A 57671-nucleotide genomic window follows, 5' to 3' on the forward strand; every position below is an offset into this window, starting at 1 on the left:
ATCAATGGAGCATTAAGGACACATGAGCTGAGGTATTTGTTGGTCTCAAATAATGATTTACTGATGACTATGACCATGGATTATGCGGAAAAGTTCCCGATGCGGATAGTACTTATCCACAATTTTACATCCATTTACATGATGTTGAGATGAAGTATTCACTTCTATACAGTAGCTAAACTAACTCTAAGATTTTATTCGGAATTAGAATGTTTTGGTAGGATGAATAACACCACCAGTAACGGATGCTACTGGTGGCAGAATCAACGAATTATTTTTCTTTTTCTTCGAGAGGGCGGAATAATCCTGAAGCACCCTCGGAGTAATCTCTCGGTGGCATTTTAACCGGAGCTTGGTCATTATCAGCTTCAGACTCAGTCAAACGATAATGGAATGGATTATCTTGCATATCAGGCATTAACTCAGAAGAGCTTTGTGCCATATGTTGGTACAGTTGGCGATAATCGCGTGCCATTTTATCTAATAACTCTGCGCTGCGAGCAAAATGGCTAACGAGTTCTTTACGATACTCTTCTAGCTCAGTGCTTTTTTTATCTAATTCAGCTTGTGCCGTTTTTTGTTGACGAAGTTTTGGATTGCCATAACGCACAACCAATGCGCCGATGATAAAGCCAACAACTAATCCTATTAGTGCATACTCCCAAGTCATGCTAACTCCTTCGTTTACTTCAATCAAAATTCACAGAAAATGGTTGCCAAAATTTAGCTCGATTACCCTAACTATACCTGTTAATAGCACGTCTGTTAATGCTAAAGAGTGGAATAATAAAGCGAAATTCCTTACTCTATGTTGAATAGTTAATCGAAAGTTAAATGCTAACAGAATCTGGTTATAATAAAGGCAGTGTATATCATATAACGGTAAAAAAAACCGAAAATTTTAAGGATTACTCAGTTGATGTCGCCGATGCCCCCTACTATGCGTTACCAACAAGCTCTAGAGCAAGGCAATTACCAGCCTGATGACGTACAAAAACAAGCCGTAGAGCGATTAGATAAGATTTATCAGCAACTTTGCAGCGCGACACCTTGCTTCCCAAATGAAAAACCGACCGGACTTAAACAACGCTTTGGACGCTTATTGGGCAATAAACCAGCAGTAAAAAATTGCCGCCCTGTTCAAGGTCTATATATGTGGGGGGGCGTTGGGCGAGGTAAAACGTGGTTGATGGATATGTTTTACGATAGCCTACCGGGTGAGCGAAAACTGCGTCTGCACTTTCACCGTTTTATGAAGAAAGTACAGGAAGATTTAATGTCACTGCAAGGACAAGAAAATCCACTGGATATCATCGCTGATGAATTCAAAAAACAGACGGATGTTTTGTGTTTCGATGAGTTTTTTGTTTCAGATATTACTGATGCGATGATTCTAGGAACCTTATTAGAAGGACTGTTTGCTCGCGGAATTACGTTAGTTGCCACCTCCAACATCATCCCTGACAATCTTTACCGCAACGGGTTACAACGTGCTCGATTCTTACCCGCAATAGAACAAATTAAAACCTATTGCGATGTGATGAATGTGGATGCGGGTATTGACTACCGCTTGAGAACACTGACACAAGCTCACCTATTTTTATCACCGATTAATGAGCAAAATCGCCATCATCTAGATGAAGTATTTGTGAAACTCGCTGGCAAAGAAGGGCAGCAAAGTCCAGTATTGGAAGTTAACCATCGGAAAATGCAGGCAATTCGCTCCGCGGAAGGTGTATTAGCGATTAGCTTCAAAGTATTGTGTGAAGAGCCTCGCAGCCAAAATGATTATATTTACCTCTCAAATTGTTATCACACAGTGCTTCTTTACGATGTGCCCGTGATGGGGCTGAAAGACGAAAACCCAGCCAGACGTTTTCTCGCGCTTATTGATGAGTTCTATGAACGTAAGGTAAAATTGATGATCAATGCACAGGTGTCGATGGATTCACTTTATCAAGGGCAACTTTTGGCGTTTGAATATCAGCGCTGCCTTTCTCGCTTGCAAGAAATGCAAAGTGAAGAATATTTGAAAATCCCGCATTTATCATAGAAGCCAAAGAGGAAATGAGTCTCAAGGACGTCGTTTTCTCTCCAGATTTATGCGTGCTTTTTGAACATGCGGTACTAATTGTTTATTTGAACGTAAAAAAAATGCATTTGGGGTCGATTTTTGTTGCTGACTTCTCTATAATCTTGCGACCCCACGTTACGGCGTTGTTTTTTATTTCCCAAAAAATAACGCATTAATGCCAGCTAGGCTGCTCGAAGGGGTGGGTTTGCTGGACAATGAGTCGCGTGAACCTCGCTATATTTTACGAACATGAGTGTTCACACAACGTGTAACTTCAATATTGGGTAAGTTTTAATGAAAACTTTTACAGCTAAACCAGAGACCGTAAAACGCGACTGGTATGTTGTTGATGCAGATGGCAAAACTTTAGGCCGTCTTGCAACTGAAATTGCTAGCCGTCTGCGCGGTAAGCATAAAGCGGAATATACTCCGCATGTGGATACTGGTGATTACATCATCGTTCTGAATGCAGAAAAAATTGCTGTTACCGGCAAAAAACGCGAAGACAAAATCTACTATCGCCACACAGGCCATATTGGTGGAATCAAGCAAGCAACTTTCGAAGAGATGATTGCTCGTAGTCCTGAGCGTGTGCTTGAAATCGCGGTTAAAGGCATGTTGCCAAAAGGACCTCTGGGTCGTGCAATGTACCGTAAACTGAAAGTTTACGCAGGTAATGAGCACAACCACGCGGCACAACAACCGCAAGTTCTTGACATTTAATCGGGATTATAGCAATGGCTGAAAATCAATACTACGGCACTGGTCGCCGCAAAAGCTCATCTGCTCGTGTCTTTATTAAGCCGGGTAGCGGTAACATCACAATCAATCAACGTACACTGGAACAATACTTTGGTCGCGAAACTGCGCGCATGGTAGTTCGTCAGCCGTTAGAACTGGTTGAAATGTTAGAAAAACTGGACCTGTACATCACTGTTAAAGGTGGTGGTATCTCTGGTCAGGCAGGCGCAATCCGTCACGGTATTACTCGTGCACTGATGGCTTATGATGAGACTCTTCGTTCTGATCTGCGTAAAGCTGGTTTCGTTACCCGTGATGCGCGTTCTGTTGAACGTAAAAAAGTGGGTCTGCGCAAAGCACGTCGTCGTCCACAGTTCTCAAAACGTTAATTTATTGCCCTCTGGGCATAAAATTGATGAAAAAACCCGCCTTTATGGCGGGTTTTTTATTACAGGCAATAAACAAAATATTGATTCATCGTGATTTAATTAAAATAAAGATAGGTGAAAGGAATTATTTTACTATTTCTCCCTCTTTTTGCGCTATATCGCAAATCTGGTAAAAATATAATCAAGTTAAGTGTGGAGTTAACTTTAAGCTTCTTATGCTTAATAAATAATAATTTATAGCTATTTATTCTGATTGTTGCTGTCCGATACCGCCTCTAATAAAATTAACCGATGATTTTCTCAGGGTTAGCCCCCTAAGCTGTACAAAATCTGTTAGACTATGCCCCAGTTTTTTATTTGATTATTTCTCGCTTCCATGAAGCGAGAGGGTTGTGCTGACTTTCAAAATGGATTTGGAAGGTTAAGTACATGGGATTTTAAAAATGAAAATAATGAATTAATCCTTTAATTAGGGATCATTATTTTTATCATTTGGAGGTTTTAATGGCTGTTGCTCCTAATAAACGTTCGGTAATGACATTGTTTTCAGGCCCAACTGATATTTTTAGCCATCAAGTACGTATCGTACTCGCTGAAAAAGGTGTTAGTGTTGAAATTGAACATGTCGAGCCAGGTCATATGCCTCAAGACCTTATTGATCTTAACCCGTATCAAAGCGTACCAACGCTGGTGGATCGTGACCTGACTCTGTATGACCCACACATCATTATGGAATATCTCGATGAGCGTTTCCCGCATCCACCATTAATGCCAGTTTATCCAGTGGCTCGTGGTACAAGCCGTCAGCTGATGCACCGCATTCAGAGAGACTGGTATTCACTAATGACTAAAATCGAGAAAGGGACTGCACAAGAAGCAGAAACCGCTCGCCGTCAATTAGCCGAAGAGTTGATCGCAGTTTCTCCAGTATTTGCTGAGATGCCATTCTTCATGAGTGATGAATTTAGCTTAGTAGACTGCTACTTAGCACCACTCTTATGGCGTTTACCTGTATTAGGTATCGAATTAAAACCATCTAGCAGCAAGCACTTACAGATGTATATGCAGCGTGTATTTGAACGTGATGCATTCTTAGCGTCATTAACTGAATTAGAGCGTGAAATGCGCCTATCAGCACGAGGCTAAGTCGGATGATGGAAATGGCACCAATGACACCACGTCGCCCTTATCTGCTGCGCGCCCACTATGAGTGGTTGCTGGATAATGATATGACTCCGCATTTGGTGGTTGATGTCACTCTTCCAGCGGTGAATGTTCCGATGGAATTTGCTCGTGATGGGCAAATTGTTTTAAATGTTGCCCCTCGTGCAGTGGGTAACTTTGAAATTACCAATGAAGAAGTGCGATTCAATGCACGATTTGGCGGCGTACCTCGCCAGGTATATGTGCCAATGGCTGCCATCATGGCGGTGTATGCTCGCGAAAATGGCGCGGGCATGATGTTTGAACCTGAAGCGGCTTATGATGAGCACTTTGATGGTGAAGATGATGCAGCTGATGAAACACTGTCGGACAACATCGTGTTGGTTCACGATGAGGTACCTCAAACTGAAGAGCCTTCATCTCCAGATGATGAACCACCAAGACCCCCGAAAGGTCGTCCTGCGTTACGCGTCGTAAAATAAGCGTGAGACCTAGTAGGTAATTGAATAAAAAGAGGAAGAAATTCCTCTTTTTTTATATCTGAAGAAACGTCAGTATTCCCTCTGCAGCACCTCGTCCTTCGGCAATCGCCGTGACGACTAAATCAGAACCATGCACAACATCTCCTCCGGCAAAAATTTTCGGGTTTGAGGTTTGATAAGCATAGCGATGATGGCGTGGCGCAATAATTCTTCCATCCTTATCATATTGAACGGCATGCTCTTTAAGCCAAGGTAGTACCTCTGATTCAAAACCGAACGCCATAATAACCACATCGGCAGGGTATAGGATTTTTTTCGTGGCTATCGCGTTATTCTCAGTATTAACAAAACTGATGCTAATCACGTGATTTTCAGTATTAGTATTGATGCTAACGGGCTGTAAATGAAAGTGAAATTGTGCGCCTTCTTCTTGCGCATGGATAACTTCCCTTGTTGTCGCTGGCATTTCATTCATGCTACCACGGTAGATACAATGAACTTGGTTCGCACCTTGACGAATAGCGCTACGTACACAATCCATCGCGGTATCCCCAGCACCCAACACTACAACATTTTTATGAGCAAGCGAAATATAAGGAAACTGCGGATCATCAGGGTAGCCTAGTAAATGGTGCGTATTACCCATTAAATAAGGGAGCGCCTGATAAGCGCCTATAGCGCTCTCGTTGGGTAGGCAACCAGAGACGGGCTTATGGGTACCTGTACCCACAAAAATCGCATCAAACTCATTGACCAGAGTTTCTAATGGGATATCTTTCCCAACCTCGGTATTCAATTTAAACGTAATGCCCATCTCTTCGAAAATATGTCGACGACGCTGCATTATCTGTTTTTCCAACTTAAACGCAGGGATGCCAAAAGTGAGTAACCCACCAATTTCAGGGAATTTATCAAAAACCGTGGCTTGAACACCATGACGAGCCAAAATATCGGCACAAGAAAGCCCCGCTGGACCTGCTCCAATGATGGCTACACGCTTGCCTGTACTGCGAACATGGGAAAGGTCAGGGCGCCAGCCTTGTTCAAAGGCACTGTCTGTAATATAACGCTCCAAATGACCAATAGTGACGGAGCCAAACGTTTCATCTAGGACACATGCAGCTTCACATAATCTTTCCTGAGGGCAAATTCGCCCACAAATTTCAGGCAGGCTATTGGTATGATGACAAAGCTCTGCAGCTTCGAGAATTCGCCCTTCACCTGCAAGTTTTAACCAGTTGGGAATAGGATTGTGTAATGGGCATTTCCACTCACAATATGGGCTTCCGCAAGACAAGCAGCGTTGAGCTTGATTCTGCGCTTCGAGGCCACTCATTGGCTGATAAATTTCCACAAATTCAATTTTGCGAATAGTTAGCGCTTTTTTATTGGGCTCACGACGGGGCGAACCTCTATTTGAAGAGGACATAGTCACCTTTTCAGCCAAATTCTTTTATGGGAATGACACAAATTGAAGTTTACTTTGATAGCATTGATATAAATAGTGATTATCGTAATAAAGTTGCTAATACAGGGATGAATATCTCATTGTGACCGGCGATTTAATGAGCAGGATCGATATTTCGTATGAAACCCCATCCGAAACAGCCCTGTTTGATATATGATTCAGTGAGAATTTAACTAAGGGGTGGTTATGAAAGTACTTCGCGGTCTAGCACAATACTATGTTGACCTGATGATGAAACTGGGCTTAGTGCGTTTCTCTTTGCTTCTCGCATCAGCGTTAGTTGTGCTCGCCATGATAATGCAAATGGCGGTAGCGATTTTTCTTCGTGGGCAAGTTGATAGCCTCGATATGGTCGGTTCGATTTTCTTTGGGTTAATTATAACGCCATTAGCGGTTTATTTTCTTTCGGTGGTGGTTGAGCAATTGGAGGAGTCTCGCCAGCGTTTAACTCGGATGGTGGACAAACTCGAGGTTATGAGAAAGCGCGATTCAGAACTCAATACTCAATTACAGGGCAATATTGAGCAACTGAATCTCGAAATTTTAGAGCGTGAAAAAGCCGAAAGTGCCCATCTTGAGTTGTTAGAGCAACTCAAACAAGAAATGAAATACCGCGAACAAACACAAATTGAATTTGAGCAGCAGTCCGTTTTACTACGCTCATTTCTCGATGCTTCCCCTGATCTTGTTTATTATCGTAATGAAAATAATGAATTTTCCGGTTGTAACCGTGCAATGGAGCTGCTCACGGGTAAAAGTGAAAAACAGCTGGTCGGCTTAACGCCATTAGATATTTATGATGAAGAAATTGCGGCTAAAGTGATGGAAACGGATGAGAAAGTTTTCAGACACAATGTCGCGCTAACTTATGAACAGTGGTTGGTTTACCCTGATGGGCGTAAAGCGTGTTTTGAACTACGCAAGGTTCCATTTTATGACCGAGTGGGTAAACGTCACGGGCTGATGGGCTTTGGACGGGATATTACCGAGCGTAAGCGCTATCAGGAGGCGTTAGAGAACGCCAGTAGAGAGAAGACTACCTTTATCTCAACGATCAGCCACGAGCTTCGTACGCCGCTTAATGGCATTGTAGGGCTTAGCCGTATTTTATTAGATACCAAACTAACCAAAGAACAATCAAGCTACTTAAAAACAATTCATGTCAGTGCGGTGACGTTAGGGAATATTTTTAATGACGTGATTGAGATGGATAAAATCGAGCGTCGCAAAGTTCAATTGGATAACCAACCTGTGATGCTGCCTGAATTTGTCAATGATTTAGAAAATCTCAGTGGATTACTGGTTCAGCCGAAAGGTCTGAAGTTTGTCATGGATGTCGCGCACGGTCTGCCTAAAACAATTCTGACTGATGGCACTCGTTTACGCCAAATCTTGTGGAATTTGATCGGCAATGCGGTGAAATTCACTCAAAAAGGTGAAGTGAAACTGAGCATTTGGCGAGAAGCTGACAATAAACTGATTTTCCAAGTGAAAGACAGTGGAATTGGTATTCCAAAAGATGAATTAGATAAAATCTTTGCGATGTACTATCAAGTGCGTGATTCTGCTGGCGGACGTCCAGCAACGGGAACGGGGATTGGACTTTCTGTATCCCGTAGGTTAGCACAAAGTATGGGTGGCGATATTCGCGTAGAAAGTGACATAGGGCAAGGTTCCACATTCACACTGTCGATTATCGCCCCAGAAGTTGAGGCTGAAATCGAAGAGCAGCAACAGGATGACGATGATTATCCGTTACCAGCCCTTCATATCTTACTAGTAGAAGATATTGAACTAAATGTGGTTGTGGCGTGTTCTGTGCTAGAGAATCTTGGCAATACGGTTGATGTTGCAATGACAGGTAAAGATGCCTTAGAGATGTTCGCACCTGGAGAATATGATTTAGTCCTATTAGATATTCAACTCCCAGATATGACTGGATTCGATATCTCTAAACAGCTTAAACAACAATATGATAAGGAAGATTTACCGCCATTAATTGCGTTGACAGCTAACGTACTCAAAGACAAAAAAGAGTACTTTGACGCAGGAATGGATGGCGTTCTGAGCAAACCATTATCAGTACCTGCACTGACTCACGTGATTGAGCAGTTCTGGGGTGAAAATGCATCTTCAAATGATCCGCATGAGGAGCAAGTGGATATGGCAGAGGTTGATGAATCTATTTTAGATTGCGAAATGTTAGAGCAATACATTGAATTAGTGGGACCAAAACTGATTTATGACGGCTTAGAAGTGTTTGAAAAAATGCTGCCGGGATATTTAGCCATTCTCGATTCTAATATGGTGGCTAAGGATCAGAAGGGAATTGTTGAGGAAGCTCACAAAATTAAAGGCGCGGCAGGTTCGGTTGGACTCAAAAATTTACAGAAACTCGCTCAGCAGATTCAATCCCCTGAATTACCAGCGTGGTGGGACAACGTGCAAGAGTGGGTGGATGAGTTAAAACAGGATTGGAAGTCAGATATAGAAACATTAAGAAACTGGGTGGATGGTCGTACAAAAAAATAACCCCAACCTAAGTTGGGGTGCGCGAATACTGCGCCAACACCAGGGAAATCATTGATTCGCTTATAATTTTTATCTTAGGCGAATCATTAAAATCTATTTGTCACGACTCAGACGTTATCAAGATACCAAAATTTAGCGAACCTGTTACAAGATTCATTAAAATCTGTGATGAAGATTGATGTTTGTCTGCTTTCGCTCTGGGGAGTAATTTACTACAAAAGGACGAAGATATGAAATCAATTGCGGTAATTTTAAGTGGCTGTGGTGTTTTTGATGGAAGTGAGATTCATGAATCAGTGCTAACTATGCTTGCTTTAAGTAAAAATAATGCAGAAGTTCACTTTTTTGCACCAGATGAAGATCAAGCTACTGTAATCAATCATATTAATGGTGAGTTAAAAACAGAAACTCGTAACCAAATGGAAGAGTCTGCGCGTATTTCTCGTGGAAAAATAGCGCCTTTATCATCAGTAGACCCCTCTAAGCTAGATGCCCTTATAATTCCTGGTGGTTTTGGTGTGGCGAAAAATTTATGTAATTTTGCGACCAAAGGCAGTGAATGTGAAATTAATAAACAACTATTAAGTTTAGTGCAGGTCATGCACCAACAGAAAAAGCCGCTAGGGCTGATGTGTATTGCTCCTGTCATGCTACCGAAGATGTTAAATACATCAGTGAAACTGACAATTGGCAATGATACTGAAACGATTGCCCAAATTGAAAAGATGGGGGGGCTGCATGTGGAGTGTACCGTTGATAACATTGTGGTAGATGAAAATAACAAAGTTGTTACAACACCTGCTTATATGCTGGCTCAATCTATTGCTGAGGCAAATGTCGGTATCAATAAGCTGGTTGAGAAAGTATTAGAAATGGCGTAGTTAATCCAATGCAAAAGTTTGTTTCTCGCTTGTGGTATTGGTTAAAGAAGATCACACTTTCATTACTTGCCCTCTGGTTAGTCTCTGTTGTGATCTTCAAATTTATACCCGTCCCCTTTTCTGCAGTGATGGTCGAAAGACAACTTTCTGCATGGCTAAACTTTAATTTTTCTTATGTTTCTCATTCGACTTGGGTTGGTGAGAAACAGATATCTCCCTATATTTATCTCGCTGTCATTGCCTCAGAAGATCAAAATTTTCCACATCATTGGGGATTTGATTTGAATGCAATTGAACGTGCATATAAGCATAATTCGAGTAATAAACAGACAGTTAGAGGGGCTTCTACAATCTCTCAGCAAACAGTGAAAAACCTATGGTTATGGGATGGAAGAAGCTGGTTAAGAAAAGGGATTGAGACAGCTATGACACCTATTATGGAGTTGATGTGGTCAAAAACCAGAATACTGACTGTTTATCTTAATATTGCAGAGTTTGGTGAGGGTGTTTTTGGTGTGGAAGAGGCTGCAAATAAATTCTTCAATAAGCCTGCTAGTAAGCTTTCTCGGCAGGAGGCTGCACTTTTAGCTGCCGTTTTACCTAATCCTCATAGATTCCATGTAAAAAATCCATCTTCGTATGTTTTGAGAAGGCAGGCGTGGATACTGAATCAGATGAGCTTATTAGGAGATAGGAATTATCTGAAAAATAACGATATCGGTGAGGAATAAGAAAAAAGCCATGAATTTGACTTCATGGCTTGGCTTTTTGTCACAATAGGTTACTAATTATAATCAATTGAGATAAGTAAATGCTGTCGTTACTCGACGAACGCCATCTGTTTCACTTGCAATTTTTGCCGCTGCAGCACCTTCTTGTTGAGTGAGTACGCCTAATAAGAAGACTTCCCCATTCTCAGTAATCACTTTAACGCTACCAGATTTCACCTCATCACTGGCTAAAATCTTGGATTTCACCTTTGTGGTTAACCATGTGTCTTTAGACGCTGTACCTAAGTCAACAGGCTGACCTTGACGTACCTCGTTATAGACTTTTTCAGTACCATCAACGTTGCTGGCGATTTGTTTGGCTTTGTCTGCCAATGACATATCGGGAGATTGACCCGTCAACAACACATTGCCTTTATAGGCTGTTGCGATGATGCGGGAATTATTGGTGATATCTTTATTTTTATTGAGCTGACCGCTGACACGCGCTTCTAACGTACCATCATCAACTTGTTGACCAACAGAGCGCGGGTCTGTCGCGCTTTTGGTCGCAACTGCTGCCGTACCTACGACGGCTGCACCAATACAACCTTGTAAAAGAACTGCACTAAACATTATGGCAAAAATCGGGAGTAATCGCATTTTGTCTCCTTAGTCGTTCTGATGAGGAAAGAGCGTGTTATCGATAAGGTCACACAGACAATTGACAGTGAGTAAGTGCACCTCTTGAATTCTGACACTATGCTGGGATGGAATACGAATTTCAACATCTTGTGGTCCTAAAAGACCAGCAAGCTCACCACCATCATAGCCTGTTAGCGCCACGATAGTCATATCGCGAGTCACTGCGGCTTCTACGGCTTTAATAATATCGGCGCTGTTACCGTGGGTTGAGATAGCCATTAGCACATCACCATGCTGCCCCAGAGCTCTTACTTGCTTCGCATAGATTTCGGTGGGCTGTTTACTGCCTGAAATTGCAGTCAGTACCGTATTGTCTGTATTTAGCGCGAGTGCGGGTAAGCTTGGGCGCTCAGTTTCAAAACGGTGGATCATACTGGCAGCAAAACGCTGTGCTGTTGCTGCGGATGCGCCATTACCACAACACAAAATTTTATTACCATTAAGCAGTGACTGCACCATCATCATCGCAGCTCGAGAAATAGCATCAGGCAGGGCTTCTGCAGCAGCAATCTGAGTTTGAATGCTTTCAGTAAAGCAAACTTTTATTCTATCTAGCACTTACTTATATTCCTGTTCACTGAGATTAAATGCGTTTTGAATCCACTGAAACTGTTTGCCGGTGATCGCACAGATATCAAAGCGGCAAGGTGTTGTTTCAAAACTTTGTTGTTGTTGAGCAAGCCAATATTGCGCGGTTGCCAATATTTTTCTGCGTTTGTGCCAGTTTACTGATAAAAGTGCATCTCCGTAATGACTATTCTTGCGAAAACGGACTTCTACGAATACCCAGCTCGATTTATCTCGCATGATTAAATCGATTTCGCCTGCACGATTTCGGACATTACGTGCTACAAAGGTAAGTCCTTGCTGTTTTAAATAGGAGAGCGCTTGGTTTTCGTAGTATTTACCAGTTAACCATTTTAATGATTTTTCTACTGTTTTCATGACATCCTTGTCTGAAAATTAGGCAGCGATAAGGCTGCCTAATTCATGTTATTGTGCCGGCTTAACTTGTCCTTGCTTGAATTGCAACCAAGGTAATTCGCGGTAAATCACACAGTTTTCGTGCACACTTAACATACCTGATGCCCCATTAACACGGAACTGACCATTGTTTTGTAGGTTATCGTAGTTATTTGCCAGTGACCATGCATCAATCCCCATTGCATACAGGCGGAATAGAGAATAGTCATTATTCACTTTTCCTTGTGCTTGTTTGCGTAGATTGTTGTTTGCACCTGCGAGTAATGGCACTTCACTGAACTTCACACCTTCCATCTCAAAGCGGTAATCCGCGTTCGAATTTCCTTGGTTACTGCGTGAACTTGCATATAAAGCAGGGCGTTGGCGAGAGCTAATTGCCATTTCTATCATCGGTTTGACAAGGGTTAACTCATCGCGTGTTGCCACGATATAGACCGCATCAATGCTACCGTTTGCTTGTTCCACGCCTTGCGTAGCAACATTAATTGGGGTTCCCGTCATGCGGATCCCTTGACCTCGGTTGATCGATTCTTTTAAAGATGCAGTAGAACCAAATGTTTGCATTAATGCAGTCCCGCCACCTTTTGCTTGCCACTCTTCGGCAAAGGCTTTTGCGATACGGTCACCAAATGGTGACGCGGGCACTAAGACTAAAGGCATTTGTTTACCCTCTAATCTCATTTGGTTAGCGGCATTTTTCGCTTCATCTTCAGGGGATAAAGAGAAATAACAGAGATTGGTACGAGGCTGTAATTGGTTTGCGTCTAATTCATTCAGTGCCAAAACATTTACTGGCGCGTTCATTTGAGCAATAGCTTGAACGTCTGATTTCAGTAATGGACCAACAATTAAGTTATAACCTTCAGAGGTCGCTTGAGCGACTAACTGCGGCATAGCCTTACCTTGAGTATCAAAGACTTTAACGCTTTGAGTATTGGTCGGAACTGCGTCAATACTGACGGTTGATGAAGCAACTTCAGTATTCGCATTTTCATTCACCGTAGCGGCAACTTCTTGGTAAATCTGATCGAGCACATCATTCCCTGAGCCTTGTGATGCGGCAGGTGCAGTAGACGCTTGAGAGACTGGGGATGACGGCAGGCCTTTTTGTGCATCAAGGAAGCCTTGCATGATAGCTTGACCAAAAACTTGCCCTTGTCCGCTCATTGGCAAAAATAGTGCAATGCGTGGATTGGCGCCGACTTTAGTAATAGTACCTTGCACTAATGCTGTCGGGAGATTTTTTGCCCCAGGGTTATGTGGGTAACGGGTTTTCCAATCGTCGATGCCAGTGCGTAGTGCTTCTGGGTCATCTTTATTATTTTGGTAGATATCCAGCAGGTCGACCCAACCCAGTAGAATATTTTCGTCAGCTTCGATTCCTTGAATCTGTTCTGGCTTCATTTGTGTTAACATCAGCCACAGAGAATCAATATTCGCTTGATGTTGTGCCGGATCGGTTAATAAAGGCTCTTGGCTAATATAAACGCGCAGGACATCCATTGATGGTTTGCCTTGAGCAGCATCGATAATGGACTGGTAATGGCTGGCGTCAGAAACACTAGGCTGCTGAGTTGCGGTCGTGGTTGTCGAGGATTCGATTTGGCATCCAGTTAATGCCAAAGTGGACAACATCGCAGTGCAGAGTAATCTTTTTTCAAATGCAAAAAAATTGAAGGACGCATACTGTATCCAATGGTGTATTTTTCAATTGCTTAATTTTAAACCGGCTATTCGGATGAAACAATGAATCAACCTAATCAAGCAGTGGTTATGGCATCCACGCTTTACATTGTGCCTACCCCAATTGGTAACATGGGAGATATCACGCAACGTGCGTTGGATGTGCTTAAACATGTTGACCTAATTGCTGCGGAAGACACAAGGCATTCAGGCATTCTATTACAGAATTTTGCCATCAATGCGCGCATGTTTGCGCTACACGATCATAACGAGCAGCAAAAAGCAGATCAATTAATTAGTAAGCTTCAACAAGGAGATAGTATCGCATTAGTCTCGGATGCAGGTACACCTTTAATTAATGATCCTGGCTATCATTTAGTCAACCGCTGCCGTGAAGCTGGTATTCGAGTTGTCCCTCTACCGGGGGCGTGTGCGGCAATTACGGCGTTGTCAGCCGCAGGTTTACCTTCAGATCGTTTTTGCTATGAAGGTTTCTTGCCCGCCAAAACCAAGGGACGTAAAGACGTTCTGCAATCTTTAGAGCAAGAAACTCGCACGCTGATTTTTTATGAATCCACTCACCGTTTATTAGACAGTTTAGCAGACATGGTGGAAGTATGGGGACCAGAGCGTCGCGTGGTTTTAGCGCGAGAATTGACCAAAACATGGGAGTCTATTGAAGGGCGACCTGTTGGGGAGTTACTTGCATGGGTCAAAGAAGATGAAAATCGCCATCGCGGTGAGATGGTGCTGATAGTAGAAGGGTATAAGCCCCAAAATGATGAATCAGCGATTACGCCAGATGTTCTTCGTACTTTAGGTTTGCTACAAAAAGAGTTACCACCGAAAAAAGCAGCGGCAATTACCGCAGAAATTTACGGTCTGAAGAAAAACCAGTTATACAAATTGATGCTTGACCAGCAAGACGATGAGTAAATTTTATTCAAGTGTAGGTTTTGACGTAAATTGCCTGCTATAGAGTCTGTACAAGCTATCACAAAGTGCCTATAATTCGCCGCGGAGTTGGTCAGACAACCGCTGCTTTATCGTAGTCCCTTCGGGAGACGGGTAGAGGGGAGGAAAGTCCGGGCTCCATAGGGCAGGGTGCCAGATAACGTCTGGGAGGCGCGAGCCTACGACAAGTGCAACAGAGAGCAAACCGCCGATGGCCTGTTTACAGGATCAGGTAAGGGTGAAAGGGTGCGGTAAGAGCGCACCGCGCGACTGGCAACAGTTCGTGGCATGGTAAACTCCACCCGGAGCAAGACCAAATAGGGGTTCATATGGTGCGGCCCGCATTGAACTCGGGTAGGTTGCTGGAGCCAGTGCGCAAGTGCTGGCCTAGATGAATGGTTGTCCACGACAGAACCCGGCTTACCGACCAACTCCCATTTTTTCGTCATACTTCAAGTTGTGACTGCGTTGGCTTCACTCGTCAACCCAAGTCACATACTTGTGTATGCTCCTAGGGATTTCCTCATTTTGCCGCCTTGGCACACCTCGAATTATTTAGAAAAAATTTTCATTTGCACATTTTCCTATCAATACGCCATATCCACCGTCAACATCGCAAGGCAGTGATACAAATCAATATGTGTGCTGGGGACTTAAATACAATAATGGTATTTAAAATGCATGTTAAAGAGCTGGGCGGAAATGATAAAAAAACCATCAATACGATATCCACGTCGTTCTGGTACCGTTGGCGGAAAACTCCCTTGGAATGATTGGCGTAATGCGTCGACGTGGCGGAAAGCTGTGCAAATCACGCTATTGGCGATCAATATTTATATTGGCATCACGTTCTATTATTGGGTGCGTTATTACGAAACCGGAGGAATGACATTTTACCTTCCTCGCCCAGGCGGTATTGAAGGTTGGCTGCCTATCGCGGGATTAATGAACTTAAAATACACTATCGAAATGGGGGGATTACCGCCAATTCATGCCGCATCGATGTTTCTTTTGGCTTCTTTTATTATCATTAGCTTATTACTGAAAAAAGCATTCTGTTCATGGATGTGTCCAATAGGCACGATATCGGAATACACGGGGAAAATAGGGCAGAAACTTTTTCGTTTTCAAATCAAAGTCCCTAAATGGCTCGATATTCCCCTAAGAGGATTAAAATACCTATTATTAGTCTTCTTCCTCTATATCTCGCTATCAATGCCTGCACAGATGATCCAATACTTTATGATGTCACCTTACGGGATCATTATTGATGTCAAAATGCTCGATTTCTTTCGTTATATTAGTAGTGCTTCCCTTATCACTGTTTGCGTTCTTGTGGTGATTAGCTTATTTATTCGTAATGCTTGGTGCCGTTATCTATGCCCTTACGGCGCATTATTGGGGCTATTCTCTTTATTCTCACCGTTTAAAATTCACCGCAATGCGGAAAGTTGTATTGATTGTGGGAAATGTGCCAAAAATTGCCCATCACGGATCCCTGTTGATCAATTAATTAAGGTCAGAACGGTCGAGTGTACGGGATGCATGACATGCGTTGAATCATGCCCTGTTGCATCAACATTGACTTTTTCACTACACACTCCGACTCAAAAACATCAACGTTCATTATCAGGAGTGTTAATGGCCGTTTTGACGCTCAGCATATTATTTTTGATGATTGGTGTTGCAGTTTACATGGGCGTTTGGGATAGCCCAGTACCCGATAGCTATTGGTTTCACATTATACCGAACGCTAAAATGATAAGTCATTAATTCAAAATAAAAAATGCCCCACAGCATGAGAAATGAGTGGGGCATTGTTGCTTTTTTATTGTGGTAATGGACTAGACTTTAATCTCTCGCTTAGATTTATTTTCTTATTTGCAGCTTGCTGCCGTATTAGTTAACGGCTTGTTTAACCATTTGCAATAACTGGCGTACATCTTCAGGGCGAGTATTGCCGGTAGCTTTATCGATGATGGAGCTATAAATATGGGGAATAATCTTCTTCACGCCAGCATCAAGAGCAATCTGTAAAATTTCAGCAAAATTATCCAAATCAATACCGCCCGTTGGTTCTAAAGAAAAATCAAACTCGGCACATGCTTTGGCGATCGCTTTATATTCCTCGATATGTTTTAAGCCCTGCATATTAAAGAACTTCACAGAATCTGCGCCCATATCTTTGAGCATCATGATGGCTGTTTCAATCGGGACGATGCCATCCGGCGCTTGGGAACTTAATGGTCCCGTTGAAATTTTCACCATACCAACAGTGCCAGTTGGGGAAATCAACGCATTCACAAAAGTTTCATTTTGTCCCAATAACGCACGGCTAATGGGGGCTCCCGTAAACACTTGATTCACATGTTGTGGTTGAATTTCTTTTGAAATCAGAGACACCATGGTGGATTGATTCGGATCGCCCGCGCCTAATCCCACAGACAAGGCATTATCCACTTCTTTGGCGTAAATTTTCATATCCGCAATAGCGCTTTCAAGATCAGGGTAATTTTTGGATAACACGCCAACAACCACAAAGCTTTCCGCAGCGGTATAGATATCTTTGGCGTTTTGATGACTCCCTGCTAAGACGTTTAAGCACACTCGGTCATGGTAAAAATTAGGTGATAACTTCATTTTAAATTCCTTCTACTAATCGACGAATTTTTTGCGAAATAACATCGAGTTGTTCGGTGCTAACGCTACGAATATCAGCTTCAACTTTGCCTTCATTCGCTTTATATTCACGGAAATAAATTGCCGTATCGCCTTGCTTTAAATCAGCCATAATTTGATAGGTCGTTTTGCCAATCGCTTTTTCATCAAAACTGATCTCGGCTCTGGCGATATCGCGTCCAGCGGAATCCCAAACGATGCGTGCTGAAATCCCTGAAATTCCATTTAAATCGTCAAGGAATTTATTCATACGGCTAACCATCTCTGCGCCGGTTTCTTTGGTCGCAGTGAGATATTGTTCGATAGCTAGCGTTAATCCGAGAATACCTTCTTTACCCACTTTCATGGCTCGACCAATCCCTTGAGATTGGCGTTTAACCCATTCAACATACTGTTTTTTACCGATTACCAAGCCACTAGTCGGACCTTCAATTGCCTTGGCGCCGCTATAAATAACGAGGTCGGCACCGGCTTGATAATATGTCGTTAAGTCTTCCTCTGCTGCTGCATCGACAATCAACGGAAGCTGGTGGGCATGGGCCACTTTGGCGGTTTCAGCAACCGTTAACATGCTCTTTTGCACAGTATGGTGGGATTTGATATACAAAATCGCGGCGGTTTGGGGGGTGATTTTTGCCGCGAGTTGTACCGCGCTGCACTCATTAGCAAAGCCAGCTTCAATGACTTTACCGCCGCCTAAGGTGACCATGGTGTCTACGGGGGCACCAAAATTCACGTTATGTCCTTTAGGCAGAATAATTTCGCGAGGAACTGATTTGCTTGAGGAGTGTAAGTTCAAAAGGAGGTCATCATCATCTTGAACAATAACAGCGGCGACGGCTTGGGCAATACCTGCGGATGCACAGGAAACGACGACAGCCGCCTCAACATTTAATAGCTGAGCGATGTATTCCCCAGTTTTGTTCACTAAATCTTTAATTTCAAAATAGTGATTCAGTCCATAAGTGACGCGTTCTACCACTTCTGGTGTCGGAGTCGAAACGCCCAGAATAGTCATTCGACCCGATGCATTGATGACGTGTTTTAATTGATATTTTTCATAGATTGATTGCATGTTCGGTTTCACCTTGCGCAGGAATAATATGTTTTCCACCGACGATGGCAGCAACCGGTACAAAACGATGTGTTCCGATACGGTGTTCCCCTTCTGCATCTGTCAGCTCAGTGGGTTCTTCTTTCAGGTCAAATAAGGTAATGTCTGCATCAAAGCCCGGTCTTAAATAACCTTTGGCTGGAAGAGACAGTAAATCAGCGGCTTTTTCGGTTACGCAGCGTAAAACTTGTTCCGCGCTGAATCCCATACACAGGAATTTAGTCATCACAAAAGCGAGGCTATACACGGGACCATTCACTCGGTTGCGGTGATAAATATCGGAACTAATAATGTCGGGGTAAGTCCCAATGCGCATGGCTTGTTCTGCCACTTTAAAGCTAAAACTTTCGCCACCGTGACCGACATCGAGGATCACGCCGCGGGCTAATGCTCGGGCAATGGACGGTTTCAGATAGCCGTCATCCCCTAAAATTTTATTAGGTTTGCCATTAAAACAGTGGGTGATAATATCGCCACGAGTGAGTAGGTCAGCCACGTCATCAATATTAGGTGGGTTGTTTCCAATATGTACCATTAGCGGAAGCGCGTGTTTCTTCTGCATTTCTTTGGCTTTAATCAGCGGCGCTATACCATTTTCGCCTACCACACTTTTACTCATTCTTGCTTTCATACCAACCACAAAGCCTGGGTGGCGCTCAAGTGCGGCTTGGAAACTCGCATCATCGATATTGTCCATATTGGACAGTTCATTCTGAGCAATAATGCCAATGCGCGAAATATTCAGCAGTGAGAAGACGTTGGTTTTGGATTGAGTGGTTAACCGATAAAACCGATCAATATCATCAGCTCCCACACTGCCCGCATCAACCAGTGAAGTGACACCGCCAGCAGCACCGGCGAGATCAGGTTCATCGAAGTAAATCGGTGACTCTGCAAAACAGTGGGCGTGAGAATCTATCCATCCAGCGCTAACATACCGCTTTCCTTCAAGATCAATAATTTTCTCAGCTTGCTGATTGTGGGAAAGCTCAGGGCCCGCAGCTTCGATTTTTCCGTCTTTGATTAGAATATCGATAATTGAACCATCGATACGCTTGCCCTGTTTGATGATTAGAGAATACATGATTACCTTCTTTATAGTCATACTCGTCAAACTTCAAACCGCAGCGTTGTTGTCTGCTCTTCCGCTACCCTAGTCACATACTTATGTATGCTCCTAGGGATATCGTCGCTTGCCGCCTAGCTGCAGCTTGAATTATTTAGAGTATGCTCAAGTGTTTGTTCTAAGTGATGCAAACCGTCGCATTTGTTCTAAATGCTATTAAGCTGCGAGTGGGAAGAAATACCCAAATAACATCGCACCTAAGATAGCGCCTCCGGCGACAGGTTTTTGCCATACATAGAAAATCAGTGAGCCAATCAGTGCACCAATACCAATTGGAATCGATGCCGCCATCGCTGCCAATATAATCAATGGACCTAAGAAACGACCGGAGGTGTTACCCGCGCCCATCATGACATCTGCGCCAAATGTGGAGTTAGCTTGGGCAATGGTAAACTTACGAGCAAAAACAATAATTAAGCCGATAAGTACACCGAGGAATAAGCCCGTGAGCAGGGAGATCCAAAAGTTAGTGACTAAGATATCCCAGCCAGCCGCTAAAAAGAGGGCTGGAACACCTAAGCCAATACCGGTTTGTAGTGCACCACCGATATCTAAAATCCCCACTAATGACCCTTCTATGATCCGAGCAAACAGGAAACTGGCACCAAAGGCGGCAACCGCCCCGTAAACTCCAGTATCTAGCCCGGCGCGTAACATGGCGACGAAAGCCACTTCGTTAAAAGCACCGAAGCCGTACACCACATACATGTGCGTACCTGCGAAGATCCCAGCAGATAACAAGCCAACAAAGATAGGAAAGGACCATTCTGCGTACCAAAAGTCTTGTTTGTTGATTTCAGTTGTCATGATTATTTCCCGCTCAGCAGTCCGTGGACATATTCAAGCCACAGTGGTTTGTCTAAGTTGAAAGAGGTGATCATCTTCAGGTCAAATTCACGGAAGAAACCACTGAGAACGAACAGCAGAACAACGGTGATCATCATGGTACGCGTGATACGGTTCCAGCCATTGTCATCCACGCCTTTACCAATCAAGATCCCTAACACTAAACCAGGGATTGCGTTACCCATGATTAATTGAGCACAACCGCCGAATAAGGTTGCCCAGAAACCAGAGCGACGACCGGCATCCATTGCGGCTAACCAGAAAATGACAGGCATCACGGTGTTAACCAGTAAGTTAGCTGCCGGTACAAGTACGTTAATCGCGGTAGTTTGCAGTGCTGCGGGTACCGCAGATGCTGTGGTATTTAAGAAGGCGACCACCAATGCCCCAATAATGGCACAGGCAATCGCCATTTTTTTCGGGTTATGCAGAGTGTCTGCCACACTGCGATTTTTGGTCAGTAGCGCTGCGGCGCCCCAGTTAGGAATAATACGATGGTCAACATCTTGGGTGAATGCACCCGCAGCGACAGAAGATGCCCATGCGTTGAAGAAGAAGCCTAAGCCGAACGAGAAGTGTGATGCAGGGTCGCCTTCACATGCGTTTAATTCACCAAGTGTACGGAATGCACCCATACCTTGTATGGTTGGCGCGTGGAACATACGTGCTGCCCCTGCGCCTAAACCGAAGCCGCAAAGACCGCCGATGATAAGGGACATGCCCAATATTTCTAAGAAAGATGCAGTTTCACTCATGGAATTTACTCCAGACCTGATTGCTTTTATTGTTCTGTAAATGGAATTTCGTTGACAGAAAGTAAGGTGACATCCAGCGAAACGTCGAGTACAACACGAAAATGTTCACGTTTGCGTGGCAAAAAGAGAAAAAGAAATTTTTCTGTCCGCGAATGAGAGTGAGCACTAACAACCTCAACATCCTTTGGTTCTATCCGCAGGATAATGTCGGTGCTGTTCTTAAGTACGGTTTTTTGAATCGAATTTAAGGCGTCCGCAATGGCTTTTTGCTTGGTATCGCCTTGCCCTGTCACCCGTACTGTCGTTTCGATAGATTTTTTCATTAAGCGTTGCCGTATTTTTTATTAAAAGCTTTGACTAAGCGCTCGCCTAACTCTTCCTTGTCCATAAAACCGAAACCTAATACATTGCAGCCCTCTGCAATTGCGGTTTCTCCTTCTTCAATCGAACGCATACCATAACGTGCTTTATAGCCATATTTAGTTTGAGCGGTGATAGCGCCTGCGCCACCGCTTCCACAGAATGAAATGCCCAGGTCTGCTTGCTCTTGGTTCATCACATCCCCGAGTTTCATATCGGCAGCGACGCCGGGTACGACAATGGCTTTTCCACCCGCGGTTTCAACGCCAGCAGCCACTTTTTGCCCTTTACCTAAACGATCGCCAATAACAATAACTATCTGTTTCATAAAATATTCTCCAAAAAATTTAATGCTAAAAATTAATCATTAGAACGGGCAACTTCAAAGTGGACTGAAAGCAAGTAAGTCTCTTCTGGTGCAAGTCCCGGAAGTGTATCGACGACTCGTTGTGCTAATGCAATCGAATGTGCTGAGATTTCATCAAACAAGCTAATATCCACTTCCGGTAAGGCTTCGCCAGTTTTGGCTCTATCAACCATGGCACGTAGATGAGACTCCAACATCTGCTGCTGTACATCTGTGGTGTAGCAACCCTCCTGTTTGAGCCAGTCAGTAATCACTGCTAGCAGTTTGTGTGTGACCTGTTGAACATCAAGGTCGTCCTCTAACATTTTGAAAACTACAACTGATTCATTCATAACTATTTAAAATCCAAGATAATATTTCAAATCATGTAACTTCATTTATTCATGCTAATACCTTAGTCGCTTCTTTATTGTTTTTGCAGACAGGGAATTTCCAGTTCTAAGTGGAAATAATTCGGAAGCATAAACGGACGATTTGAGGCTATTTTTTGGTCTAAAAGGAAGTTAACTGGAAAATGTTATGCATTATGAGGGACAAAAAGTAGGGGCTAATTATGATTAAAAGATTAAAGATATTTAAATTCAATAAATTAGATTGATTTTTTGAAATCTGGAAATGATGTTTGGAGGGTGTAATAAAAGTGGAAATGAATAAATGGAAACATACGTAGAGTGGAAATTTTCACTTCCACTTACCTATTTTATGCATGAAATGGATGAATTAGACTAAAAATCATTTGATGGAGTTGTGGTTAGGATCACGTAAACAGTGTCCACTTCCCTTTTTCCGCAAGGAAGTGGAAACTCATTGAAATCACACAATTCGAGCCAGGCTGTCTTTGGCTATCGCTTGGAACTCATTGAAGTTTTTAACATTAATGAGGCGTCGTGTTGTTTTTTCTTTGACGAAAGTAACAAATAGGTCATAAATTGCCATGGCTTCTTCATAGTCCGTTTTACTGATTGCCAGTAAGAAAATAACATAGGCGTTTTCTTTGGTTTCTTTGTTCCACTCGATGCCTTTTGGGGCAAGGATGGTTGTCACAACCGTTTTATTGGCGAGTAACCCTAAGGAGTGAGGTAGCGCAATGCCTTCACCGAGTAGCGTAGAGACAATGGATTCTCGCTCCTGCAATGACGGATAAAAATCGGCAGTGACATAGCCGTCTTGTTGTAATTTATGGCAGACCGTTTGGAATAACTCTTCTTGGCTAATTTTTTCATTGATAACCATAAAGAAACGTTCATCGAAGAAGCGCTCAATAATATAGGGACGGGTCTGATCCACCATCGCTAAGCGACCCACTTGTTCGAGCTGGTAGGGGGTTGGAAAGGGGGCAATTTTAATAACGGGTTTATTTTTCTCGGAAATCCGTACGGTGGTGATCACAAAGTCTTCCGTTATCTCATCCAGAGATTCGTACTCTTGCAAGGTGAGTCCACGGCTAAATTTCAGCTGCGGAAATTCCCGCATGATTTTAGATTCCACGACACGAAATGTGGAGTTACCCGCATCGGTCACTACGAGCACTTCCGTTTGGCGTGCAGATCCTGCCCCATAATTGCGTTCAAGACTAACGCCGATATGCACCGCCAAGTAGCCCAGCTCATCTTCATTGATTGGGTGTGGAAGCAACTGTTTGCTTGCACTGGTTAACGCACTCAACGTGACATCATAGGCAAACGGATAATACTGCTTGATATCTGACAGGAGCGGATTTGGGGTAGATATATGGTATTGGAGCCGAGTAATTAAGGCGGCAAGGTGGGTATTTAAATCTTTTTTCAGCTTTTCATCATTACGCAGATCGTAGTTATACAAGTCATTGATATAATTTAAAATATACTCAGATAGTTCGTTGTGCTGGCTGTGTTTCTGCGAAGATGTATGTTGGTTACTGATGCGCTGCGCGATAATTTGATCATGTAAAAAACTCAGCTCAGCGGAAGATAAATCATTACCCAGAAAATAAATCAGCCCTTTGGAAATTTCATCGCAGGCTTGGTTGATGACCTCTTCGGATTCTTCATTTTTCACGCTGCTATTGAGCTCATGACCTCGGGTAATGCGCAAAATAGTCACTGCACAGTTAAAGACAAGGTAAAGATGACCCTCATTGCTGATGCGGATATCAAAGCGATTCAAACTGTTATGAACCACTTTATTAATGTAGGTTAAATCCAGATTATCAAGACTTTCAGGATAGAAGGTCGCGAGGTCGGGGGTGATTTGTTCGCTGAATTGCCGCCATAATGCTTCAGTCATGCAGGCCCTAATTGCCCACTCACTTCCATTGAGACGAATTCCTTGGTGTGGAATACTTTCCAGTTGAACCTGATAGCGGTGAAGATGCTCTCTTACTGCGCCCATATCTTGTTGGATAGTGCTGCGGCTGACAAACCACTCTTCCGCGATATCATCGAGCTTGACGGGGAGTGATAGCATTAAGAGCTTGAGTAAGAGCGCATCAATGCGCTCTTTGCTCGTACGGGGGATCTGACCATGTTTATCATTTTGCTTGGTAAAGGCGGCAAAAGCCTCTGCATTTTCGATTTTTAATTGATAGCCACGACCGCGCTCATACACAATATGGGCACTATAGTCTTTAATTAATTCGTTGATTTCATTGATATCAGAACGAATGGTCCGTGTAGAAACCGAAAAGTTTTTCGCTAATTCATCTTGAGGGACAACCTCATTGAGGATCCGAGAGAAAATTTGATTGTGTCGCTGCAAAATGAACAAAGCCACAAGAACCCCTTTAAAATCAAAAATAAAGTTCGGAGTTAGAAAACGGATGGTCTTTTAACTCTCTTATGGCTGGACTCTATCACAGTGATATTAGGATAGCGGAAATATAAATGATGAATTTTGCGAATCTATTCGCAAATTTTGGACCATTTTAGTCATAAACTCTCTTTTTCCTGCCTAAAAATTCCTTAAAGGGACTCTCCCAAGTCGATCAATAAACCTCTAAATGGTTTCTCAGCGGTGAAGGTCAGAATATTTTCATCCTGAATAAACAGCCCATCATTGCAATTCATCGAAAGAGATTGCCCCTCTTTTCCTTTTACCAGTAAACCGCCATGAATAGATTGCAAATAGGCGTTTTTACCCCGTAATAGGATAGTTTTTGATTCATGAGGTTCAAGATAAATCTGGCTTATCCAAATTTTTTGGCGAAGCTGTAAGCTATCTTCATCTCCCTCTGGTGAAGCAATCAGTTTGGAATCTTTCTCCGCTAACATCAATTTTTGTGGTGGCATAGATTCCTGCTGAGGACAGGCATTTAACCACAGTTGAAGCCGTGTTAATGGCGTCGTCTCACTGATATTATGCTCACTGTAACTGAGGTCAGGGCGAGGAGAGAAACTCACACATTCTCCCGCTTTTGCGCTGACGGTGTTGCCTAAATTATCACGGTATTCAGCTTGTCCTTGCAGGATAATATTCACAATATCAACGTGAGGATAAACTCTTGGTTGAAACGCGCTATTGGGCGCAAGCACTTCTTGATTTAGCACTTTCAACGTTTTGAATCCCATTAAGTCTGGATCAAAATAGTGTCCAAACGAAAAGGTATAGCGAGCTTGTAACCAACCGTAGTCTGCTTTCCCACAATGGTTAACTGATCTCAAATTCATCATAATGGTTAACCCTCACTCAAAATATATAGCCAGTAATATATTGTTATAATAAATATCTGGACGTTGAATTGTTAGCCAGTTAATCTGTTTCCATTATTCAAATTTCCTGAAAGAGATACATCATGAGCAAAGAGAGAGCATTAACACTTGAGTCGTTAAGGGTGATGGATGCAATCGATCGGCGTGGCAGTTTCGCAGCAGCGGCAGAGGAATTAGGTCGTGTGCCTTCAGCATTAAGCTATACCATGCAGAAGTTAGAAGAGGAACTGGATGTCATTTTGTTTGACCGTTCAGGACATCGAACAAAGTTTACCAATGTCGGGCGCATGCTATTAGAGCGTGGTCGAGTGTTACTTGAAGCCGCAGATAAACTGACATCCGATGCAGAGGCATTAGCGAAAGGTTGGGAAACGCATCTGACCATTGTGTGTGAAGCGCTGGTTCCGGCTGAATCGCTATTTCCATTGGTCGATAAACTGGCTGAAAAATCCGACACTCAGCTCTCTTTAATCACGGAGGTATTAGCCGGGGCATGGGAGCGGCTCGAATCTGGGCGTGCGGATATTGTGATTGCCCCCGATATGCATTTCCGCTCATCCTCGGAAATTAACTCCAAAGTGTTATATACCCTGAATCATATTTATGTCGCGAGCCCTTCGCATCCGATTCATAAAGAGCCAGAGCCATTGTCTGAAACCACTCGAGTGAAATACCGTGGAATAGCGGTGGCAGATACGGCGCGCGAACGTCCGGTGATCACAGTGCAATTGCTAGATAAACAACAACGGTTGACGGTATCGAGCATTGAAGACAAACGTAAAGCGCTGATTGCAGGACTAGGGGTGGCAACAATGCCATATCCGCTGGTGGAGCAAGATATTAAGGAAGGGCGCCTGAAAGTTGTAGCGGCAGAATTTAGTCATGAGTCGAATATGATTATGGCGTGGCGACGCGATAGCATGGGGGAGGCTAAGTCGTGGTGCCTCCGAGAAATTCCCAAATTATTTAGATCTTGATCTCGTCATACTTCAAGCTGTAGCTGTGTTGGCTTCATAAAGTTACCCTAGTCACATACTTATGTATGCTCCTAGGGATAACTTCACTTGCCGCCTTGCTACAACTCGAATTATTTAGAGATCACTCGTGACCTATTTTTGAATTCTTTTTTTTAGCGAAAAGCGAAAAAGAGAATAAATAAGAAAGTAGAGATAAAAGCAAAAAAAAGCACCTCGGACAAGAGGTGCAAAGGCATTTAACTTATGGATAAGGATGTTGGACTTGAGGGTACTTCTGACATAAAGATACTGCTGACTCCCTGCCTATAGGTAGGTATAGGCGAGGAAGTTGGGTCTAATTACCATTTTTTATTTAATAAATGGTCGATACTGAATTTACCTGGACCAGTAACAGCCAACAGAATGTAGCCACCTGCAATGGTCATATTTTTCATGAACATTAAGCTGTTTGGCTCAACGCTGAAATTCGTATGGAACAGCATCGCAGTTAAGAATGTGAATACTGCTGTAAAAATAGCGGTTGTACGTGTTAACAGACCAAATAACACCGCTAAGCCACCACCTAACTCAAGTAAAATAGTCAATGGCAGTAAAAAGCCTGGGACGCCCATGGCTTGCATATATTGTTGAGTGCCTTCATAAGCACCACCTAATTTACCGTAACCTGCGACGATAAACAGAACTGGCATCATAATACGTGCTAATAAAATAGCTCCACTTTCTAAATTTTTCATTGAGTCTCTCCAGATAAAACGGTCATTAAATATAAATAAAGTGCGATGTCTATCGCGTTGTAAGCTAAGTTTCAGCACGAAAAGGCTAGAAATCTTGGATGTGCGTATCTTATTACTTAGCTCATTCAATAAAAAGCTAAGCTTATTAACAAAGATAGACAAAAAAATTGAATGTGTGTAATTGGGTGTGAAAAAAAATGAAAAAGGGAGGGCTTATCTATCTAATTGACGGGTAAAGACTATTTTTATCTTAGTGAGATAGGTTACTTTTGATTGGCGCTATTTAGGCTATTTCTCAGCGTGCGGATTAAGCCCCATGCTGCAATCGCTTTCTTACTGAGGGAAATAAATCGGTTGGGGTGTTTTAACGTCAATATAGAGATAAGACCCGTCGCGGCAATAACGATTGGGCGAAAGGTCATGATGGTTTGCCATGCTCGGTCATAAGGGGCAGTCGCTTGTAGCCACTCTTCTTTGCTTGCGGATAGCATAATGCGTTGTTGCTCGATATCAGCAACTAAACGTTGTTTTCTCTCTGCAAGTAATTGGCGTTTACTTTTGCTCATCATTATCTGTTCCTGCAAGTGCTTTGGCATCATTACGAAGCTGTTCACGTGTTGCAGTTAATAGTGTGGATTGTTTCGCTTTTTTTAATGTCCAAATAGCAAAAATAATAGCAAGTAAAATCAAAGTACCGGTGGTGATCGCGAAAGCTTGATAACGATAAATGGGATCAACAGACCAGAAGATAAGCCCAATAAGGCACATTAGACCAAATGCAGAAAATAAGAGAGTCAGCCCTGCTAATAATAATAATTGAACAAGGTTGAGTTTCTCTTCTTCTAATTCCACCGCAATAAGTTGAATACGGGTTTCTACCATATTCACGGCGATACCCGTAATTCTTTGCAGTGAATCTAGAACCCGCTTAGCGGGTCCTTGACGTGGTGATTGTTCCATAAGCGGTGATTAGCGTTTCGTGAGCAGCATGCCTAAAACCACACCGACTGCTGCGCCAATGCCTACACTTTTCCATGGATTTTCACGTACATAGCAATCAGCTTGACCTGCAATTTCTTTGGTTTGCTCAGTGATTTTATCACTTGCTTGACCAAGTTTTGCTTTCGAAGAGGAGAGAGCTTCACGGGCTTTAGCCTTTAAACTTTCAATCTCTTCTTTTGATTTATCTTGAGTACTATTCAGAATGGATTCGAGAGAGTCTGCGAGTGATTTAAGTTCAGCACGTAGATCTTCAGAAGAATGATTGGATGACATAGTAGAACCTCCTATCAATAGAAAAAGATCGTTTGAATACTACTACAATAGCTTTTTTTAGCTTAAGTGCAATCACTAATTAGAATAGATTGAGAATTGATAAAGGCGAGAAGCGGGAATAGTGAGTTACTCCCGCTATTGATTTGATTGAGAAAAAGTTATCTATTTACGCGTAAATTTTTTCTTAATGACAACACCGATGCTACCGATAAGACCCAAAATGAGTAGACCAACAGGAATTAGCATCAGAACGTTCATAATTTGATGCTCGTATTGCTGGAAAATAGGGCTTTTACCGAATCCATAGCCGATAGCGGTTAAAATAAATACCCAGAGGAATCCACTCAACCAGTTGAACACTTGAAAACGCCCGTTTTGCAAGCCTGCAAGACCTGCAATGGTGGGTAATAGGGTTCGAACAAATGCAAGAAATCGACCAATCAGTAAGGCGGCTAAGCCATGGCGATGGAATAACCCATGAGCCCGTTGGTGATAGTGTTCGGGAAGGTGTGATAACCAACCTTTGACAATTGCAGTGTTACCCAGCCAACGCCCTTGAATATAACCCACCCAGCAACCAATACTGGCTCCAGCGGTTAAAATGACTAACGTTAACGGATAGCTAAGCGCATCTTTTGCGATGAGGACACCAACAAGGATCAGTAAGCTATCACCAGGTAAGAATGCAGCAGGAAGCACGCCGTTCTCCAATAAAAGGATCATGAACAGCATGAAATAAATGGACCATATCAACGATGGGTTGGATAAGGTTTCGTAATCTTGATGCCAAAGGGCGAAAAAAAGTTCTCTAACTAATTCCATTAATGTTTCCTAAACGGCAATAACAGCAACAAACATGTTGTTGGGCAGAAATGGATTAAGTAAATGCCGGAAGGAAAACGCTGTTTCTTCGGGCTGTTAGTGTAAAACCCGTCCACTTTAACAAAACAGAAAATAACTAAACAGTAAATTTTGAGCTTATTTTTAGGATTTATTTAAATTACGGCTGATTTTTACATTTACGCATCTCTGTGATGCGCTGTTTCGCTTCATTAAAAGCGTGAATGGCACTGGATGTGGCGCTCAAACCTCATTATTTGGCAGTAAATTTACGTTTAGTGAATAAAAAATCTCACGAACATATTGATAGCTAATCATTGCTTTTTAAGACTAATTACCTTATTGTAGGCGCATAGCAAAGGGGAGTAACTTCTTCTGTCGGATTATCGTCATTACGGTGCACACATTGCACCCGGTAACCGAGCACCACAATTTCCTTATCTTAGGTTATCTGTGTTGTAAGTGAGACCTTGCCAGAAGGCGAGGTTTGCTCATTGTTTACAACCGTGTAGTGATAACATAAGGTGAAAACAGTTTAAGCGGCTGATGTCTTCTGGATATCAGCCGTTTTTTGTTTTTAAGGAATCTAAATGAACTCTGTCGGTAATCCAGTTTTATGGGGCAGCTTTGCTGTCATGATACTCGTGATGTTACTCATCGATATGTTTTGGCAAGGAAAACATAAAGGTCAGGCGATGTCGATGAAACAAGCTGCGGGCTGGAGCATCTTGTGGGTTACGCTATCACTGATTTTTGCGGGCGGTCTCTGGTGGTACTTTAATGATACCGTTGGACCTGAAGTCGCTAACACGCAAACTATGGCATTCCTCACGGGTTATCTCTTAGAAAAAGCGCTTGCTGTTGATAACGTGTTTGTCTGGTTAATGCTATTTGGTTACTTTGCTATTCCAGCAAACTTACAGCGTCGTGTGCTAGTTTATGGTGTGCTTGGGGCTATCGTTTTACGTACCATTATGATTTTTGCGGGTAGCTGGTTAGTCACTCAATTTAGTTGGATCCTGTATGTTTTCGGCGCATTCTTGCTGTTTACGGGAATCAAAATGGCGTTCGCTAAAGAAGATGATTCACCCATAAATGAAAAACCGTTAGTAAAATGGGTACGTTCACATTTACGTATGACTGATGAGCTGCATGGTGAAAAGTTCTTTATTAAAAAGAATGGATTACTATTTGCTACACCATTAATTTTGGTTCTGATCTTAGTGGAAATCAGCGATGTTATCTTTGCGGTAGACAGTATTCCCGCTATCTTTGCTGTGACCACTGACCCGTTTATCGTATTAACCTCTAACCTGTTTGCGATTCTAGGGTTACGCGCCATGTACTTCTTATTAGCTGGCGTTGCTGAGAAGTTCTCAATGCTGAAGTATGGTTTGGCTGTGATTTTAAGCTTTATCGGTGTGAAAATGCTGTTGATGGATGTTTTCCATATCCCAACTGCGGTTTCGTTAGGTACCGTTGCTGCGATTTTAGTTCTGACTTTAGTGATTAATACTATTGTGAATAAGCGCAATGAAGCGAAAAAACTAATTAACGAATAATCTTTTTCTTAAATTGAAAAGCTCCCATAAGTTAGCCATGACTTTGGGAGCTTTTTTATATCTAATGATTTATTGATTGTTCAACGAATAAAAGGATGCTCTGTGCAGCAAATCATGCGGGTTTTGCGGAAACTCTATAAATATGAAAATAGCCAATATGACGGAGAACGAGCCGTTTCTATTTATTCGGTAGATTGTTTATCTGATAAAGAGCGTAATGTATTAGAGGATTTTCAGTGGCAAGCTAATACAATTGAAGAGTTTGCAGACCATCAAGATATGGTTAATAAGCTGCACAGCCTAAAGCAAGTAAGTGTACTGACTCGCCAACGTTGCTTGGATGCTTTTGTCGCGGGTGTGGGCGGAAGTTATTTGCGAGGACGTTCAGTTTTAGGTGCTTACCATAAACTGAACGCTTTACCGGATCACGTATATGTAGAAAAACCGCAATATGCGTGTTGCTGGATCTGTAGTGGCTATAACAAACGTATTTATATTAATGATAGCTACTTCCAATACTGTTTATATTACGGAAATTCCTATACAGGAAATCCGAGCTATGCGTATTTAAATCTCCGACATTTAATGAAGATAGAGGCGATTAAACCCACCGATGACGATAAGAAAGTCTTTAACCAGCTGTTAGATTTATTACGTAATGCACCTGAAGATGAGACTCCTGGGAAATTTGAAAAGCGTTTATCTCAGGCAAAAATAGTTAAAGGCGATAAATATACATTGCGAGGCATATTACATTCACTCGCATTGATTGGCGTTATTCCTAATACTTTTATTTCACTGTCTCTCGATAGTTGGCATGACTTCGGTGATATTACTGGCGCAGAAAATCAGCTTAATAATACAAAAGGGCGTTCTGATATGGAGATGCCTTGGGCGGGATGGAAAGGCAGTTTGAAAATAGATGAAGAAAAAGCAGTACATTATTTTGGTGACTATTTGACCAAAGGTTAAATCTTATTAGCAAGATTTTATGAAATTTAGAAAAACACCTTAGAGAGCCTCTAAGGTGTTTTTTTATTTTAACTGACTGAAAAGACTAAATCATTTTTAATGCTCTGTGTTTACTATAAGAAACAAAATTCTATTGTGATCACAGATATGTAAAATTAATGTTAATCATGCTCAATCATTGTGTATATTTTGAATAATAGCCTTTTCAGGAGATTAATATTCCTTATACTGGCTCGGCAAACACATTTAATTCCTAAAAAAGATAAATCATAAAGGTCTATTATGGATACAAATAAAACAGGGTTATGGCGAGTAATTAGTCAAGGTAGTTTGGTCAAACAAATCCTAGTGGGCTTGATTGCGGGTATCTTATTGGCATGGTTATGGCCATCCGCAGCAAAAAATGTTGGCTTATTGGGTGACTTGTTCGTGAGCGCATTAAAAGCGGTTGCACCGGTGTTGGTTTGGGTGTTAGTCATGGCATCGATAGCTAACCATCGCCAAGGGCAAAAAACCAGTATTCGTCCCATTCTCGTGCTGTATATTTTAGGAACTTTTTTCGCGGCGGTTGTTGCGGTAATCGGTTCGTTTATGTTCCCATCAAACTTGATTTTAGCTATGGGGGACACTCAACTGACTCCTCCGGGGAACATTGCTGAAGTTTTAAAGGGGTTATTAATTAATATCTTTGCTAACCCTGTTGATGCGTTAATCAAAGGTAACTATATCGGCATCTTAGCATGGGCGATTGGTTTAGGTATTGCACTGCGTCATGCGAATGAATCGACCAAAACGATGATCCACGACTTCTCTTTAAGCGTGACTCAACTGGTTCGTGTGGTTATTCGTTTAGCGCCATTAGGTATTTTCGGCTTAGTGTCTTCAACTATCGCCACCACAGGTTTTGAAACGTTAAAAGGCTATTTCCACGTACTCGCAGTATTACTGGGCTGTATGATTATCGTGGCATTAGTGGTTAACCCATTGATTGTTTATTGGAAAATCAGACGTAACCCATATCCATTGGTCTTTGCTTGTTTACGTGAAAGTGGCGTGACGGCGTTCTTTACCCGTAGTTCCGCAGCGAACATCCCTGTGAATATGGGCATGTGCCGCCGAATGAATTTGCATGAAGATACGTATTCTGTCTCTATCCCATTAGGGGCAACAATTAACATGGGTGGCGCAGCGGTTACTATTACGGTGTTGACGCTGGCCGCTGTACATACACTGGGCATTCCTGTTGATATTCCTACTGCGCTGTTATTAAGTGTGGTGGCTGCGGTGTGTGCGTGTGGAGCATCAGGTGTTGCGGGTGGGTCATTACTGCTGATCCCGCTGGCGTGTAATATGTTTGGTATTTCTAATGAAGTGGCGATGCTAGTGGTTGCCGTGGGTGTGATGATTGGTGTTCTGCAAGATTCCGCAGAAACAGCATTGAATTCCTCAACTGACGTGTTATTCACTGCGGCAGTGTGTTTATCGGAAGATGATAGACTGGCGCAGGACGACGCTGAGTTATCCCAAACTCAAGATTAAGTTTGTTGTCGATTAAAAAGAAAACCCGCTGATTTAGCGGGTTTTTTATGTGAGAGATAATTTACAGCTGATAAGCAACTTTCATGCCTTGCTCTATGGCTCGGCGTGCATCTAATTCTGCTGCCACATCCGCACCCCCAATCACATAGGGGTGTATCCCAATTTCTTCCAGCTGTTGCTTCAATGGGCGATACGGCTCTTGTCCCGCGCATAAGATGATATTATCAACGGCAAGACATAAGTTTTCATCTTGATAACGAATGTGTAGCCCATCATCATCGACATTCATATATTCCACGCCATTGAACATTTCAACGCCACGTTTCATTAATGATAAACGATGTACCCAACCCGTCGTTTTTCCAAGACCAGCGCCGACTTTGCTGTTTTTTCGCTGTAATAAATAGAGGTGTCGAGGTGTGGGTTCAAGCTGTTTTTTGGGTGAGAAAACGCCACCTCGGGTTGTGATAGATGTATCAATATTCCATTCATGATTGAATTTATCGTCGTCTAAACTGCTGCTGATCCCTTGTTGGGTAAGCAGCTCTGCCACATCAAATCCAATGCCACCAGCACCAATAATCGCGACGTTTTTACCAACACTATCGGGCTGTTTTAAGGCATCGATATACGACATGACTTTGCGGTGGTCGGCTCCCGCGAGATGAATCGCACGAGGGACAACGCCTGTTGCAATGATAACTTCATCAAATTTGATTAAATCATTTGCTTGAGCAAGCTGTTCTAATCGAACATCAACATTGAGCCGTTGTAATTGGCGTGAAAAATACCGCAAGGTTTCGTAAAACTCTTCTTTGCCCGGAATCTGTTTAGCAAGATTAAATTGTCCGCCAATTTGGTTGCTACGCTCAAATAGCGTGACTTGATGACCGCGTTTCGCGGCATAAATGGCGCAAGACAGCCCCGCAGGACCTGCTCCCACAATCGCCACTTTTTTGGGTTTGTCAGCTAATTCATTGGGATAATCCATCTCTCGCACGGCTTGTGGATTGACTAAGCATCCGGCTAATTTCCCATTAAAAATTTGGTCGAGACAGGCTTGGTTGCAACCAATACAGGTGTTTATCTCATCAGCTCGACCTTCTTGAGTTTTTGAAACAAAGGCTTCATCAGCAAGAAAAGGACGAGCCATCGACACCATATCAGCTTGGCCGCTAGCAATAATTTGCTCTGCGACAAAGGGGTCATTGATACGATTGGTTGTGATGAGGGGGATATTCACTTTGCCCATTAATTTTTCAGTCACCCAACTGAATGCTTTGCGGGGCACCAACGTGGCAATGGTTGGCACGCGTGCTTCATGCCAGCCTATCCCGGTATTGATCATCGTGGCACCTGCATTTTCTATCTCTTTTGCAAGTTGCTCTATTTCATCCCACGTAGAACCTCCCTCCACAAGATCTAGCATCGATAGCCGGTAGATAATGATGAATTTTTCTCCAACGGTCTGGCGAATGCGGTTAACTATTTCAATGGGGAAACGAATCCGATTTTGATAGCTACCGCCCCATTTATCGGTTCTGTGATTGGTACGCGATGTAATAAATTGGTTGATAAGATACCCTTCGGAACCCATCACTTCGACACCATCATAGCCTGCCTGCTGAGCCAGTTTTGCGGTATTCACGAAGTCATCTATGGTTTTCTGTATTTCATCGCGACTTAATTCGCGAGGCGGAAAGGGGGTAATTTCTGATTTAATTGGACTAGGAGCCACTAATGCAGGATGCATAGCATAGCGACCCGCATGCAAAATTTGTAAGGCGATTTTTCCATCAGCTTGATGTACTGCTTCGGTGATTTGCTGATGAAAAGGCAGTTGGTCTTGGTGGTTTAAAATGGCACCGTGAGGCGCCAAAACACCTTCAGGATTCGGGGCAATCCCTCCGGTGATAATGAGACTCACGCCATTTTCTGCACGCAGGCGATAAAAATGGGCAAGACGTTGGCTTCCTTGAGGATGTTCTTCTAAGCCGGTGTGCATTGAACCCATCAAAATGCGGTTTTTAAGTACGGTATGCCCCAAATCAAGTGGGGTAAAAAGATGTGGAAAATTGCTCATAATGGCTCCCATTTGGGGCTGTCAATAACAGGTCAGATGAGTTAACTGTAGCCTAATGGGCAATTGAATTAAAAATAATGTTAAAAAATTGTGATTTTTATCATATGTTTTACGTGGGAATTAATAAATTCACAGGACTATTTCTTTTGATTTATTTTTCTGTCATAAAAAAGGATTACAACAACAGACTGTTATCATCATAATTTGATGGGCTTTGACTTCACACAACCGAGTTATTCAGGAAATACGCCGATGAAAGAGATTTGCCAAGCTGTGACCTTAGAAGGCAACCATGTGCGATTAGAGTTGCTGACTCATCAGCATGATGCGATTTATGCAGACATTATTGAACGAGATAAGCTGCATCACCTGTGGTATACCTCGGTACCTGAGCCGGAAAATGTGGCGAAAGATGTCGATGGTCGTTTAGCGCGTTTCGACCAGAAAGAGATGGTGCCATTTGCCATTATCGATAAGCGCACAGGCAGGGCGGTTGGAATGACCTCTTATATGCGGATCGACCAAAGCGTACGACGTGTTGAAATTGGGGCAACGTGGTATGGGGCCGAAGCGCAGCGTACTCCGATTAACACAGAAGCTAAGTATCTGTTATTAAAACATGCATTTGAAGAATTAGACTGTGTTGCGGTGGAGCTAAGAACGCACTTTTTAAATCATCAAAGCCGTAAAGCGATTGAGCGTTTAGGCGCAAAACTCGATGGGATTTTACGTAGCCATATGCTGACACGTACTGGCGAATTGCGAGATACCTGCATTTACAGCATTTTAAATCATGAATGGCCAGCAGTACGTCGCCATTTAGAGTGGCAGATGACAAAGCCTCGATAAGTCACAAAATAGCCCACATAATGTGGGCTATATAGTTAATGTTTAGCTAAATCAGTTGATTACAAATATTCGTGCATAGGTTTAGTCATATACACGTTATTTGGCATTTTTTCCGTAGTGGTATAACCCGCAGGGCTGTTGATTAGCGCAGGAATACGGTTAACCAAGTTTGCACAGGTTAATTCTACGGTTGCTGGATTATTCACTTCAATTGCTGTATCCGGCTCACCAATCAGCTGCCAACTGTTTTTGTCACACTCATCAGCGGTTAGAATTTTACCAATACATTCCGTTTCTAAGGTGACGCCTTCTGCTGTTTCAGTGATCACCAGCGCAGATAACCCTAAAACATCGCCTTTTTTCACCGTCATTTTTAAGGTATCAGAATAGATATCTTCTTTGGCAATTTGCGGTACGCAGCGCTGAGTTTGATTGGTAATAGTCAGCCCCAAGCGGCTACATAGCCACCCATTTTGCGTCCACATGTACGGTGGCGCATACTCGCCGCTCTCAATTTTTTCAGCGATAACTGCGTATGGCAGGTCGTTATAGTTACCAATTTGCTGATTGAACTCGTCGACGGTTAAGCCTGCACCGTGACCTTTCGCTAGTGCGATACCGTAATCTTCCACGTTATAGCAGCTAGACCCTTTGATTTTCACCAATTTATGCATAGAGCCAGCTAACGTGTCGATGAGCACACCCCAGAACATATCTGGGTAGCCACTACCGGCTAAGGTGCAGTTATTCGCTTTGGCTAAAGCATCCAATTTTTGTGTGATTTCAGGGGAGGAATTCCACGGATATAGCGCTTCCTCACCGGTTGAGATTGCATTGACACCATGGCGAGCAAATAGGGAGAAGGCATCTTCTAAGTCTGCCATTGTGCTGAGAGTCGCAATGATCCCAACATCAGGTTTTAAGGTTTCGAGTGCTTTATCGGCTTCATTAAGCGGCTGAATTTTTACGCCTGTGAGGGCTGTTCCTGCAATTTCGCCAATATCTTTACCGATCACGGCTGGATTGATATCAAAAGCCGCCACAACTTCAGCATCATGTTCTTGTAGGTAACGGATGAGAAATTTGCCCATCTTTCCACAACCATATTGAACTGCACGTACTTTTTTCATCATTGTTGTCCTGTTTCTATTTATCTTTAATTATCATGTTCTATCTAGAGTATAAAATTATTGTTTTATATCAATCAATTGAATAAATAATGCTTAATAAATGAGAATACGAAAACTCACTCTTTACCGCCAATTATTTACTATAGGATAGCTGTTCACGCAGGTTTGTTCGTCAATGATGTCCTAATAAAGAATGGAACCCTAGAATAAAATCCGATAATTAAGAGAGGAATAATGGTTTTGGATGATGCCATGGCATTGAATTATAGGGCGATACTATGCCTTGGATACAAATTCACCATATAGAATTGAAATACTAGACCTTCACCAAAACAGCACGTATAATCGCACCACTTTGGCCCCTTAGCTCAGTTGGTTAGAGCAGGCGACTCATAATCGCTTGGTCACTGGTTCAAGTCCAGTAGGGGCCACCAAATTTTAGCTGTTAAATCAGCGCATTAAGCCACTTTGAAAGAAGTGGCTTTTTTGTATCTAAAATCTTGAAATCAAATTATCGCTTAATTAATTGTTTTTCCAGTGAATTCTTGAATTAATCGCTCCCCTTCATGTTTTTCACCATATCCGCATCGATATTTAAATATCCTCCATCTTTAATCTGCATGAATTGGTTTCCCCATATGTTAGCCCGTTCATGGGCTTTATCGATGCCAAGTCGTGGGACGTTATCGGTAAAAGAATATTCGCGATCTACGAGCGATTAAGCGAGTAGAGCACCCAAAGAAATTTGAATGTCTGAAGAAATTGAGACAAATATAAAAAACTGATGATGATTCACGTGAAGGTTTAATGTATCAATTTGGGACTTTATATTTTCAGTTAAACGTGACTTGCTGTTTTAACCTCATTTTCTATCCAAATAGTATTTTTACTTAAACGCATCACTTATATTAGTAAATACTTATCTCTCATGTTCATTGCTATAAGCTTAATTTTTTGTATTCAGGAGGAAATAAAACACTGATTAGACAAAGAATGTGTTTTATACATATTGAATAATTATCATTAGATATAAAAAATGAGACTGTTCTCTTATTTTTAATCGAAAATCTATGTGTTAGCGAGTGGGGTTAAATTAAAAATAGGATTTTTCTTTATTGAAAATATAAATTTAAGATAAAAAATGGAAAAACTATTACGCTAAATAGCGGTGATTTGTTTATTTGTAACTATAATACACATTAAAAATGTAACTAATTGCAATAAAGTAATGTCCGATATATGTGAAAGAAATGTTGTTAAGTATGAATTCATGACACATTATTTGTAACTTGTTGATTTTATTGGGTGCGAAATAATCGTAATATGAGTAAATGTATCAAAAAATAACTGCCTATTAAATCCATTGATTTTAATAGGTGATGGCGACTTTACAGCTTTTAGGTGTAATTATAGTATTTATGTGAACCAAAGCTCAAAAGGCAAAAAGATTTAATTACCATATGCATAAATATATTAGTGGTTTTTACTTAAGTATATTTATCTACTCCTTGTCTCTGAAATTCAAGTTTATATTGTGATTAATGTTTAATTACAGAGGCTAATTTTATTTTTTAAATTATTATTTGATTGAGGACGTACCTAATGAAATTCAATAAGACATTTATGGCTATCGCAGCAACAACATTAATTGGTTTTGGTGCAAATGCAGCGCCAGTTAATCACGGTAATGGTAAAGTAACATTTACTGGTAGCATTATTACTGCACCTTGTTCTATTGACCCATCTTCTGTTGATCAAACAGTAGATTTAGGTCAAGTAGGTGATGTTGTCTTAAAAAACGGCGGTACTTCAGATGGTCAGTCATCCCCAGTTATGTTTGATATTAAATTAATTGACTGCACTTTGGAAACGGAAGAAACCGTGAACATCACATTTTCAGGAGCGGCCGCTACAAATGACCCTAAATCACTATTAGCTATTACAGGTACAGCTGCGGGTGCAGGTATTCAAATCGTGGATAGCAACAATGCGCCAATCGTTTTAAATGAGCAAACTAAATCAATTCACAAATTACAAGGCACAACAAACACTTTGCAATTTGCGGCTTACATTAAAGGTTTAGGAAGCCAAGGTAAACCAGAAGCTCCAGTTGAAATTGTAGCAGGTGAGTTCCAAGCAGTAACAGATTTCGTATTGTCGTACAACTAATTTCAAAATTATTGTAACGGTAAGCTGAAGTAATGAGACTAATCATTACTTCAGCTTAGAATATTTATTAAAATTTAAGGGCATTGTAATGAAAAAATTCAATAATAAAATTATGTGTTCCGTGTTTTTAAATTTTAATAAAAAATAAAGTCATGAAAAAGCGTATCACGGCTTCTTTATTACTGTTGAATTCATTAGTTTCTTTTGCTGAAGAGGCGGTGGATTTCAATATTAATATATTGAATGCAGAAGATAGAGAAAATATTAACTTGGCCGTTTTTTCTCAGGATCTTTATATTGTTCCGGGTGTTTACCCCTTTAAGCTAAGCATAAATAATGCCTATATTCCTGAACAAAAAATTACCGTTGTGAGTTATGAGGATAAATCTCAAGCTTGTTTAACGGATGAAATTGTCGAGAAATTTGATTTAAACCAGAATGCAGAAAGTAAATTGCACTGGAATGCTATTGATGGCTTAGAATGTTTAGATATAGCTAGTTTAGATGGCATGTCAGTGACACCCAATTTATCTACTGGAACATTAATTATTAATATTCCTAAAACGTACCAAGAATATTCTGCGAATGATTGGGAATCGGCTTCGCGCTGGGAAGATGGCATTAAAGGCATTATTTTTGATTATAATCTGACTTCACAATATAACCGCAGCTTAGGCAGCAACACTGCGAGTGATACCTTTTTCTTGTCAGGTTTAGGTGCCGTGGGAGCTAATTTTGATAGCTGGCGTTTACGGGGTTTTTGGCAAGGTTCATATAACCATACTCAAAATAGCCGAGCTGATGATACCCATGATATTAAGTGGACCAATATCTATGCTTATCGGGCCATTCGCAGCTTAAAATCTAAATTAACGCTCGGTGAGGATTTTCTGCAAACTGATTTATTTGATAGCTTTAAGTTTGTAGGAGTTTCATTACGTTCTGACGACAATATGCTGCCACCAAGCTTACGTTCTTATGCGCCAGAGGTCACTGGTTTTGCAGAAACTAACGCTGTGGTTAAAATAAGCCAAGATGGTCGGGTGATTTATGAAAGCTTAGTGCCTGCTGGTCCGTTTAGAATTCAAAATTTAAATAGCGGCATTTCAGGTACATTACAAGTTAGAGTTGAAGAGAGTGATGGGCGTGTTTCTGAATTTGAAGTGGACGCGGGAAATATTCCATTTTTATCTCGCCCAGGCTCTGTACGTTATAAAGTGAGCGCGGGTAAACCCACGGATATGGATCGACATGTCATGGGCGATGTCTTTGCTCAAAGTGAAGTTTCATGGGGTATAAATAACGGCTGGTCAATTTTTGGTGGAGCACTTAATAGTAGTCGATTCAATTCTTTTGCTGCCGGTGTTGGGCGCGACTTATTTAAATTTGGTGCCATTTCATTTTCATTTAATCATTCAATTGCGGCACTGACTGACGGACCGACTTTAAAAGGTAAAGCATTTAAAGTTGATTATTATAAAAGCTTTGAAGGCAGTAATAGCCAATTGCAATTATCGGCGTATCGTTTTATGGATCGTGAGTTCATGACGATGAGTGATTTTCTCATCTATAATGACCAAAACAATATTACGTATGCGGGACACAATAAAGGTTTGTATTCAGCATCGATAAGTAAAAACTTTACGGATTGGCGTTCTTCCATAAATTTAAATTACACGCATCAAACATATTGGAATAGACCAAATAGTTATCGCTATAACATGACTTTCTCGAAGTATTTTGATACGAGCATGTTTCATAATGTCGGTCTGTCTATCAATATGTTTAATAGCAAAATGCAGGGTTATCAGGATAACGGAGTTTATGTCAGCCTTTCCGTTCCATTAGCATCAGGAACCTATGTCAATTATTCAACGTATAACGGAAAAAATGATAATACGAATAAAGTGACAATGAATAAACGCCTTGAAAATAAAGATAATCTATCACTGTCTGTGGGTAACAATCGACATAGCGGAATATTGAGTAGTTATTATAGCCATAAAGGCAATATGAATGACTTTAATACTAGTTATAACTATATGAGCAATAACTCAATGTCGCTGTCTGCCAATATTCAAGGTGGTGTGACGATGACGGGGTACGGTGTGAGTATGCATCCCGTTACATCAACAGGTGGAACGCGTGTATTTGTTGATATGAATGGCGTAGGTGATGTTCCGGTGAAATACAATGGTTCGCACTTACGCTCAAGCAGTTTTGGAAAAGTCGTTGTTCCAGATATTAACAGTTACTACAAGACCGATGTAGTTGTTGATATTAACAAGTTACCTAAAGATGTGGAAATTGCTGATTCAGTAACCCAAACCACATTAACTGAAGGCGCCATTGGTTATCGTAGCTTTGACGTTATTTCAGGAATAAAAATGATGGTAACGCTGAGATTACAAGATGGTAGTTATCCACCATTTGCTGCCGATATTAAAAATGATTCTGGGAAAACAACAGGAATTGTTGGGGATCAAGGTGAAGCTTATATTGGTGGAATCAGACCTGGTGAAGAAATGAAAGTATCATGGCAAGGTTCAGAATGTAAAATAACATTCCCACAAAATATCGAAGAGCATAATATTTATGACAAATTGCTCTTACCATGTAATTAATAAAAATCTTAAAAGAAGGCTAATGTTTATGATGAAAAAATTATCCGTATTATTACTTGGCTGCTTCGTTACGGCGAATGCTTATTCGGCAATTTCAATGGACAGAACGCGTATTATTTATAATGGTGATAGTAACTCTGTTTCATTAACGGTTAGTAATAAGAATACCCAGCTGCCTTATTTAGCTCAAGGTTGGTTTCAAGATGATAAAGGTGAAAAGTTAACGTCGTATTTTACTATTTTGCCGCCAATCCAAAGAATTAATGCAGGACAAACTAGCCAATTACGTATTGAAGCTTTACCCGACGTTGTGAAATTACCACAAGATAGAGAAAGTCAGTTCTTTTTTAATTTAAGAGAGATTCCACCTACCAGTAAAAAATCCAACGTATTACAAATTGCATTGCAAACTCGAGTGAAATTTTTCTATCGACCAGCCTCTTTAGTGGTTGATTCCACACAAATGAAAAATTCACCGTGGCAGAATAAATTAGTGTTAGTGAAAAAAGGCAGTGAGGTTTATGCGAAAAACCCAACGGCTTATTACGTGGTACTCAATAATATTAAAAAGAATGCAGCGGCTGAGAAAAATAAGGGGTTTGTGGCAACAGATATTGCTCCATTTTCCGAGCAAAAGATTGCTATTACCGCAGAGCAGTTAGGTTCATCACCTGTAATTAACTATATCAATGACTACGGCGGTCAGGTTGATTTACCGTTTGTGTGTTCTGCTACAGAGTGTCACGCAAAAGATGCCAAATAATCTCATAAGCAAATGATGGAAACGGGTAAATCTAATGTTTAAATTTAAGAGTTTGTTTTGTCTTAGTTTACTGTTTTTTTTATCGGTGAATGCATTTGCGGATGGGAAGTTTGTAACGGTCAGAGTGAATGTTTTATCCGGTGGATGCGTGTTGAATAATAACGAAGATATCTACGTTGATTTTGGTGATGACATTGTTATTGGACAAATTGACTCAGGCAAATACACCGAAACGGTTCCTTATGATCTGACGTGTGATTCTCAGTTTGACGAGCTGTACATTGTGTTTGAAGGCGTTAAAGGAGAAACCTCTAACAGCCTGAAAGTCGCGGATACACCGGGTTTGAATATCAAACTTTATATTGATAACAAGCCAATGAATATCGGTTCTCAATATGAGATTGATAACATCCAATATTTACCTTCTTTAACCGCAGAACTGGCACTGGCTAATGGGATAAGACCTATTGGGGGTGAGTTTTCTACTGCTGCAACACTAACTGTAGGATATCATTAAGGTATTATCTTATGAACAAACTCTTATTATCGGTTGTTTTATTCCTGACATATGCGAGTACCGCACAGGCTGTCAAAGTGAACTTCAGAGGAAACTTGATAGAGGGAACACCGTGTGTCATCAATAATAACCGTCCGATTGAAGTGGATTTTGGTGATGACTTAGTGGTTTCGTTAGTTCCGACGAAAGATGGTAAAAAATACATCGAAGATATCGATTTCGAATGGGAATGTGACAACATTTCATCGGGAACCGATGTGGTCTTTAGTTTTGAAGGCTCCCGCGCTTCCTTTGATAATGATTTGCTGAAGATCAATGAGCAAAAAGATATCGCGCTACAAATTTATTACGATTCAAAGACACTGAGAGTGAATGATGATTTTGTATATACCTATCGTTCTGACTCTCAAATTCCTGATTTAAAAGCCGCTTTAGTAAAAAATAGTTCAAGTACTGCCAATGTACAGCCGGGTGAGTTTACTGCCAGCGCGACATTAACGGTTGCATATCAATGAGGATTATTTTCTTTACTCTATTACTTTATTTCACTGGGAATGTGCTCGCAGATGAAGTGAACTTTTCTGGAGTACTGAGGCATGCAATCCCTTGCGTGGTAAATGGTGGCGAAGAGCTGGTGGTGCCATTTTACGAGGTCAATGATAAAGATCTTTACCGTCAAAGAGATATTACAGAAACTTTTGAAATTACACTTTCAGATTGCGAATTCTTACCTGATTTCTCATTTTCGATGGCATTCACGGGGGTCAGTAACTCGAAAATTAAAGGGTCGTTACGGATTGATGGTGATCCCGGTGATCTTGGCTACGCTATTATGTTAACTAGCGATAAGGGAAATATGGATATTAATCGCCAGTATCCTATTACAGGAATGAACGGTAATAAATTTCCTCAAGTCATTCCGCTTAAAGCCTCTATTTTAGGTGAAGAAGACGCTATCAAAAATAAAAGCATTAAACTCGGGGAGTTTAGCGCTACAACGACATTTAATATCTATTACGAATAACTCGGCTGTTAAGGATATTATGAAAAGACTTATTCTTATCTGTTTATTAGTGGTCGCCCCTTTTCAATTCTCACGTGCTGAATTTGCGGCGCAAGGGGAATTACGCACAGACTATGGTGCTTGGATGGATACCACATATGTGCTGCGTGGGGATTTAGAACATGATAACCGTCCATTAGCGATACAAGCATCTGGTGCTTGTCCATGTAACATTTTTCTTGGCTCATGGGGGACATGGGAAGATGGTCAGTACGGCGCCGGAACTCAACATATTGTGAGCTTCGATACCCAGACGGTGAAATTAACGGAAAGAAGTTCTTGGGAAGAAAAACCAGTAACATTTAGTGAAGTCGCAAGAGCATTACAAAAAGATGGCGTATTGAATAAAAATATTCAAGGCCGCTGGCAATTTTACCCAAGACGCCCTGGTGTGGGTTATTGTTTCAATCTTGGAATTCACTACACTGGCGTGATGCAAAGAGAGCAAACGGCAAATAATCCCATTATTCTTTGCTCACCGTTAGACCCTGCGATCTCAAATTGTGATATTGAGGGTCCGGATTATATTGATCACGGAACATTGTCGAATAGTTCGATGAATGGTCATACGGTTAGCGAAAACTTTACTGTCAGTTGTACCAATCCTACCGATGTAAAAATTTCAGCAGTTGCCGGTTTAGATAATGATAATTTTATCTTTATGGCGGATGGACTGGAGTCAGAAATTAATGTTAATGGGCGCCCATCCACAGTTCTTTCGGTCGATTCGTTCGTGAAGCAAACATTCAACGTCACCAGTACATTGAGAAAAACCAAAGATCTCACACCCAACGAATATTCGGGGATCTTTTTACTATCCGTAGAATTGCCTTAATGACGAAGCATAAAATAAAATGGCAGGTTTTGAGTCAATTCATCGTGACTGAAACCTGCCATTTTTTGATCTGAACTTAGGTTATTTGTACGTAGAAGCGCGAGAATAGAGTCTCTATCACCAGAGGGCATTCGAGTGAAAAACGGAACACAATTACGGATCAAAGGCAAAGTTCAAGGGGTTGGATTCCGACCTTACGTCTGGCAGCTTGCTCATCAATATGCCTTGAATGGCGATGTCTGTAATGATGGCGAAGGTGTTCTGGTGCGCCTGTTAAATACCGCTGATATCGATTTATTTACCCAACTTTTATATCAACATTGTCCACCGCTTGCCCATATTGAATCTGTGCAAGCCCAACCTTTTGAATGGGATGAAATTCCTGAAAAATTCACTATTCGTCACAGTGGTGCAGGGCGGATGGATACCCAAGTAATCCCTGATGCCGCAACCTGTAAGGCGTGTCGTGACGAATTATTTGACTCGACAAACCGCCGTTACCATTACCCATTTGCGAACTGTACGCATTGTGGACCCCGTTTTACGATTATTCGCCAAATGCCCTATGACCGCCCGAATACCTCTATGGCGGCATTTCCGTTGTGCCCTGAATGTCAAAAAGAGTATGAAAACCCTGCGGATCGTCGGTTTCATGCTCAACCCAATGCATGTGCAACCTGTGGTCCTGAAATTCAGTTATGTGACAAAAATGGCAATATATTAGCCACTCATCATCAAGCGCTAGAGCAAACTGCAAGCCACTTGCTCAATGGAAAAATCGTTGCAATCAAAGGGCTTGGTGGATTTCATCTGGCTTGTGATGCAACCCATACTCACGTGATTGAGCGATTACGTCAGCGTAAGCACCGCCCAAGTAAACCTTTGGCGGTCATGGTTCCATCCATTGACTGGCTAAAAGAACAAGGAGTTACGCTAACTGAAGGGCTATGTGCTTTACTTGAAAGTGCTGCGGCGCCGATAGTGTTGATTCATAAATGGAAAAATAGCGTACTAAGTGAAAATATTGCGCCACATCTGCGAGAAATAGGCATCATGTTGCCGTCAAATCCATTGCAACATTTATTGATGGAACAGGTGAATAAACCGTTAGTCATGACGTCAGGAAATGCATCAGGTAAACCGCCAGTATTAACGGCACAAGCCGCTTTCCTTGATTTGGCAAACATCGCGGATCTGTGGTTGACTCATAACCGAGATATTGTTCAGCGAGCTGATGATTCCTTAGTGCGTTATCACGGAGTTCAGGCCGAAATGCTGCGTCGCGCACGCGGCTATGTGCCGGATGCCGTCGATTTACCTGCGGGATTTGAACATTCTCCTTCTATCTTGGCATTGGGTGCAGACTTAAAAAATACCTTTTGTCTGCTCAGAGATAAAAGCGCGGTTCTTAGTCAGCATTTAGGTGATTTGGACGATGTCGATATTTACCAACAATATCAGCAATCTATTGTACTTTTTGAATCCATCTACCGATTTAAACCAGAGTACATCGTGGGGGATATGCACCCTAATTACGTCAGCCACCGTTATGGCAAGGTGTTGAGTGAGCAGCTCCATATCCCGATGATTCAGGTGCAGCACCATCATGCTCATATTGCAGCCGCGATGATTGAACATGGTATTCCATTAGGCGATGAGAAAGTCATTGGTTTAGCGCTAGATGGATTGGGATTTGGTGATGATAATCGGTTATGGGGGGGGGAATGTTTACTGGTCGATTATCACTCTAGCTTACACCTTGGTGGGTTACCGCCAGTTGCCATGCCTGGCGGGGATTTAGCGTCTCGTCAGCCATGGCGAAATTTATTAGCTCATTTAGAAAAGTATCTACCTGATTGGCAAGCTCAGCCCATTGCTTCAGTGCTAGCGCCTTTCCCTTATCCCGTATTACAAAAAGCGATTCTTCGAGGATTAAATAGTCCTACCGCCTCATCGGCAGGGAGGTTATTTGATGCTGTTGGAGCGGCGTTAGGAATTTGCCCGGAACAAACCAGCTGGGAGGGGGAGGCGGCTTGTCAACTCGAAGCCCTTGCATTAGAAAGTCGGATTCAACAGCATCCTGTCACGATGCCGCTGGTGGGGAATCAATTGGACTTACAGACTTTTTGGCGTGAATGGCTTGCGTATCATGCCCCAAGAGCAGAGCGTGCTCATGCTTTTCACCAAGCACTCGCTCAAGGATTTGCTGATTTGGCTATTCAACAAGCGAAGTTGCATTGTATTCAAAAAGTGGTGTTGTCTGGTGGTGTGTTCCATAACCAATTATTACGTCATTTATTAATCGAAAAATTACAGCCACTTGAGGTGCTCCATGCTCGTCAATTACCGATGGGGGATGGAGGATTAGCATTAGGACAAGTTGCGATAGCAGCGGCAATATTGAAAAAAAATAACTGAGAATAATAGTCAGATATTATTCAAGTTTATGAGATTTATATTAAGAAATAAATTTTACTTTATTTATTTTTGATATTAATTCTTATTTCATTTAATTGATATTAATTCTTATTTGTTTTTGTGGTAAAAGGAAATGGTCGAATTTAGAAGGTGCTCGGAATTCGTTTAATTAATTCCTCTTTGAAATGATTCTATTTTAACATCATGAAATAGCGATGATTTGTTATTTTAATTAACATTTTAACTCCCATTTTTTTAAAGAAATTGAGACGAATATGAAAAGTTAAATAATCTTTTAACTCGACGCTGAATCGATTTTTCTATCATAAATTTAAAAAAGACCAAATTTCTTATTGGCTCTTGATGAAGATCAAGTGATTAAAAAGCGGTAGGAATAGGATCTCATTCATATTTACACACCAGGTAATGCCTAATAAGAAAGTTGCTTATTCGGTGTAATTGTTGAAGCGACCTTGAATACAAATAATACCTAAAACTCTATGCATATTTCTAATATGTGACGGATTTTATTTATTTTTTGGAACCGACGGTTGTAAAGAGAAATAGCCTAATAAATAGGCTCTAAGCCACTCATAATAGGAAATAGAAATGGCAGGAGATAACACTATTCATTCTCCCCATGGCATTAATCGCCGTGACTTTATGAAGTTATGTACAGCGCTTGCTGCGACAATGGGGTTAAGTGGAAAAGCCGCTGCTCAAATGGCAGATGCGGTTAGTGATCCAGAACGTCCGCCAGTCATTTGGATTGGTGCCCAAGAGTGTACAGGGTGTACAGAATCACTGTTGTGCGCAACTCACCCAACACTCGAAAACCTAATTCTCGATACCATTTCTCTCGAATACCACGAAGTCTTGTCTGCCGCATTCGGTGAACAAGTTGAAGAAAATAAACACAATGCGATTGAAAAATATAAAGGCAGATATGTTTTAGTCGTTGATGGCTCGATTCCACTCAAAGATGACGGTATTTACTGCATGGTTGCAGGTAAACCTATCGTTGAACATATTCGTCTGGCTGCTGAAGGTGCCGCGGCAATTATTGCTATCGGCTCTTGTGCATCTTGGGGGGGAGTTGCTGCTGCGGGGAGTAATCCTACCGGCGCGGTTGGTCTGAGCGAAGTTCTTAAAGACAAAACCATCATTAATATTCCTGGCTGCCCACCGAATCCACATAACTTCTTGGCGACTGTGGCGCATATCATCACCTTTAATCGCCCACCAGCATTGGATAGCAAAAATCGTCCAATGTTCGCATACGGTCGATTAATTCATGAGCACTGTGAACGCCGTCCACACTTTGATGCGGGGCGCTTCGCAAAAGAGTTCGGTGATGCTGGTCACCGTGAAGGTTGGTGTTTATACCATTTGGGTTGTAAAGGGCCGGAAACATACGGTAACTGTTCAACCTTACAATTTTGCGATGTCGGGGGTGTTTGGCCTGTCGCAATCGGTCACCCGTGCTACGGCTGTAATGAAGAAAACGTGGGTTTTCACAAAGGTATTCATCAATTAGCCAATGTGGAAAACCAAACACCACGTTCTGAAAAGCCAGATTTGAATAACAAAGAAGGTGGACAGGTTTCGGCAACCGCAGTGGGATTAATTGGTGGTGTAGTCGGTCTTGTGGCGGGTGTCAGTGTGATGGCTGTGCGTGAGTTAGGGCGCCAAAAGCGTCACAATGATAGCAACTCACGGGGAGAATAACCGTGGATAGACGAAATTTCCTTAAGCTCTCAGCTGGGGGAGCGTTGCTGGCAAGCACCACTTCACCAAGCTTGGCGGGAGCGGAAAATAGACCGCCAATTCCAAACGCATTAGGTATGTTGTATGACTCGACGCTGTGTGTCGGTTGTCAGGCGTGTGTGACCAAATGTCAGGATATCAATCATCCTGAACGCAATCCTGTGGGACCACAAACATGGTCAAACAATGACAAACTCACGCCCTATACCAACAATGTCATCCAAGTATGGAGTGAGGGAACCGGTTTACATAAAGATCAGGAAAAAGACGGTTACGCTTACATTAAAAAGCAATGTATGCACTGTGTGGATCCGAACTGTGTGTCTGTTTGCCCAGTATCTGCATTAACCAAAGATCCGAAAACAGGCATCGTCCATTACGATCCCGATATCTGTACAGGTTGCCGTTATTGCATGGTGGGTTGTCCATTTAACATCCCTAAATATGCTTATGATGACAAATTTGGGGCGATCCATAAATGCGAACTGTGTAACCAAAAAGGTGTAGAACGCCTAGATAAAGGTGGTTTACCGGGTTGTGTTGAAGTGTGCCCAACGGGTGCGGTGATCTTCGGGACTCGTGAAGAGCTCCTCGCCGAAGCGAAAAAACGTTTATCGCTGAAAGTGGGCGAAGAGTATGGCTTCCCTCGCCAAACCGTTCATCACAATGACCCGAACGTGATGCCAGCTCCGAAATACCAGCAGCATATTTACGGTGAATTGGAAGGCGGTGGTACTCAGGTCATGGTGCTTTCTGGTGTGCCATATCAAAACCTGGGACTGCCAGAATTAGATGAACTGGCAACCGGTGCGCGTTCTGAAAATGTTCAGCACACCTTGTACAAAGGTATGGTTCTGCCTCTCGCTGCATTAGCGGGGCTCAGTTTCTTAGTGTATCGCAATACCAAGAAGCAGGATCATCATGATTCTCATGACGACAAATCCCATGACGAGCAATCTCATGACGATCAGTCTCATAAGAACTCGGTTCATAAGGATAAGGGAGACGACTCTAATGGCGACGCATGATAAAGAACAGCCGCTAGGCGGGCGTTTAGTCAGTTGGCCAGTGATTGTCTTCGGACCCTTTGTCATCCTGTGCCTGATCTTGATTGTAAAACGTTTAGTGTTCGGTTTGGGGTCAGTTTCTGACCTGAACGGTGGGTTCCCATGGGGGATCTGGATTGCCTTCGACTTACTGATTGGTACCGGTTTTGCCTGTGGTGGATGGGCATTAGCGTGGGCGGTATACGTATTTAACCGTGGTGAATATCACCCATTAGTACGTCCTGCGCTACTTGCTAGCTTATTTGGTTACTCCCTCGGGGGATTATCCATCACCATCGACGTGGGTCGTTACTGGAACCTGCCTTACTTCTATATTCCAGGGTACTTTAATACCAACTCCGTGCTGTTTGAAACTGCGGTGTGTATGACTATCTACATCGGTGTGATGGCACTGGAATTTGCACCTGCAATTTGTGAGCGCTTCAATTGGAAAGTGTCATTAAAACGCTTGAATAAAGTGATGTTTTTCATCATTGCCTTGGGAGCATTGCTACCAATGATGCACCAATCATCGATGGGTTCGCTCATGATTGCGGCGGGGCACAAGGTGCACCCTATCTGGCAAAGCTATGAAATGTTGCCGCTATTATCGCTATTGACGGCCTTTATTATGGGCTTCTCGATTGTGATTTTTGAAGGCTCATTACTTCAGTCTGCGCTAAAAGGGCAAGGGGCAGATGAGCGACCACTGTTTGTTAAGCTAACCAATATCCTTCAAGTGTTCTTAGTGCTGTTCTTGGTTTGCCGCTTCGGTGAACTGATTTACCGCGGCAAGATGCACTATGTAATGGCGTTAGATTTCTACGCCATGATGTTCTGGATTGAGACTGCGTTAATGGTCATCCCGTTGATCATTTTCCGCATGCCATCTTTACGTACTGACTCAAGATGGTTGTATCTCAGTGGATTAAGCATGTTGCTAGGTTCTGCGCTGTGGCGTATGAGCTATTCACTGATTGCGTTCAATCCTGGCGGTGGATATGACTATTTCCCAACCGCAGAAGAGATCTTAATTTCTATTGGTTTTGTGGCCATTGAGGTGTGCGCATACATCTTGCTAGTTCGCCTATTACCAATTATTCCAGCGTTAAAAAAATCTAATTCAAGTCCTTCTCAGGCCCGAGGTAAAGCATGAGCCAACGTATAACAATCGACCCGGTAACTCGTATCGAAGGTCACTTACGCATTGATTGCGAAATCGAAGATGGAAAAGTCACAAAAGCGTGGGCATCCGGCACCATGTGGCGTGGTATGGAAGAAATCGTTAAAGGGAAAGATGCTCGTGATGCGTGGATGATCATGCAGCGTATTTGTGGGGTATGTACGACGGTTCACGGAATTATTTCTGTCCGTACAATTGAAAGCGCACTTAATCTTGAAGTGCCTGTGAACGCGCAATATATCCGTAATATGATTTTGGCGGCACATACCATCCAAGACCATATTGTGCATTTCTATCAACTGTCTGCGCTAGATTGGGTCGATATTACCTCCGCATTAAATGCAGACCCGACGAAAGCGGCAAATATGCTGAAAGGGGTCTCTACATGGTCGTTAAATAGCCCGGAAGAGTTCACCCGCGTTCAGAACAAAATTAAAGATTTAGTGGCAAGTGGTCAGCTAGGTATTTTTGCTAATGGTTATTGGGGTCACCCAGCGATGAAACTGTCGCCTGAAGTGAACTTAATTGCTGTGGCTCACTACCTGCAAGCGCTGGAATGCCAACGTGATGCCAACCGTATTGTTGCGTTACTTGGTGGTAAAACACCACACATTCAAAACCTTGCAGTAGGTGGTGTTGCTAACCCTATTAACCTTGATGGTTTAGGTGTGCTTAACCTTGAACGCTTAATGTATGTGAAATCCTTTATTGATCGTTTAGGGGATTTCATTGAGCAAGTGTACAAAATTGATGCGGCGGTGATTGCTTCAGGTTATCCAGAATGGTTGGAAATGGGTAAAGGTGCGAAGCACTATATGTGCGTGCCTGAAATGCCAATGGATAACAAAAATGGCAGTTTCTTGCTACCGGGTGGTTATTTGGAAAATGGGGATTTCAGTACTTATCGCCCAATTACTAGCCATACGGATGAATACCTGATTAACGGTATCAAAGAAAGCAGTAAACACGCATGGTACAAAGATAATGAGCCTCAAGCACCTTGGGAAGGTACCACAATTCCTGACTACACTGGCTGGGATGATGACGGTAAATATTCTTGGGTTAAGGCTCCAACTTTCTACGATAAAACCGTCGAAGTGGGACCATTAGCTGACTTGCTGTGTAAATTAGCCGCGAAACATGAGCCAACTGAAAAACACTTTAATGATGTTGTCGGTCTGTATCAAACCTTAACAGGTAATACGATCACCAAAGATCAGCTCGAATCAACACTCGGACGCATTATCGGTCGTACTGTTCGTTGCTGTGTGCTAAATGAGACCTTGTCTATTCAATGGCAAGCACTGGTAGATAATATTGCTAAAGGCGACCACACAACCTTTATCAAGCCAAATTTCCCACAAGATACCGTGATTAAAGGGGTCGGTTTTGGTGAAGTTCCTCGTGGTCTGTTATCTCACTGGGTGGTTGTTAAAGACGGTAAAATCGAAAACTATCAAGCTGTTGTACCATCAACTTGGAACTCTGGTCCGCGTAATTTCAATGATGAACCGGGTCCATATGAACAAGCGCTGGTAGGCACAACCGTTGCCGATCCATCCAAACCATTAGAAGTGGTCAGAACTATCCACTCCTTCGACCCATGCATGTCATGTGCTGTGCATATCGTTGATACCGAAGGCTCTGAAGTCACTAAGGTGAAGGTGCTTTAATGCGTATATTAGTCTTAGGTGTTGGTAATATTCTGTTGAGTGATGAAGGTATTGGGGTGCGAATTGTTGAAGCGCTCGAAGATCGTTATCACTTACCTGAATGTGTTGAGGTATTAGATGGCGGTACAGCGGGCATGGAGCTCATTGGCGCCATGGCAGACCGTGACCATCTGATTATTGCGGATGTCGTGCTGTCTAGTCAGCAGCCTGGCAGCATTTTGGTACTACGCGATGCGGAAGTGCCCGCGTTGTTTACCCGTAAAATCTCACCCCATCAGTTAGGGCTTTCCGATGTGCTATCGGCACTGCATCTAACCGATGAATTTCCGAAGCGGTTGACGCTAGTGGGGATTGTACCTGAATCCTTAGAACCTCATATCGGTTTAACGGCAACAGGGCAAGCTGCGTTAGAGCCTGCGCTGCAAAAAGTGATTGAAGTTCTGCGCAGTGAAGGGTTAGAGATTACTGAAAAAGAAGAGTGTCTCCATGCCTAATGAATCCATGCCAAAAGAGATCCAAGGTTACTCACAAAACCCGCAGCCTTTAGTTCAGGCTGCTTTTGAACGAGTTGCTGAGCAGTCGATGCATGATTTGTCTTTTTTGCATCCGACGATGGGTATCTATGCCAGTTCATTCTCGTTGTTTGAAAACCAGTGGGTTGGGGCGGTGATCACGCCTTGGATGTTGAGTGCGATTATTCTTCCGGGTCCTGACCAGTATTGGGAGTACCGTACTGTCGGTGAGAAGCTAGGTTTGATCCTCCCTTATGGTGAAATGACTTACACCGTTGGGGAGCTGGAAGGGTTAACGCAATATTTAGCGTGTTCCTTAATGTCACCATTAGACAGAAAGCTGACTGCAATACAGGGTCAGCATCTGACGGATGATTGTGCTCGGATGTTGCTCTCTTTACCTGTGACGGACCCTAATGTCCCTAAATCACCGGAGCGTCGCGCAGTCTTCGCTCGTTATTTGGGAGACCAATAATGCATGAAGTCTCTTTGTGCCAAAGTGCTGTTGAGATTATTGAGCAGCAAGCAAGACAGCATCAGGTCAAGAAGGTGACAGGCGTTTGGTTGGAAATTGGTGCACTCTCTTGTATTGAAGAGAGTGCATTGCGTTTTTGTTTTGATATCGCGTGCCGCGGTACCGTGGCACACGGTAGTCAGTTACATATCCTCTATCGTCCTGCTCAAGCATGGTGTTGGGATTGTAGTGAAAGTGTTGATGTCCACACTCACGATGCCGCTTGTCCTAAATGCCACGGTTTTAACCTCAAAGTTGAAAACGGTGACAGTCTGCGAATCAAAGAATTAGAAATCGAATAGATTTTTGATCTAAGAATCTTTTGTGTGATTTAGATAGGAAATTGTGAATTGACCTTGCGGTGAATCAACCTATTTTTTTGATGTTGCACTAAGCTAACTTCATCACTCACTTATGGAGTAATCATTATGTGTAGTACTTGCGGCTGTGCTTCGGGAGAGCGCAGAATTGAAGGTGATGAACACGAACATCACCATGATCATGAACATCATCATCCACATTCTCATGATCATCACCACCATGACCACCATTCGCATCAGCATGATGATCATCATCACGAACATGACCATCATCACCATGAGCATGACCACGATCATGCGGCGCAACACAGTGGCAAAACGGTGATTATCCATCACCATTATTATCATCAAGGTGATGTGAATCATTACTATCAATCAGAACCCGAAACTTGCGGCGTGAAGATTGAAAAACATAAGCATAAACATAAGCATAAACATGAGCACGAGCACCCGCATGCTCATGAACATAGTCATGAAACGGAATCTTCTTTTGCCCCCGCAGGTGACCACCATGACCTAGACTATGGGCAAGGTGAAGCGGGAACCCATGCGCCGGGCATCAGCCAAAAACGCATGTTACAAATTGAGATGGATGTTTTGGATAAAAACAACCATCTAGCTGAGCATAATCGCGAAGATTTTGCAGCGAAAAATATTCTCGCGTTGAATCTGGTTTCTAGCCCAGGTTCCGGTAAAACCACTTTACTGACGGAAACGCTTTTACGCTTACGTGACAAACTCAACTGTGCAGTGATTGAAGGCGATCAGCAAACCACGAACGATGCTCAGCGTATTCGTGAAACGGGCGTCCCCGCGATTCAGGTGAACACTGGTAAAGGTTGTCACTTAGATGCACAAATGGTGCATGATGCAGTAGACCGTTTAGGCTTAGATGACAATAGCTTACTGTTCATCGAAAACGTGGGTAATTTAGTTTGCCCTGCGAGCTTTGATCTCGGTGAGCGCCATAAAGTTGCGGTATTGTCTGTCACTGAAGGTGAAGACAAACCATTGAAATACCCACATATGTTTGCCGCATCAGACATTATGATCCTGAACAAAATCGATTTATTACCGTATCTGCATTTTGATGTTGAAGCGTGTATCGCTAATGCAAAACGAGTGAATCCGAATATCCAAGTGATAAAAGTCTCTGCCACCAGTGGTGAAGGAATGGAAGCTTGGCTTGCGTGGCTGGAGACTCAGCTATGTGCTTAGGAATACCGGGTAAAATCGTCGCGGTGGGCGAAGATGTACACCAATTGGCGCAAGTTGATGTTTGTGGCGTAAAACGCGATGTCAATATTGGGTTGATTTGCGAAGGTGACACCGCGGATTTATTAGGTCAATGGGTCTTAGTGCACGTTGGCTTCGCGATGAGTGTGATTAACGAAGAAGAAGCTCAAGCTACCCTTGATGCACTAATGGCGATGAGCCAATTAGATCATGAAGTGGGTGATTTTACTGGGTTAAATTCGGGAGCAACAGATGCAGTACGTCGATGAGTTTCGCGACCCTGCCTTGGCAAAAGCATTATTGGCGCATATCCGCAAGCGTATTGCGGATATCCCAAGAGCCAAGCAGCGCCCATTGCAGCTAATGGAAGTGTGTGGTGGACACACCCATGCGATTTTCAAGTTTGGTATTGACCAGCTTCTTCCTCCTGAAATTGAATTTGTACATGGACCCGGTTGCCCTGTCTGTGTGTTACCAATGGGACGAATTGATGGCTGCATTGAAATTGCAGAACGTCAAGAGGTCATTTTTTGTACTTATGGTGATGCCATGCGAGTGCCGGGTAAAAATGGTTCACTGCTTGATGCCAAACGCCGTGGTGCAGATGTGCGGATCGTCTATTCGCCATTAGATGCATTAAATCTTGCTCAGCAAAATCCTGAGCGTGAAGTCGTATTCTTTGGGTTGGGTTTTGAAACCACCATGCCAAGTACTGCGCTAACATTGCAGCAAGCGCGCTTGCGCCAAGTGAAAAATTTTTCCGTATTTTGCCAACATATCACCATTATCCCAACGCTTCGTAGCTTACTTGAACAGCCTGATGTGCGAATAGATGGTTTCCTTGCACCGGGGCACGTCAGCATGGTGATAGGGTCCCATCCTTACCAATTTATTACTCAAGAATTCCATAAACCGTTAGTTGTAACGGGCTTTGAACCTCTCGATATTTTGCAATCTCTTGCCATGCTGGTGGATCAAATTGCAGAGGGGCGCTGTGAGGTAGAAAACCAATACAAACGTATTGTGGCGGATGAAGGTAATCGACTGGCTTTGAAAGCCTTAGATGAGGTTTTTGAGTTGAAAGCCTCCAGCGAATGGCGTGGACTAGGCGAAATTGCTGGTTCTGGTGTTCAATTAACGCCTGATTATCAAATATTCGATGCTGAGCTGCGTTTTAATATTCAGCCTCATCAAGTGTCGGATGACCCTCAAGCGCGTTGTGGTGACGTGCTAACGGGGCGCTGTAAACCGAATGAATGCCCACTGTTTGGGCAACGTTGTACACCACAAACTGCATTTGGCGCACTGATGGTCTCTTCTGAAGGTGCCTGCGCTGCGTATTACCAATATCGTCGGGAGGCGTAAAATGAGCT

57 protein-coding genes, 1 tRNA gene and 1 other RNA gene (1 of these 59 cut by a window edge) are annotated in these 57671 nt (G+C 42.4%); 36 read left to right on the forward strand and 23 right to left on the reverse strand.

Going from position 1 to position 57671, the window contains the following annotated elements; genetic code table 11:
• Window positions 1–271: 271 nt before the first annotated feature.
• Window positions 272–670, reverse strand: a complete 399-nt coding sequence (gene zapG, locus PROVALCAL_RS09945) for a Z-ring associated protein ZapG (RefSeq protein ID WP_006659109.1) — start codon at window positions 668–670, stop codon at window positions 272–274.
• Between the two features lie 249 nt (window positions 671–919).
• Between zapG and zapE the strand changes: the two genes are divergently transcribed.
• The 5 genes from zapE (at window position 920) to sspB (ending at window position 4850) form a co-directional block, all read left to right on the forward strand.
• The gene (gene zapE / locus PROVALCAL_RS09950) at window positions 920–2053 is read left to right on the forward strand and encodes a cell division protein ZapE (RefSeq protein ID WP_039861843.1); all 1134 of its coding nucleotides are present in this window, start codon (window positions 920–922) and stop codon (window positions 2051–2053) included.
• Window positions 2054–2368: 315 nt separating this feature from the next.
• On the forward strand, window positions 2369–2797 hold the full coding sequence (rplM, locus tag PROVALCAL_RS09955; protein ID WP_006659112.1) for a 50S ribosomal protein L13: 429 nt from the start codon (window positions 2369–2371) through the stop codon (window positions 2795–2797).
• A gap of 14 nt (window positions 2798–2811) precedes the next feature.
• Window positions 2812–3204 (forward strand): 30S ribosomal protein S9, encoded by a 393-nt coding sequence (rpsI, locus tag PROVALCAL_RS09960; RefSeq protein WP_004258235.1) that lies wholly within the window; start codon window positions 2812–2814, stop codon window positions 3202–3204.
• A gap of 504 nt (window positions 3205–3708) precedes the next feature.
• Window positions 3709–4350 carry a stringent starvation protein SspA gene (gene sspA, locus PROVALCAL_RS09965; RefSeq protein ID WP_006659114.1) on the forward strand — a complete coding sequence of 214 codons (642 nt, stop codon included), beginning with the start codon at window positions 3709–3711 and terminating at the stop codon, window positions 4348–4350.
• A gap of 8 nt (window positions 4351–4358) precedes the next feature.
• Window positions 4359–4850, forward strand: coding sequence for a ClpXP protease specificity-enhancing factor (gene sspB, locus PROVALCAL_RS09970; protein WP_036959980.1), 492 nt, complete (start codon window positions 4359–4361; stop codon window positions 4848–4850).
• 52 nt (window positions 4851–4902) lie between these two features.
• Here the strand turns inward: sspB and PROVALCAL_RS09975 are convergent, their stop codons facing one another.
• Window positions 4903–6279: an FAD-dependent oxidoreductase gene (locus PROVALCAL_RS09975; protein WP_006659116.1), complete on the reverse strand. Its 1377-nt coding sequence runs from the start codon at window positions 6277–6279 to the stop codon at window positions 4903–4905.
• A gap of 225 nt (window positions 6280–6504) precedes the next feature.
• Between PROVALCAL_RS09975 and arcB the strand changes: the two genes are divergently transcribed.
• The 3 genes from arcB to mtgA all read left to right on the forward strand — a co-directional run bounded on the left by arcB (window position 6505) and on the right by mtgA (window position 10462).
• Window positions 6505–8850, forward strand: a complete 2346-nt coding sequence (gene arcB, locus PROVALCAL_RS09980) for an aerobic respiration two-component sensor histidine kinase ArcB (RefSeq protein ID WP_006659117.1) — start codon at window positions 6505–6507, stop codon at window positions 8848–8850.
• Window positions 8851–9080: 230 nt separating this feature from the next.
• Entirely contained in the window at window positions 9081–9731 is a 651-nt protein-coding gene (elbB, locus tag PROVALCAL_RS09985; protein WP_039861845.1) for an isoprenoid biosynthesis glyoxalase ElbB, read from the forward strand.
• 8 nt (window positions 9732–9739) lie between these two features.
• The gene (gene mtgA / locus PROVALCAL_RS09990; protein WP_006659119.1) at window positions 9740–10462 is read left to right on the forward strand and encodes a monofunctional biosynthetic peptidoglycan transglycosylase; all 723 of its coding nucleotides are present in this window, start codon (window positions 9740–9742) and stop codon (window positions 10460–10462) included.
• 63 nt (window positions 10463–10525) lie between these two features.
• Here mtgA and dolP read toward each other — a convergent pair whose 3' ends face one another.
• The 4 genes from dolP to PROVALCAL_RS10010 are packed head-to-tail and all read right to left on the reverse strand — an operon-like array spanning window position 10526 to window position 13762.
• Entirely contained in the window at window positions 10526–11101 is a 576-nt protein-coding gene (gene dolP, locus PROVALCAL_RS09995) for a division/outer membrane stress-associated lipid-binding lipoprotein (RefSeq protein WP_006659120.1), read from the reverse strand.
• A 9-nt stretch (window positions 11102–11110) separates the two neighbouring features.
• Window positions 11111–11701, reverse strand: coding sequence for a DnaA initiator-associating protein DiaA (gene diaA, locus PROVALCAL_RS10000; protein WP_006659121.1), 591 nt, complete (start codon window positions 11699–11701; stop codon window positions 11111–11113).
• Entirely contained in the window at window positions 11702–12088 is a 387-nt protein-coding gene (locus PROVALCAL_RS10005; RefSeq protein WP_006659122.1) for a YraN family protein, read from the reverse strand. It lies immediately after the preceding gene.
• Between the two features lie 48 nt (window positions 12089–12136).
• A complete protein-coding gene (locus PROVALCAL_RS10010; RefSeq protein ID WP_117584514.1) occupies window positions 12137–13762 on the reverse strand; it encodes a penicillin-binding protein activator in 1626 nt (541 codons plus the stop codon).
• 111 nt (window positions 13763–13873) lie between these two features.
• Here PROVALCAL_RS10010 and rsmI point away from each other — a divergent pair, with 111 nt between their 5' ends.
• From rsmI to PROVALCAL_RS10020, 3 genes are all read left to right on the forward strand, one after another.
• Window positions 13874–14746, forward strand: coding sequence for a 16S rRNA (cytidine(1402)-2'-O)-methyltransferase (gene rsmI / locus PROVALCAL_RS10015; protein ID WP_006659125.1), 873 nt, complete (start codon window positions 13874–13876; stop codon window positions 14744–14746).
• Window positions 14747–14829: 83 nt separating this feature from the next.
• Window positions 14830–15203, forward strand: an RNA gene (rnpB, locus tag PROVALCAL_RS19070) — RNase P RNA component class A.
• A gap of 263 nt (window positions 15204–15466) precedes the next feature.
• Window positions 15467–16537, forward strand: a complete 1071-nt coding sequence (locus PROVALCAL_RS10020) for a 4Fe-4S binding protein (RefSeq protein WP_036976325.1) — start codon at window positions 15467–15469, stop codon at window positions 16535–16537.
• A gap of 126 nt (window positions 16538–16663) precedes the next feature.
• Here the strand turns inward: PROVALCAL_RS10020 and dagF are convergent, their stop codons facing one another.
• From dagF to PROVALCAL_RS10070, 10 genes are all read right to left on the reverse strand, one after another.
• A complete protein-coding gene (gene dagF / locus PROVALCAL_RS10025; protein ID WP_006659127.1) occupies window positions 16664–17404 on the reverse strand; it encodes a 2-dehydro-3-deoxy-phosphogluconate aldolase in 741 nt (246 codons plus the stop codon).
• 1 nt (window position 17405) lies between these two features.
• On the reverse strand, window positions 17406–18518 hold the full coding sequence (locus tag PROVALCAL_RS10030; protein ID WP_006659128.1) for a DgaE family pyridoxal phosphate-dependent ammonia lyase: 1113 nt from the start codon (window positions 18516–18518) through the stop codon (window positions 17406–17408).
• The gene (locus tag PROVALCAL_RS10035) at window positions 18502–19641 is read right to left on the reverse strand and encodes an amidohydrolase/deacetylase family metallohydrolase (protein WP_036959968.1); all 1140 of its coding nucleotides are present in this window, start codon (window positions 19639–19641) and stop codon (window positions 18502–18504) included. The genes PROVALCAL_RS10030 and PROVALCAL_RS10035 overlap by 17 nt, the downstream gene beginning before the upstream one ends.
• A gap of 198 nt (window positions 19642–19839) precedes the next feature.
• On the reverse strand, window positions 19840–20490 hold the full coding sequence (locus PROVALCAL_RS10040; protein WP_006659130.1) for a DUF4310 family protein: 651 nt from the start codon (window positions 20488–20490) through the stop codon (window positions 19840–19842).
• A 2-nt stretch (window positions 20491–20492) separates the two neighbouring features.
• Window positions 20493–21284 carry a DUF4311 domain-containing protein gene (locus tag PROVALCAL_RS10045; RefSeq protein ID WP_006659131.1) on the reverse strand — a complete coding sequence of 264 codons (792 nt, stop codon included), beginning with the start codon at window positions 21282–21284 and terminating at the stop codon, window positions 20493–20495.
• A gap of 26 nt (window positions 21285–21310) precedes the next feature.
• Complete coding sequence (locus PROVALCAL_RS10050; protein ID WP_006659132.1) at window positions 21311–21607, reverse strand: DUF4312 family protein; 297 nt, start codon at window positions 21605–21607, stop codon at window positions 21311–21313.
• The gene (locus tag PROVALCAL_RS10055) at window positions 21607–21972 is read right to left on the reverse strand and encodes an SFCGS family glycine-rich protein (RefSeq protein ID WP_006659133.1); all 366 of its coding nucleotides are present in this window, start codon (window positions 21970–21972) and stop codon (window positions 21607–21609) included. The genes PROVALCAL_RS10050 and PROVALCAL_RS10055 overlap by 1 nt, the downstream gene beginning before the upstream one ends.
• Window positions 21973–22004: 32 nt before the next feature.
• A complete protein-coding gene (locus PROVALCAL_RS10060; RefSeq protein ID WP_006659134.1) occupies window positions 22005–22343 on the reverse strand; it encodes a transcriptional antiterminator in 339 nt (112 codons plus the stop codon).
• A 481-nt stretch (window positions 22344–22824) separates the two neighbouring features.
• Window positions 22825–24762, reverse strand: coding sequence for a BglG family transcription antiterminator (locus PROVALCAL_RS10065; protein WP_006659135.1), 1938 nt, complete (start codon window positions 24760–24762; stop codon window positions 22825–22827).
• A 188-nt stretch (window positions 24763–24950) separates the two neighbouring features.
• Window positions 24951–25658, reverse strand: coding sequence for a pirin family protein (locus PROVALCAL_RS10070; protein WP_006659136.1), 708 nt, complete (start codon window positions 25656–25658; stop codon window positions 24951–24953).
• 122 nt (window positions 25659–25780) lie between these two features.
• Here PROVALCAL_RS10070 and PROVALCAL_RS10075 point away from each other — a divergent pair, with 122 nt between their 5' ends.
• Window positions 25781–26674, forward strand: coding sequence for a LysR family transcriptional regulator (locus PROVALCAL_RS10075; protein ID WP_006659137.1), 894 nt, complete (start codon window positions 25781–25783; stop codon window positions 26672–26674).
• A 338-nt stretch (window positions 26675–27012) separates the two neighbouring features.
• Here the strand turns inward: PROVALCAL_RS10075 and PROVALCAL_RS10080 are convergent, their stop codons facing one another.
• The 5 genes from PROVALCAL_RS10080 to PROVALCAL_RS10100 form a co-directional block, all read right to left on the reverse strand.
• Window positions 27013–27408: a DoxX family protein gene (locus PROVALCAL_RS10080; protein ID WP_006659138.1), complete on the reverse strand. Its 396-nt coding sequence runs from the start codon at window positions 27406–27408 to the stop codon at window positions 27013–27015.
• Between the two features lie 263 nt (window positions 27409–27671).
• Window positions 27672–27977 carry a YqjK-like family protein gene (locus tag PROVALCAL_RS10085; protein WP_006659139.1) on the reverse strand — a complete coding sequence of 102 codons (306 nt, stop codon included), beginning with the start codon at window positions 27975–27977 and terminating at the stop codon, window positions 27672–27674.
• The gene (locus PROVALCAL_RS10090) at window positions 27961–28368 is read right to left on the reverse strand and encodes a phage holin family protein (protein ID WP_006659140.1); all 408 of its coding nucleotides are present in this window, start codon (window positions 28366–28368) and stop codon (window positions 27961–27963) included. The genes PROVALCAL_RS10085 and PROVALCAL_RS10090 overlap by 17 nt, the downstream gene beginning before the upstream one ends.
• 9 nt (window positions 28369–28377) lie before the next feature.
• Complete coding sequence (locus PROVALCAL_RS10095; protein ID WP_006659141.1) at window positions 28378–28683, reverse strand: ElaB/YgaM/YqjD family protein; 306 nt, start codon at window positions 28681–28683, stop codon at window positions 28378–28380.
• A gap of 162 nt (window positions 28684–28845) precedes the next feature.
• A complete protein-coding gene (locus tag PROVALCAL_RS10100; RefSeq protein ID WP_006659142.1) occupies window positions 28846–29505 on the reverse strand; it encodes a DedA family protein in 660 nt (219 codons plus the stop codon).
• Between the two features lie 608 nt (window positions 29506–30113).
• Here PROVALCAL_RS10100 and PROVALCAL_RS10105 point away from each other — a divergent pair.
• From PROVALCAL_RS10105 to sstT, 3 genes are all read left to right on the forward strand, one after another.
• Window positions 30114–31085, forward strand: a complete 972-nt coding sequence (locus tag PROVALCAL_RS10105) for a TerC family protein (protein ID WP_006659143.1) — start codon at window positions 30114–30116, stop codon at window positions 31083–31085.
• Window positions 31086–31187: 102 nt separating this feature from the next.
• Entirely contained in the window at window positions 31188–32057 is an 870-nt protein-coding gene (locus PROVALCAL_RS10110) for a hypothetical protein (RefSeq protein ID WP_224050570.1), read from the forward strand.
• Between the two features lie 282 nt (window positions 32058–32339).
• A complete protein-coding gene (sstT, locus tag PROVALCAL_RS10115; protein WP_006659145.1) occupies window positions 32340–33596 on the forward strand; it encodes a serine/threonine transporter SstT in 1257 nt (418 codons plus the stop codon).
• A 61-nt stretch (window positions 33597–33657) separates the two neighbouring features.
• Here sstT and PROVALCAL_RS10120 read toward each other — a convergent pair whose 3' ends face one another.
• Window positions 33658–35679: an NADPH-dependent 2,4-dienoyl-CoA reductase gene (locus PROVALCAL_RS10120; RefSeq protein WP_039861847.1), complete on the reverse strand. Its 2022-nt coding sequence runs from the start codon at window positions 35677–35679 to the stop codon at window positions 33658–33660.
• 252 nt (window positions 35680–35931) lie between these two features.
• On the opposite strand from PROVALCAL_RS10120, the gene PROVALCAL_RS10125 reads away from it, so the two are divergent.
• Window positions 35932–36528: a GNAT family N-acetyltransferase gene (locus PROVALCAL_RS10125; RefSeq protein WP_006662929.1), complete on the forward strand. Its 597-nt coding sequence runs from the start codon at window positions 35932–35934 to the stop codon at window positions 36526–36528.
• A gap of 59 nt (window positions 36529–36587) precedes the next feature.
• Here the strand turns inward: PROVALCAL_RS10125 and PROVALCAL_RS10130 are convergent, their stop codons facing one another.
• A complete protein-coding gene (locus tag PROVALCAL_RS10130) occupies window positions 36588–37661 on the reverse strand; it encodes an NAD(P)H-dependent amine dehydrogenase family protein (protein ID WP_006659149.1) in 1074 nt (357 codons plus the stop codon).
• A gap of 354 nt (window positions 37662–38015) precedes the next feature.
• Here PROVALCAL_RS10130 and PROVALCAL_RS10135 point away from each other — a divergent pair.
• The 20 genes from PROVALCAL_RS10135 to hypE form a co-directional block, all read left to right on the forward strand.
• Window positions 38016–38092 (forward strand) — tRNA-Ile (locus PROVALCAL_RS10135).
• Between the two features lie 1168 nt (window positions 38093–39260).
• Window positions 39261–39827: a fimbrial protein gene (locus PROVALCAL_RS10140; RefSeq protein WP_006659150.1), complete on the forward strand. Its 567-nt coding sequence runs from the start codon at window positions 39261–39263 to the stop codon at window positions 39825–39827.
• Between the two features lie 152 nt (window positions 39828–39979).
• The gene (locus PROVALCAL_RS10145; RefSeq protein WP_006659151.1) at window positions 39980–42451 is read left to right on the forward strand and encodes a fimbria/pilus outer membrane usher protein; all 2472 of its coding nucleotides are present in this window, start codon (window positions 39980–39982) and stop codon (window positions 42449–42451) included.
• Window positions 42452–42473: 22 nt separating this feature from the next.
• Window positions 42474–43214 carry a fimbria/pilus periplasmic chaperone gene (locus tag PROVALCAL_RS10150; RefSeq protein WP_006662931.1) on the forward strand — a complete coding sequence of 247 codons (741 nt, stop codon included), beginning with the start codon at window positions 42474–42476 and terminating at the stop codon, window positions 43212–43214.
• A 34-nt stretch (window positions 43215–43248) separates the two neighbouring features.
• Window positions 43249–43731, forward strand: a complete 483-nt coding sequence (locus PROVALCAL_RS10155; RefSeq protein ID WP_006659153.1) for a fimbrial protein — start codon at window positions 43249–43251, stop codon at window positions 43729–43731.
• 11 nt (window positions 43732–43742) lie between these two features.
• Window positions 43743–44246, forward strand: coding sequence for a fimbrial protein (locus PROVALCAL_RS10160; protein WP_006659154.1), 504 nt, complete (start codon window positions 43743–43745; stop codon window positions 44244–44246).
• Window positions 44243–44755, forward strand: a complete 513-nt coding sequence (locus PROVALCAL_RS10165; RefSeq protein ID WP_006659155.1) for a fimbrial protein — start codon at window positions 44243–44245, stop codon at window positions 44753–44755. Before PROVALCAL_RS10160 ends, PROVALCAL_RS10165 begins: the two co-directional genes overlap by 4 nt.
• A gap of 19 nt (window positions 44756–44774) precedes the next feature.
• Window positions 44775–45629: an MrpH family fimbial adhesin gene (locus tag PROVALCAL_RS10170; RefSeq protein WP_006659156.1), complete on the forward strand. Its 855-nt coding sequence runs from the start codon at window positions 44775–44777 to the stop codon at window positions 45627–45629.
• A gap of 135 nt (window positions 45630–45764) precedes the next feature.
• The gene (gene hypF / locus PROVALCAL_RS10175; protein ID WP_006659158.1) at window positions 45765–48047 is read left to right on the forward strand and encodes a carbamoyltransferase HypF; all 2283 of its coding nucleotides are present in this window, start codon (window positions 45765–45767) and stop codon (window positions 48045–48047) included.
• 609 nt (window positions 48048–48656) lie between these two features.
• The gene (hybO, locus tag PROVALCAL_RS10180) at window positions 48657–49775 is read left to right on the forward strand and encodes a hydrogenase 2 small subunit (protein WP_006659159.1); all 1119 of its coding nucleotides are present in this window, start codon (window positions 48657–48659) and stop codon (window positions 49773–49775) included.
• Window positions 49776–49777: 2 nt separating this feature from the next.
• A complete protein-coding gene (hybA, locus tag PROVALCAL_RS10185; protein WP_006659160.1) occupies window positions 49778–50842 on the forward strand; it encodes a hydrogenase 2 operon protein HybA in 1065 nt (354 codons plus the stop codon).
• On the forward strand, window positions 50829–52016 hold the full coding sequence (hybB, locus tag PROVALCAL_RS10190) for a Ni/Fe-hydrogenase cytochrome b subunit (RefSeq protein WP_006659161.1): 1188 nt from the start codon (window positions 50829–50831) through the stop codon (window positions 52014–52016). Before hybA ends, hybB begins: the two co-directional genes overlap by 14 nt.
• Entirely contained in the window at window positions 52013–53716 is a 1704-nt protein-coding gene (hybC, locus tag PROVALCAL_RS10195) for a hydrogenase 2 large subunit (protein ID WP_006659162.1), read from the forward strand. Before hybB ends, hybC begins: the two co-directional genes overlap by 4 nt.
• Window positions 53716–54210: a HyaD/HybD family hydrogenase maturation endopeptidase gene (locus PROVALCAL_RS10200; protein ID WP_006659163.1), complete on the forward strand. Its 495-nt coding sequence runs from the start codon at window positions 53716–53718 to the stop codon at window positions 54208–54210. The genes hybC and PROVALCAL_RS10200 overlap by 1 nt, the downstream gene beginning before the upstream one ends.
• A 7-nt stretch (window positions 54211–54217) precedes the next feature.
• Window positions 54218–54703 (forward strand): hydrogenase-2 assembly chaperone, encoded by a 486-nt coding sequence (gene hybE, locus PROVALCAL_RS10205; protein ID WP_006662938.1) that lies wholly within the window; start codon window positions 54218–54220, stop codon window positions 54701–54703.
• Window positions 54703–55044 carry a hydrogenase maturation nickel metallochaperone HypA gene (gene hypA / locus PROVALCAL_RS10210; RefSeq protein WP_006659165.1) on the forward strand — a complete coding sequence of 114 codons (342 nt, stop codon included), beginning with the start codon at window positions 54703–54705 and terminating at the stop codon, window positions 55042–55044. The genes hybE and hypA overlap by 1 nt, the downstream gene beginning before the upstream one ends.
• 126 nt (window positions 55045–55170) lie before the next feature.
• The gene (gene hypB / locus PROVALCAL_RS10215) at window positions 55171–56280 is read left to right on the forward strand and encodes a hydrogenase nickel incorporation protein HypB (protein WP_006662939.1); all 1110 of its coding nucleotides are present in this window, start codon (window positions 55171–55173) and stop codon (window positions 56278–56280) included.
• Window positions 56271–56567 (forward strand): hydrogenase maturation factor HybG, encoded by a 297-nt coding sequence (hybG, locus tag PROVALCAL_RS10220; RefSeq protein WP_006659168.1) that lies wholly within the window; start codon window positions 56271–56273, stop codon window positions 56565–56567. Before hypB ends, hybG begins: the two co-directional genes overlap by 10 nt.
• The gene (gene hypD, locus PROVALCAL_RS10225; protein ID WP_006659169.1) at window positions 56551–57663 is read left to right on the forward strand and encodes a hydrogenase formation protein HypD; all 1113 of its coding nucleotides are present in this window, start codon (window positions 56551–56553) and stop codon (window positions 57661–57663) included. Before hybG ends, hypD begins: the two co-directional genes overlap by 17 nt.
• A gap of 1 nt (window position 57664) precedes the next feature.
• Window positions 57665–57671 carry the start of a hydrogenase expression/formation protein HypE gene (gene hypE, locus PROVALCAL_RS10230; RefSeq protein ID WP_006659170.1) on the forward strand. The gene runs 1019 nt beyond the window's last position, so the window shows 7 of its 1026 coding nt (coding positions 1–7); its start codon is at window positions 57665–57667; its stop codon lies beyond the right edge, outside the window.

Source organism: Providencia alcalifaciens DSM 30120 (assembly GCF_000173415.1).
GTDB lineage: Bacteria > Pseudomonadota > Gammaproteobacteria > Enterobacterales > Enterobacteriaceae > Providencia > Providencia alcalifaciens.

What these genes read in the sequence shown, in the direction of transcription:
- zapG (WP_006659109.1), bottom strand. Translation starts at nt 670, where the DNA reads ATGACTTGGGAGTATGCACTAATAGGATTAGTTGTTGGCTTTATCATC.
- zapE (WP_039861843.1), top strand. Translation starts at nt 920, where the DNA reads ATGTCGCCGATGCCCCCTACTATGCGTTACCAACAAGCTCTAGAGCAA.
- rplM (WP_006659112.1), top strand. Translation starts at nt 2,369, where the DNA reads ATGAAAACTTTTACAGCTAAACCAGAGACCGTAAAACGCGACTGGTAT.
- rpsI (WP_004258235.1), top strand. Translation starts at nt 2,812, where the DNA reads ATGGCTGAAAATCAATACTACGGCACTGGTCGCCGCAAAAGCTCATCT.
- sspA (WP_006659114.1), top strand. Translation starts at nt 3,709, where the DNA reads ATGGCTGTTGCTCCTAATAAACGTTCGGTAATGACATTGTTTTCAGGC.
- sspB (WP_036959980.1), top strand. Translation starts at nt 4,359, where the DNA reads ATGGAAATGGCACCAATGACACCACGTCGCCCTTATCTGCTGCGCGCC.
- PROVALCAL_RS09975 (WP_006659116.1), bottom strand. Translation starts at nt 6,279, where the DNA reads ATGTCCTCTTCAAATAGAGGTTCGCCCCGTCGTGAGCCCAATAAAAAA.
- arcB (WP_006659117.1), top strand. Translation starts at nt 6,505, where the DNA reads ATGAAAGTACTTCGCGGTCTAGCACAATACTATGTTGACCTGATGATG.
- elbB (WP_039861845.1), top strand. Translation starts at nt 9,081, where the DNA reads ATGAAATCAATTGCGGTAATTTTAAGTGGCTGTGGTGTTTTTGATGGA.
- mtgA (WP_006659119.1), top strand. Translation starts at nt 9,740, where the DNA reads ATGCAAAAGTTTGTTTCTCGCTTGTGGTATTGGTTAAAGAAGATCACA.
- dolP (WP_006659120.1), bottom strand. Translation starts at nt 11,101, where the DNA reads ATGCGATTACTCCCGATTTTTGCCATAATGTTTAGTGCAGTTCTTTTA.
- PROVALCAL_RS10005 (WP_006659122.1), bottom strand. Translation starts at nt 12,088, where the DNA reads ATGAAAACAGTAGAAAAATCATTAAAATGGTTAACTGGTAAATACTAC.
- PROVALCAL_RS10010 (WP_117584514.1), bottom strand. Translation starts at nt 13,762, where the DNA reads ATGTTGTCCACTTTGGCATTAACTGGATGCCAAATCGAATCCTCGACA.
- rsmI (WP_006659125.1), top strand. Translation starts at nt 13,874, where the DNA reads ATGAATCAACCTAATCAAGCAGTGGTTATGGCATCCACGCTTTACATT.
- PROVALCAL_RS10020 (WP_036976325.1), top strand. Translation starts at nt 15,467, where the DNA reads ATGATAAAAAAACCATCAATACGATATCCACGTCGTTCTGGTACCGTT.
- dagF (WP_006659127.1), bottom strand. Translation starts at nt 17,404, where the DNA reads ATGAAGTTATCACCTAATTTTTACCATGACCGAGTGTGCTTAAACGTC.
- PROVALCAL_RS10030 (WP_006659128.1), bottom strand. Translation starts at nt 18,518, where the DNA reads ATGCAATCAATCTATGAAAAATATCAATTAAAACACGTCATCAATGCA.
- PROVALCAL_RS10035 (WP_036959968.1), bottom strand. Translation starts at nt 19,641, where the DNA reads ATGTATTCTCTAATCATCAAACAGGGCAAGCGTATCGATGGTTCAATT.
- PROVALCAL_RS10040 (WP_006659130.1), bottom strand. Translation starts at nt 20,490, where the DNA reads ATGACAACTGAAATCAACAAACAAGACTTTTGGTACGCAGAATGGTCC.
- PROVALCAL_RS10045 (WP_006659131.1), bottom strand. Translation starts at nt 21,284, where the DNA reads ATGAGTGAAACTGCATCTTTCTTAGAAATATTGGGCATGTCCCTTATC.
- PROVALCAL_RS10050 (WP_006659132.1), bottom strand. Translation starts at nt 21,607, where the DNA reads ATGAAAAAATCTATCGAAACGACAGTACGGGTGACAGGGCAAGGCGAT.
- PROVALCAL_RS10055 (WP_006659133.1), bottom strand. Translation starts at nt 21,972, where the DNA reads ATGAAACAGATAGTTATTGTTATTGGCGATCGTTTAGGTAAAGGGCAA.
- PROVALCAL_RS10060 (WP_006659134.1), bottom strand. Translation starts at nt 22,343, where the DNA reads ATGAATGAATCAGTTGTAGTTTTCAAAATGTTAGAGGACGACCTTGAT.
- PROVALCAL_RS10070 (WP_006659136.1), bottom strand. Translation starts at nt 25,658, where the DNA reads ATGATGAATTTGAGATCAGTTAACCATTGTGGGAAAGCAGACTACGGT.
- PROVALCAL_RS10075 (WP_006659137.1), top strand. Translation starts at nt 25,781, where the DNA reads ATGAGCAAAGAGAGAGCATTAACACTTGAGTCGTTAAGGGTGATGGAT.
- PROVALCAL_RS10080 (WP_006659138.1), bottom strand. Translation starts at nt 27,408, where the DNA reads ATGAAAAATTTAGAAAGTGGAGCTATTTTATTAGCACGTATTATGATG.
- PROVALCAL_RS10085 (WP_006659139.1), bottom strand. Translation starts at nt 27,977, where the DNA reads ATGATGAGCAAAAGTAAACGCCAATTACTTGCAGAGAGAAAACAACGT.
- PROVALCAL_RS10090 (WP_006659140.1), bottom strand. Translation starts at nt 28,368, where the DNA reads ATGGAACAATCACCACGTCAAGGACCCGCTAAGCGGGTTCTAGATTCA.
- PROVALCAL_RS10095 (WP_006659141.1), bottom strand. Translation starts at nt 28,683, where the DNA reads ATGTCATCCAATCATTCTTCTGAAGATCTACGTGCTGAACTTAAATCA.
- PROVALCAL_RS10100 (WP_006659142.1), bottom strand. Translation starts at nt 29,505, where the DNA reads ATGGAATTAGTTAGAGAACTTTTTTTCGCCCTTTGGCATCAAGATTAC.
- PROVALCAL_RS10105 (WP_006659143.1), top strand. Translation starts at nt 30,114, where the DNA reads ATGAACTCTGTCGGTAATCCAGTTTTATGGGGCAGCTTTGCTGTCATG.
- sstT (WP_006659145.1), top strand. Translation starts at nt 32,340, where the DNA reads ATGGATACAAATAAAACAGGGTTATGGCGAGTAATTAGTCAAGGTAGT.
- PROVALCAL_RS10120 (WP_039861847.1), bottom strand. Translation starts at nt 35,679, where the DNA reads ATGAGCAATTTTCCACATCTTTTTACCCCACTTGATTTGGGGCATACC.
- PROVALCAL_RS10125 (WP_006662929.1), top strand. Translation starts at nt 35,932, where the DNA reads ATGAAAGAGATTTGCCAAGCTGTGACCTTAGAAGGCAACCATGTGCGA.
- PROVALCAL_RS10130 (WP_006659149.1), bottom strand. Translation starts at nt 37,661, where the DNA reads ATGATGAAAAAAGTACGTGCAGTTCAATATGGTTGTGGAAAGATGGGC.
- PROVALCAL_RS10140 (WP_006659150.1), top strand. Translation starts at nt 39,261, where the DNA reads ATGAAATTCAATAAGACATTTATGGCTATCGCAGCAACAACATTAATT.
- PROVALCAL_RS10145 (WP_006659151.1), top strand. Translation starts at nt 39,980, where the DNA reads ATGAAAAAGCGTATCACGGCTTCTTTATTACTGTTGAATTCATTAGTT.
- PROVALCAL_RS10150 (WP_006662931.1), top strand. Translation starts at nt 42,474, where the DNA reads ATGTTTATGATGAAAAAATTATCCGTATTATTACTTGGCTGCTTCGTT.
- PROVALCAL_RS10155 (WP_006659153.1), top strand. Translation starts at nt 43,249, where the DNA reads ATGTTTAAATTTAAGAGTTTGTTTTGTCTTAGTTTACTGTTTTTTTTA.
- PROVALCAL_RS10160 (WP_006659154.1), top strand. Translation starts at nt 43,743, where the DNA reads ATGAACAAACTCTTATTATCGGTTGTTTTATTCCTGACATATGCGAGT.
- PROVALCAL_RS10165 (WP_006659155.1), top strand. Translation starts at nt 44,243, where the DNA reads ATGAGGATTATTTTCTTTACTCTATTACTTTATTTCACTGGGAATGTG.
- PROVALCAL_RS10170 (WP_006659156.1), top strand. Translation starts at nt 44,775, where the DNA reads ATGAAAAGACTTATTCTTATCTGTTTATTAGTGGTCGCCCCTTTTCAA.
- hybO (WP_006659159.1), top strand. Translation starts at nt 48,657, where the DNA reads ATGGCAGGAGATAACACTATTCATTCTCCCCATGGCATTAATCGCCGT.
- hybB (WP_006659161.1), top strand. Translation starts at nt 50,829, where the DNA reads ATGGCGACGCATGATAAAGAACAGCCGCTAGGCGGGCGTTTAGTCAGT.
- hybC (WP_006659162.1), top strand. Translation starts at nt 52,013, where the DNA reads ATGAGCCAACGTATAACAATCGACCCGGTAACTCGTATCGAAGGTCAC.
- PROVALCAL_RS10200 (WP_006659163.1), top strand. Translation starts at nt 53,716, where the DNA reads ATGCGTATATTAGTCTTAGGTGTTGGTAATATTCTGTTGAGTGATGAA.
- hybE (WP_006662938.1), top strand. Translation starts at nt 54,218, where the DNA reads ATGCCAAAAGAGATCCAAGGTTACTCACAAAACCCGCAGCCTTTAGTT.
- hypA (WP_006659165.1), top strand. Translation starts at nt 54,703, where the DNA reads ATGCATGAAGTCTCTTTGTGCCAAAGTGCTGTTGAGATTATTGAGCAG.
- hypB (WP_006662939.1), top strand. Translation starts at nt 55,171, where the DNA reads ATGTGTAGTACTTGCGGCTGTGCTTCGGGAGAGCGCAGAATTGAAGGT.
- hybG (WP_006659168.1), top strand. Translation starts at nt 56,271, where the DNA reads ATGTGCTTAGGAATACCGGGTAAAATCGTCGCGGTGGGCGAAGATGTA.
- hypD (WP_006659169.1), top strand. Translation starts at nt 56,551, where the DNA reads ATGCAGTACGTCGATGAGTTTCGCGACCCTGCCTTGGCAAAAGCATTA.